At 61.0% G+C, this 54,924-nt stretch carries 58 protein-coding genes and 2 pseudogenes (1 of these 60 only partly in view); 31 read left to right on the forward strand and 29 right to left on the reverse strand.

Going from position 1 to position 54,924, the window contains the following annotated elements; genetic code table 11:
* Nucleotides 1-1,019 precede the first annotated feature (1,019 nt).
* Both AC3FNH_RS03570 and AC3FNH_RS03575 read left to right on the forward strand, forming a co-directional pair.
* A complete protein-coding gene (locus tag AC3FNH_RS03570) occupies nt 1,020-1,250 on the forward strand; it encodes a hypothetical protein (protein ID WP_488719091.1) in 231 nt (76 codons plus the stop codon).
* A 173-nt stretch (nt 1,251-1,423) separates the two neighbouring features.
* Nucleotides 1,424-1,708, forward strand: coding sequence for a hypothetical protein (locus AC3FNH_RS03575; RefSeq protein WP_276097746.1), 285 nt, complete (start codon nt 1,424-1,426; stop codon nt 1,706-1,708).
* Nucleotides 1,709-1,836: 128 nt separating this feature from the next.
* On the opposite strand, the gene AC3FNH_RS03580 is transcribed toward AC3FNH_RS03575, so the two are convergent.
* From AC3FNH_RS03580 to AC3FNH_RS03590, 3 genes are all read right to left on the reverse strand, one after another.
* The gene (locus tag AC3FNH_RS03580; RefSeq protein WP_488719245.1) at nt 1,837-2,079 is read right to left on the reverse strand and encodes a hypothetical protein; all 243 of its coding nucleotides are present in this window, start codon (nt 2,077-2,079) and stop codon (nt 1,837-1,839) included.
* A gap of 51 nt (nt 2,080-2,130) precedes the next feature.
* Nucleotides 2,131-2,400 carry a GTP cyclohydrolase gene (locus AC3FNH_RS03585; protein WP_488719092.1) on the reverse strand — a complete coding sequence of 90 codons (270 nt, stop codon included), beginning with the start codon at nt 2,398-2,400 and terminating at the stop codon, nt 2,131-2,133.
* Between the two features lie 255 nt (nt 2,401-2,655).
* Nucleotides 2,656-3,174 carry a hypothetical protein gene (locus AC3FNH_RS03590; RefSeq protein WP_488719093.1) on the reverse strand — a complete coding sequence of 173 codons (519 nt, stop codon included), beginning with the start codon at nt 3,172-3,174 and terminating at the stop codon, nt 2,656-2,658.
* 1,153 nt (nt 3,175-4,327) lie between these two features.
* Between AC3FNH_RS03590 and AC3FNH_RS03595 the strand changes: the two genes are divergently transcribed.
* The 5 genes from AC3FNH_RS03595 (at nt 4,328) to AC3FNH_RS03615 (ending at nt 9,993) form a co-directional block, all read left to right on the forward strand.
* Complete coding sequence (locus AC3FNH_RS03595; protein ID WP_488719094.1) at nt 4,328-4,660, forward strand: carboxylesterase family protein; 333 nt, start codon at nt 4,328-4,330, stop codon at nt 4,658-4,660.
* A 70-nt stretch (nt 4,661-4,730) separates the two neighbouring features.
* Nucleotides 4,731-5,312 carry an NAD(P)H-dependent oxidoreductase gene (locus AC3FNH_RS03600; RefSeq protein WP_488719095.1) on the forward strand — a complete coding sequence of 194 codons (582 nt, stop codon included), beginning with the start codon at nt 4,731-4,733 and terminating at the stop codon, nt 5,310-5,312.
* A 274-nt stretch (nt 5,313-5,586) separates the two neighbouring features.
* On the forward strand, nt 5,587-8,304 hold the full coding sequence (locus AC3FNH_RS03605) for a bifunctional acetate--CoA ligase family protein/GNAT family N-acetyltransferase (RefSeq protein WP_488719096.1): 2,718 nt from the start codon (nt 5,587-5,589) through the stop codon (nt 8,302-8,304).
* A 138-nt stretch (nt 8,305-8,442) separates the two neighbouring features.
* Nucleotides 8,443-8,883 carry a hypothetical protein gene (locus AC3FNH_RS03610; protein ID WP_488719097.1) on the forward strand — a complete coding sequence of 147 codons (441 nt, stop codon included), beginning with the start codon at nt 8,443-8,445 and terminating at the stop codon, nt 8,881-8,883.
* A 216-nt stretch (nt 8,884-9,099) separates the two neighbouring features.
* On the forward strand, nt 9,100-9,993 hold the full coding sequence (locus AC3FNH_RS03615) for an amino acid ABC transporter substrate-binding protein (RefSeq protein ID WP_276097753.1): 894 nt from the start codon (nt 9,100-9,102) through the stop codon (nt 9,991-9,993).
* A gap of 229 nt (nt 9,994-10,222) precedes the next feature.
* On the opposite strand, the gene AC3FNH_RS03620 is transcribed toward AC3FNH_RS03615, so the two are convergent.
* Complete coding sequence (locus AC3FNH_RS03620; RefSeq protein WP_488719098.1) at nt 10,223-12,514, reverse strand: heavy metal translocating P-type ATPase; 2,292 nt, start codon at nt 12,512-12,514, stop codon at nt 10,223-10,225.
* Nucleotides 12,515-12,526: 12 nt separating this feature from the next.
* Nucleotides 12,527-12,838: pseudogene (locus tag AC3FNH_RS03625) on the reverse strand (cytochrome b); the annotation flags it as partial.
* A gap of 1,869 nt (nt 12,839-14,707) precedes the next feature.
* On the opposite strand from AC3FNH_RS03625, the gene AC3FNH_RS03630 reads away from it, so the two are divergent.
* Nucleotides 14,708-15,949 carry a hypothetical protein gene (locus AC3FNH_RS03630; protein WP_488719099.1) on the forward strand — a complete coding sequence of 414 codons (1,242 nt, stop codon included), beginning with the start codon at nt 14,708-14,710 and terminating at the stop codon, nt 15,947-15,949.
* Nucleotides 15,950-16,234: 285 nt separating this feature from the next.
* Here AC3FNH_RS03630 and AC3FNH_RS03635 read toward each other — a convergent pair whose 3' ends face one another.
* The gene (locus AC3FNH_RS03635; protein WP_488719100.1) at nt 16,235-16,630 is read right to left on the reverse strand and encodes a hypothetical protein; all 396 of its coding nucleotides are present in this window, start codon (nt 16,628-16,630) and stop codon (nt 16,235-16,237) included.
* 59 nt (nt 16,631-16,689) lie between these two features.
* Here AC3FNH_RS03635 and AC3FNH_RS03640 point away from each other — a divergent pair, with 59 nt between their 5' ends.
* From AC3FNH_RS03640 to AC3FNH_RS03665, 6 genes and pseudogenes are all read left to right on the forward strand, one after another.
* Nucleotides 16,690-16,968 (forward strand): hypothetical protein, encoded by a 279-nt coding sequence (locus AC3FNH_RS03640; RefSeq protein WP_488719101.1) that lies wholly within the window; start codon nt 16,690-16,692, stop codon nt 16,966-16,968.
* A gap of 160 nt (nt 16,969-17,128) precedes the next feature.
* The gene (locus AC3FNH_RS03645) at nt 17,129-17,614 is read left to right on the forward strand and encodes a lecithin retinol acyltransferase family protein (RefSeq protein ID WP_488719102.1); all 486 of its coding nucleotides are present in this window, start codon (nt 17,129-17,131) and stop codon (nt 17,612-17,614) included.
* 102 nt (nt 17,615-17,716) lie between these two features.
* Entirely contained in the window at nt 17,717-17,959 is a 243-nt protein-coding gene (locus AC3FNH_RS03650; protein WP_276097760.1) for a hypothetical protein, read from the forward strand.
* A gap of 41 nt (nt 17,960-18,000) precedes the next feature.
* Nucleotides 18,001-18,168: pseudogene (locus AC3FNH_RS03655) on the forward strand (nitroreductase family protein); the annotation flags it as partial.
* A gap of 47 nt (nt 18,169-18,215) precedes the next feature.
* On the forward strand, nt 18,216-18,458 hold the full coding sequence (locus tag AC3FNH_RS03660; protein WP_276097761.1) for a hypothetical protein: 243 nt from the start codon (nt 18,216-18,218) through the stop codon (nt 18,456-18,458).
* Nucleotides 18,459-18,608: 150 nt separating this feature from the next.
* A complete protein-coding gene (locus tag AC3FNH_RS03665) occupies nt 18,609-18,863 on the forward strand; it encodes a hypothetical protein (protein WP_488719103.1) in 255 nt (84 codons plus the stop codon).
* Nucleotides 18,864-18,911: 48 nt separating this feature from the next.
* On the opposite strand, the gene AC3FNH_RS03670 is transcribed toward AC3FNH_RS03665, so the two are convergent.
* The 3 genes from AC3FNH_RS03670 to AC3FNH_RS03680 form a co-directional block, all read right to left on the reverse strand.
* Nucleotides 18,912-19,481 (reverse strand): TraR/DksA family transcriptional regulator, encoded by a 570-nt coding sequence (locus AC3FNH_RS03670; protein WP_488719104.1) that lies wholly within the window; start codon nt 19,479-19,481, stop codon nt 18,912-18,914.
* Nucleotides 19,482-19,571: 90 nt separating this feature from the next.
* Nucleotides 19,572-20,246, reverse strand: coding sequence for a dienelactone hydrolase family protein (locus AC3FNH_RS03675; protein WP_276097764.1), 675 nt, complete (start codon nt 20,244-20,246; stop codon nt 19,572-19,574).
* Nucleotides 20,247-20,277: 31 nt separating this feature from the next.
* Nucleotides 20,278-20,781 carry a BCAM0308 family protein gene (locus AC3FNH_RS03680; protein ID WP_276097765.1) on the reverse strand — a complete coding sequence of 168 codons (504 nt, stop codon included), beginning with the start codon at nt 20,779-20,781 and terminating at the stop codon, nt 20,278-20,280.
* A gap of 326 nt (nt 20,782-21,107) precedes the next feature.
* Between AC3FNH_RS03680 and AC3FNH_RS03685 the strand changes: the two genes are divergently transcribed.
* Complete coding sequence (locus AC3FNH_RS03685; RefSeq protein ID WP_488719105.1) at nt 21,108-21,704, forward strand: rhomboid family intramembrane serine protease; 597 nt, start codon at nt 21,108-21,110, stop codon at nt 21,702-21,704.
* 123 nt (nt 21,705-21,827) lie between these two features.
* A complete protein-coding gene (gene groL, locus AC3FNH_RS03690; protein WP_488719106.1) occupies nt 21,828-23,462 on the forward strand; it encodes a chaperonin GroEL in 1,635 nt (544 codons plus the stop codon).
* Nucleotides 23,463-23,549: 87 nt separating this feature from the next.
* Here groL and AC3FNH_RS03695 read toward each other — a convergent pair whose 3' ends face one another.
* Complete coding sequence (locus tag AC3FNH_RS03695) at nt 23,550-24,203, reverse strand: BON domain-containing protein (protein ID WP_276097768.1); 654 nt, start codon at nt 24,201-24,203, stop codon at nt 23,550-23,552.
* Between the two features lie 691 nt (nt 24,204-24,894).
* On the opposite strand from AC3FNH_RS03695, the gene AC3FNH_RS03700 reads away from it, so the two are divergent.
* Complete coding sequence (locus tag AC3FNH_RS03700; RefSeq protein ID WP_276097770.1) at nt 24,895-25,350, forward strand: universal stress protein; 456 nt, start codon at nt 24,895-24,897, stop codon at nt 25,348-25,350.
* Between the two features lie 35 nt (nt 25,351-25,385).
* Here the strand turns inward: AC3FNH_RS03700 and AC3FNH_RS03705 are convergent, their stop codons facing one another.
* The 4 genes from AC3FNH_RS03705 to AC3FNH_RS03720 all read right to left on the reverse strand — a co-directional run bounded on the left by AC3FNH_RS03705 (nt 25,386) and on the right by AC3FNH_RS03720 (nt 27,039).
* Entirely contained in the window at nt 25,386-25,565 is a 180-nt protein-coding gene (locus tag AC3FNH_RS03705; protein ID WP_488719107.1) for a DUF2188 domain-containing protein, read from the reverse strand.
* An 88-nt stretch (nt 25,566-25,653) separates the two neighbouring features.
* The gene (locus AC3FNH_RS03710; protein WP_276097771.1) at nt 25,654-26,298 is read right to left on the reverse strand and encodes a BON domain-containing protein; all 645 of its coding nucleotides are present in this window, start codon (nt 26,296-26,298) and stop codon (nt 25,654-25,656) included.
* An 82-nt stretch (nt 26,299-26,380) separates the two neighbouring features.
* On the reverse strand, nt 26,381-26,557 hold the full coding sequence (locus AC3FNH_RS03715; RefSeq protein WP_488719108.1) for a hypothetical protein: 177 nt from the start codon (nt 26,555-26,557) through the stop codon (nt 26,381-26,383).
* Nucleotides 26,558-26,616: 59 nt separating this feature from the next.
* The gene (locus AC3FNH_RS03720) at nt 26,617-27,039 is read right to left on the reverse strand and encodes an Hsp20/alpha crystallin family protein (RefSeq protein WP_276097773.1); all 423 of its coding nucleotides are present in this window, start codon (nt 27,037-27,039) and stop codon (nt 26,617-26,619) included.
* Between the two features lie 248 nt (nt 27,040-27,287).
* Here AC3FNH_RS03720 and AC3FNH_RS03725 point away from each other — a divergent pair, with 248 nt between their 5' ends.
* Genes AC3FNH_RS03725 through AC3FNH_RS03735 form a run of 3 tightly spaced genes read left to right on the forward strand, consistent with a single transcriptional unit; the run spans nt 27,288 to nt 30,127 of the window.
* Nucleotides 27,288-27,692: a response regulator gene (locus AC3FNH_RS03725; RefSeq protein ID WP_488719109.1), complete on the forward strand. Its 405-nt coding sequence runs from the start codon at nt 27,288-27,290 to the stop codon at nt 27,690-27,692.
* A 27-nt stretch (nt 27,693-27,719) separates the two neighbouring features.
* Entirely contained in the window at nt 27,720-28,544 is an 825-nt protein-coding gene (locus AC3FNH_RS03730) for a helix-turn-helix domain-containing protein (protein WP_488719110.1), read from the forward strand.
* A gap of 44 nt (nt 28,545-28,588) precedes the next feature.
* Nucleotides 28,589-30,127 carry a thymidine phosphorylase family protein gene (locus AC3FNH_RS03735; RefSeq protein WP_276097776.1) on the forward strand — a complete coding sequence of 513 codons (1,539 nt, stop codon included), beginning with the start codon at nt 28,589-28,591 and terminating at the stop codon, nt 30,125-30,127.
* A 60-nt stretch (nt 30,128-30,187) separates the two neighbouring features.
* On the opposite strand, the gene AC3FNH_RS03740 is transcribed toward AC3FNH_RS03735, so the two are convergent.
* From AC3FNH_RS03740 to AC3FNH_RS03770, 7 genes are all read right to left on the reverse strand, one after another.
* Nucleotides 30,188-30,835: a response regulator gene (locus AC3FNH_RS03740; RefSeq protein WP_488719111.1), complete on the reverse strand. Its 648-nt coding sequence runs from the start codon at nt 30,833-30,835 to the stop codon at nt 30,188-30,190.
* Entirely contained in the window at nt 30,813-32,372 is a 1,560-nt protein-coding gene (locus tag AC3FNH_RS03745; protein WP_488719112.1) for a PAS domain-containing sensor histidine kinase, read from the reverse strand. Before AC3FNH_RS03745 ends, AC3FNH_RS03740 begins: the two co-directional genes overlap by 23 nt.
* 125 nt (nt 32,373-32,497) lie before the next feature.
* The gene (mgtA, locus tag AC3FNH_RS03750; protein WP_488719113.1) at nt 32,498-35,185 is read right to left on the reverse strand and encodes a magnesium-translocating P-type ATPase; all 2,688 of its coding nucleotides are present in this window, start codon (nt 35,183-35,185) and stop codon (nt 32,498-32,500) included.
* A 15-nt stretch (nt 35,186-35,200) separates the two neighbouring features.
* On the reverse strand, nt 35,201-35,656 hold the full coding sequence (locus AC3FNH_RS03755; RefSeq protein WP_276097779.1) for a universal stress protein: 456 nt from the start codon (nt 35,654-35,656) through the stop codon (nt 35,201-35,203).
* A 69-nt stretch (nt 35,657-35,725) separates the two neighbouring features.
* Nucleotides 35,726-36,256 carry a flavodoxin family protein gene (locus AC3FNH_RS03760; protein WP_488719114.1) on the reverse strand — a complete coding sequence of 177 codons (531 nt, stop codon included), beginning with the start codon at nt 36,254-36,256 and terminating at the stop codon, nt 35,726-35,728.
* A gap of 240 nt (nt 36,257-36,496) precedes the next feature.
* On the reverse strand, nt 36,497-37,855 hold the full coding sequence (locus AC3FNH_RS03765) for an MBL fold metallo-hydrolase RNA specificity domain-containing protein (protein WP_488719115.1): 1,359 nt from the start codon (nt 37,853-37,855) through the stop codon (nt 36,497-36,499).
* Between the two features lie 13 nt (nt 37,856-37,868).
* Nucleotides 37,869-38,699 (reverse strand): universal stress protein, encoded by an 831-nt coding sequence (locus AC3FNH_RS03770; protein ID WP_276097782.1) that lies wholly within the window; start codon nt 38,697-38,699, stop codon nt 37,869-37,871.
* 845 nt (nt 38,700-39,544) lie between these two features.
* On the opposite strand from AC3FNH_RS03770, the gene AC3FNH_RS03775 reads away from it, so the two are divergent.
* The 3 genes from AC3FNH_RS03775 (at nt 39,545) to AC3FNH_RS03785 (ending at nt 42,990) form a co-directional block, all read left to right on the forward strand.
* Nucleotides 39,545-39,661: a universal stress protein gene (locus AC3FNH_RS03775; RefSeq protein ID WP_488719246.1), complete on the forward strand. Its 117-nt coding sequence runs from the start codon at nt 39,545-39,547 to the stop codon at nt 39,659-39,661.
* 31 nt (nt 39,662-39,692) lie between these two features.
* On the forward strand, nt 39,693-39,971 hold the full coding sequence (locus tag AC3FNH_RS03780) for a DUF1488 family protein (RefSeq protein WP_276097784.1): 279 nt from the start codon (nt 39,693-39,695) through the stop codon (nt 39,969-39,971).
* Between the two features lie 1,594 nt (nt 39,972-41,565).
* Nucleotides 41,566-42,990, forward strand: coding sequence for a DUF2252 domain-containing protein (locus AC3FNH_RS03785; RefSeq protein WP_488719116.1), 1,425 nt, complete (start codon nt 41,566-41,568; stop codon nt 42,988-42,990).
* 91 nt (nt 42,991-43,081) lie between these two features.
* Here AC3FNH_RS03785 and AC3FNH_RS03790 read toward each other — a convergent pair whose 3' ends face one another.
* The 8 genes from AC3FNH_RS03790 to AC3FNH_RS03825 form a co-directional block, all read right to left on the reverse strand.
* A complete protein-coding gene (locus AC3FNH_RS03790) occupies nt 43,082-43,552 on the reverse strand; it encodes a universal stress protein (RefSeq protein WP_488719117.1) in 471 nt (156 codons plus the stop codon).
* 77 nt (nt 43,553-43,629) lie between these two features.
* Nucleotides 43,630-43,977: a hypothetical protein gene (locus AC3FNH_RS03795; RefSeq protein ID WP_488719118.1), complete on the reverse strand. Its 348-nt coding sequence runs from the start codon at nt 43,975-43,977 to the stop codon at nt 43,630-43,632.
* A 224-nt stretch (nt 43,978-44,201) separates the two neighbouring features.
* Nucleotides 44,202-44,972, reverse strand: coding sequence for a bestrophin-like domain (locus AC3FNH_RS03800; RefSeq protein WP_488719119.1), 771 nt, complete (start codon nt 44,970-44,972; stop codon nt 44,202-44,204).
* A 313-nt stretch (nt 44,973-45,285) separates the two neighbouring features.
* Entirely contained in the window at nt 45,286-45,792 is a 507-nt protein-coding gene (locus tag AC3FNH_RS03805; protein WP_488719120.1) for a hypothetical protein, read from the reverse strand.
* A gap of 232 nt (nt 45,793-46,024) precedes the next feature.
* Nucleotides 46,025-46,216: a hypothetical protein gene (locus tag AC3FNH_RS03810; RefSeq protein ID WP_488719121.1), complete on the reverse strand. Its 192-nt coding sequence runs from the start codon at nt 46,214-46,216 to the stop codon at nt 46,025-46,027.
* A gap of 177 nt (nt 46,217-46,393) precedes the next feature.
* The gene (locus AC3FNH_RS03815; protein ID WP_488719122.1) at nt 46,394-46,894 is read right to left on the reverse strand and encodes a TPM domain-containing protein; all 501 of its coding nucleotides are present in this window, start codon (nt 46,892-46,894) and stop codon (nt 46,394-46,396) included.
* Nucleotides 46,894-47,745 (reverse strand): TPM domain-containing protein, encoded by an 852-nt coding sequence (locus tag AC3FNH_RS03820; protein ID WP_488719123.1) that lies wholly within the window; start codon nt 47,743-47,745, stop codon nt 46,894-46,896. Before AC3FNH_RS03820 ends, AC3FNH_RS03815 begins: the two co-directional genes overlap by 1 nt.
* On the reverse strand, nt 47,742-48,332 hold the full coding sequence (locus AC3FNH_RS03825; RefSeq protein ID WP_488719247.1) for a LemA family protein: 591 nt from the start codon (nt 48,330-48,332) through the stop codon (nt 47,742-47,744). The genes AC3FNH_RS03820 and AC3FNH_RS03825 overlap by 4 nt, the downstream gene beginning before the upstream one ends.
* A 263-nt stretch (nt 48,333-48,595) precedes the next feature.
* On the opposite strand from AC3FNH_RS03825, the gene AC3FNH_RS03830 reads away from it, so the two are divergent.
* From AC3FNH_RS03830 to ftsH, 8 genes are all read left to right on the forward strand, one after another.
* On the forward strand, nt 48,596-49,777 hold the full coding sequence (locus tag AC3FNH_RS03830) for a methionine adenosyltransferase (protein ID WP_488719124.1): 1,182 nt from the start codon (nt 48,596-48,598) through the stop codon (nt 49,775-49,777).
* A gap of 146 nt (nt 49,778-49,923) precedes the next feature.
* Complete coding sequence (locus AC3FNH_RS03835; protein WP_488719125.1) at nt 49,924-52,386, forward strand: heavy metal translocating P-type ATPase; 2,463 nt, start codon at nt 49,924-49,926, stop codon at nt 52,384-52,386.
* The gene (locus AC3FNH_RS03840) at nt 52,383-52,604 is read left to right on the forward strand and encodes a hypothetical protein (RefSeq protein ID WP_276097794.1); all 222 of its coding nucleotides are present in this window, start codon (nt 52,383-52,385) and stop codon (nt 52,602-52,604) included. Before AC3FNH_RS03835 ends, AC3FNH_RS03840 begins: the two co-directional genes overlap by 4 nt.
* Before the next feature lie 15 nt (nt 52,605-52,619).
* Complete coding sequence (locus AC3FNH_RS03845; protein ID WP_488719126.1) at nt 52,620-52,928, forward strand: YHS domain-containing protein; 309 nt, start codon at nt 52,620-52,622, stop codon at nt 52,926-52,928.
* 36 nt (nt 52,929-52,964) lie between these two features.
* The gene (locus tag AC3FNH_RS03850) at nt 52,965-53,225 is read left to right on the forward strand and encodes a DUF2933 domain-containing protein (protein ID WP_488719127.1); all 261 of its coding nucleotides are present in this window, start codon (nt 52,965-52,967) and stop codon (nt 53,223-53,225) included.
* Entirely contained in the window at nt 53,225-53,890 is a 666-nt protein-coding gene (locus AC3FNH_RS03855; RefSeq protein ID WP_488719248.1) for a methyltransferase family protein, read from the forward strand. The genes AC3FNH_RS03850 and AC3FNH_RS03855 overlap by 1 nt, the downstream gene beginning before the upstream one ends.
* A 36-nt stretch (nt 53,891-53,926) precedes the next feature.
* The gene (locus tag AC3FNH_RS03860) at nt 53,927-54,193 is read left to right on the forward strand and encodes a DUF5676 family membrane protein (protein ID WP_488719128.1); all 267 of its coding nucleotides are present in this window, start codon (nt 53,927-53,929) and stop codon (nt 54,191-54,193) included.
* A gap of 154 nt (nt 54,194-54,347) precedes the next feature.
* Nucleotides 54,348-54,924: the 5' portion of an ATP-dependent zinc metalloprotease FtsH gene (ftsH, locus tag AC3FNH_RS03865; RefSeq protein ID WP_488719129.1), read on the forward strand. 1,361 nt of this gene lie beyond the right edge of the window; only the first 577 of its 1,938 coding nucleotides appear in the window; it begins with the start codon at nt 54,348-54,350; its stop codon lies off the right edge, out of view.

The following is a 54,924-nucleotide window of genomic DNA, read 5'->3' on the forward strand; positions in this document are numbered from 1 at the left end:
GATCTGACAAAGGGGCGCATCAACTATCGTCACAAGTCCTGAGCGAATCCGGCGTTTCCGCGCTCCCGAAATAGCGACCACTGTTGACGCCACCATGGAATGGGCCATCTTCCTCTTCATCCAGGTCCGAACGAGAGTACAACCTTTGGCTCCACATAGCACTCCCATCCACGAAGCAACAATACACGGCGCAAGCCAATAAGATCCGAGGTGCAAGATGCAGCGAGAAGAATCCTCCTGGCGCTACGCGCCGAGGTCCAGGCCTCGATGACCGATCTTCAGCTTGGCAAGGCCCTCGGCAATGTAGAGCCGTCCGGGCTAGCCCATCATCTCCTGCTCCTGCAGGACCATGGACTGGTGGAGAAGACCCCAAATATAGCGTGGCGCCTGACAGATTCGAGCGATAGAGTTTCATTGACTACGGTGGGAAAGCTCCGTATAACTGATTGTGCAGGATCTTCAAGCAGCCATGCCAACCGCATTGACTCGTCCGCTTCTACGGGGCGCGCGTCTTCAATGCCGTCTCCTTGATCTTCTCGCTGCGCCGCACTTATTGAGGCGTGGATTGCTGCAAGACAACCACGGAGACGAGTACATCCTTGATCCCGAATGCCTGGAGCGCGGTAACCCCGTGCATCGCAACGCAAAGCGTGCGAATCCACGCATCAGCCACCATTGGTTAGCCTGCTTCTCTTCTATTCCGCCTTCTCTCACCCGGGATAGCTGAACCGCTGACTGTAGAGAAAAGCCTTTCATTTACGGAGGGAAGCGTGTGTTGGCAGTCTACTCTTCCAGTTTTATCTTATTTGTCCTCTCGCAGTTACTTGAGTGGAACCGACGACGAAGCGAAATGCCGAGCAGAACGCTCCATTGGCTGAGTGCGGTCACCTACTCCGCCTCATTACTGGTGATGGTATGTACCGTTGCAAAGATGGTCATAACAAACTAAGACATGCGCTGGTTGACGAGCGCCAACCATGCGGGCACGAATGAGTTGGCTGTGCCAGGAATATCGAGGCATGTACATACATGTCGCGGCATTCGAGGCTTCCCGTGATTCTATTCGCACGGGCGCTCCCGGGCCGAAATGGGGCTATATGATGGCCATCCGCTATACAGTGGACAGGGACGATCGAATGTTTTGTGAATCATTCGACGAAGAGGATGATTACTACACGCGCACGGCGGCCGAGCAGGCAGCCGTCCACTATGGAAAACTCGCTGTCGATATTATTCATGGCTTGGCTTGAGGCGCAGCCGTGTGTCGCCTTGAAGAGGCACAAGCCGATTCCATGAGTTGTTCCGCAGCGACTCAGACAAGACATAAAGTAAGGCCACCGTGGATAGTCTCAAATCTTGATGGAATACCCGAACGACGTCGCGAAAAGCGACGTACAGGAACCTGCCCACACTTGGAGTGACGATGGACAACTATCCAGCAGCAAACTACAAGGGCTTTGATATCTACCCGTTGGTCTATAAATTCGACGCACCTCGCAAATGGCACGAGCGCCGGCCAGACCGCTCATACAGTGCGTCCGTGGTCATCTGCCGGGAAGGTGAACCACCTGGCGGCACGAGCGCGCGCGTGTTCCACGTTCCAGATATGCACTGGTCTGACCTAGGGTTAGCGAAGCGTGCGGCCATGCAACACGGCGAACACATTATCGAAGGCCAAGTCGCAGGTGAGTCGCTAGCCGGTCTTTGATCGAAGACGCCGAAACCCTTCTTCAGAATAAAACTTACCTACAGACGCATACTCCTGACGAAAAGCAGGAGTGTGCCCTATGGCCGCAAAGACGCGCGTTTCAGGTGGATTGCTTCAGCCGAGGCTCGCTACTTACCTTCGTCCGGCACGTTGTACATCTCGCGTAGCTGGCTAGCGAACGGGCGGATCGCCTCCAGGCACGCGGCGCTGTTGCCGCCCTCCATAGTTGACAGATTCCAGTTGCAGCCTCCTGCATCCGCGGCATGCCAGAACACGTCGCCAAAGCAAGCGCCCTCGCATTCAGAGAATTTTTCCTGTTCCGAACGAAGCATGGCGCGCAGTTCGGCCTTGTTCTTGATCTGTCTTGACATGATGTCTCCCCTTTCTCTTTCGATCTGAGCCTGTGGCATGGCCGACGCGGGCTACCTCGCCTTGACGAACGTCGACATACCGTCGATCGCGTCCCTGGCTGACGACAAGGCCAGCGCGATGGCAGCATGCGGCGCGCTTGCGAAATGCTGGATCATGGGTGGCAACTGTCTGCGAGAACCCATTCCTGTACTAACTTGTGTGATCGTTACGGTAGCGAGGAAGCGCGGCTGAACCAAGTCGCCGCCGGGGACTGCACCGGGTACGTGACGCACCCTCGCAGATACCCGGAAGCCTTTGTAGATTGCGTTGTTCTGAGACATGTTGGTCTCCTTTCATCACCGAGCATACGCGGATAAGCCGGGACGTGTCCGATTTACTTTCGGCGACAAGGCTAGCAATGTCATCGCGAGCCTTAGCCTCTCCATAATCAAACGCTGCATCGATGCTGCTCAACCATAGGCACCCAGCAATTTGACCGTCAAACTTCCTGGAGCAGTTCGGGCTTCCCCTTCTCGTTCAGGCCGCGTAACGTACGTTTCCGGGAGCGCATCGACACGGTCGATCCGAAGCGGCAGTCATAGCCATCTGAAATTCGGCATCAGATCGCTATGCTCGTCGACCCCGACGCCGCCCAGTTCGTTGATGAGCTGCTTCAGGGCTTCCTTCGATCGCGAATCGCAACTGACGCTCATCAGCAATTGGCCCGGTGCAAGGTGCGCATTCTGCCGCCACAGTGCAAGGCGACCAATCTTGCCGCCGACCAATCCGCCGACCCACCATCCGATCATGGCGCCAAGCATGACAGCACCAACATACGCAACGGCAGTGGCACTGGCGCCGGCGGAAACGCCGTATCTGAAGATGACAAGCGCGCCGACGATCGCGCCGACGAAGATTCCTGTGATCGCCGCCTCTTCGCGGTACGTGGTCTGACCGAGGTCGATCCTCGGCAGTCCGTCGACGGGCTGATTGTCGCGCTGGACAAACCACGGCCCTGCGACGAGTGCCTGGGTACTGGCCAAATCGCCCAATCGCGCTTGTGCCAGTTGCGCGGTGGCGGTGTCTCTCAGACTGAAATACAGGAGCGTACGCATGAAGTTACCTCACGCAATCTCAATTTCCATTTCTGACGAGCCGGCGGATGCTTGCTTGCTTACTGCGACCGATGCTCCTGATGGCCCTGGTTCGGGTGCAGGACGGTGACCGCAGGTCGGGCCAGCCTTCATTGACGGCGCGATCCCAGTCAATCAGCAGCGTGATTGCCTGACGCCATCTGGGCGCTGCCAATCGCATGACTCCGAATCGCTGGGTGTTTCCCTTCGGCGGCCTGCCGACCTGGCAGTCGCGTAGAAGGCGTGTGATATGTATGGCCCGGTAAGTGGTCTCTGCAGATTCTTTCGGCACGATATGTTCCTTCATCGCCTGCCAGGCTGGCATAGTGACGGCAGTGTTGAAAAATTGTCACCGTTGTGGGCAGCGATCTTCCATTGCCGGCGGGAAATCATTTCCACCCATATCGCATTGCTGGAGATCGTTACGGAATCGTCATCACGATGAGAGCACGGCTCCGCCAACCTGAAACGCGGAAGTGCAGCAACGAAGGCGGAAACCAACCTTGCGATCGGTCTTGCGGAGAAGAGTCGCCCTTGCCAGACATCGGTTGCATCGATCCCGGCGAAAGACTGGCTTGCCTGGCTACTGGGGGATTGGGCGAACGGCGGTCGCCGCGTGGCATCTTGCATGAATGTTCCAGGAATCCCCATGAGTGACTTCAGGAGTCACCAGTCCTAAGACGTCATCGAGGGGGAAAGCCCGGAAACGAGTGATAGGCGGACCAGAAGCACTTCGCTTCTGAAACGCTGTACCTAACAGTATAGGGGGGCGATGCACACCGTCCTAACCCGCTTACAAAATTGGTCAGGCAGGCGCTGCGTCACGCATCTGCGGTGCCCGCTAGCGCGGACCGCTCGTCCGCTTCTGGCGCTACACTTAATCGGATGGCCAGCGCCGTTCCCGCGGCCGACACCGTCTCCGCCTCCACGTCGACACAAGGTCAGAATGAACCGCCTTCGATACTCGGTGAATCTGTCCTATGAGATCCTGGATCCCACAGGAGAAGCAATTGGAATGCCGCCGATGTCGGGGCGGGAACTTCCAGGACTTGCTTGCCCTTGATCCAGCGCAAAGCAGGCGCAGCCCTTCATTGCTATTCACAATCTAAGTGCCCGCCTTTTGGGGGAGCCGCCCATGTACGCGATTGTCGAAACCCGTCGTGGCAAGTTGCGAGGCCTCCGGCGTGATGGCGTGTACGCGTTCAAGGGTATTCCATATCCTGCCCCACCGTTCAGCATTAAAAGACTAAGAAGGCCGCAATCCGCAGCACCCGGGAGTGGCGTAAGGGATGCGCTCTCGCATTGGCCTGACACCGCCACAGTCGCTCGCCGACGCGATGCACCAGGCCCTGGGTTGCGTTCGCCGCCAATGGCGCGATTGCGGCTGGCCCACCTACAATCCGGTCCACAGGTCAGCGATGCGCTTCGACACGCCGTCTGCCCTCGTACACGATCCGTTGGCCGTTAGGCTAGCGCTCTGGCACGGCGTGCATTAGTACGTTGTACGGCTGGTCTCCCCCAACAACTTGGCCCACAGCATGTCCAAGCGTATCGTGATCATCCAGGGGCATCCAGACCCATCGGGCCATCACTTGCTGCATGCACTGGCCGACGCCTACGCTCAAGGCGCGACCACGGCGGGACACGTCGTACGGCGCATCGAGGTGGCGAAGCTCGACTTCCCGCTTCTTCGCACGCAGGCTGAGTTCGAGACTGGCATATTGCCTCCCGCTTTGGAGCAGCCAAGGGAGGACATGCGCTGGGCGGAGCATTGGGTCTTTCTGTTTCCGCTGTGGCACGGAACCATGCCGGCGCTGTTCAAGGGTTTTCTCGAACACATCTTTCGGCCCGGCTTTGCCATGGATTACAAGAAGAAAGGGATCCCCAGACGATTGCTCGCCGGCCGCTCGGCACGCATCGTCGTGACCATGGGAATGCCGGCGCTGCTGTATCGCTGGTACTTTGGCGCATACGGAGTTCGCGGCTTCGAGCGAAGTGTGCTGAGTTTCGCCGGGATCAAGCCAATCCGCGAGAACCTGTATGGGCTTACCTTTGCCAGCGAAAGAACATGTACCCGTTGGATGGAGAACATGCGTGAAAATGGTGCGCGCGGGAACTGACCGGAGCGTGGCAGACCCATGCGGCCCATTTGCTACAGCTGGGCGGCTGCAAGTCTGCAACGGCGGGCTAACGGATAGGCAACGCGTCAATTAATTGCTTGGCTGGGAAGCCGGCGGGTTGATCCATCCAGGCTGGCCACTTTGAAATCGCCAGCCGCGCATTATTTATGCCCCCACGTTTCCGCTTGCGCCATGTCAAGGCTGTTCGCGCGCCAGTGCCTATGGTGAATCGTTGCCCGTTGTCGCGACTGCAGGGCGCCCGCGGAACTTCGTCATGAGCATCAGAAACCTCGAGAGCTTGTTCCGTCCCCGCTCGGTGGCCGTCATTGGGGCCACCGAGCGGCCGCATAGCGTTGGCGCCACCGTGCTGGCAAATCTGCGCAACGGTGGCTTCGCCGGCGCCGTTCTGGCGGTGAATCCCAAGTATCGCACGCTCGGGACCGAGCCCTGCTATCCCGCCGTTGACGCCTTGCCGTGTCAACCGGACCTTGCCGTGATCTGCACACCGCCAGCCACCGTGCCGGCCCTGATTGAAGCACTGGGGCGCCGCGGCACGCGGGCCGCGATCGTGCTGAGCACAGGCCTGGCCGTCCTGGCCAATCAGCCGCAACAGCCACATGAAGATCTGCGGCAGCAGATGTTGGATGCCGCCCGGCCATACCTGCTGCGCATCCTCGGGCCAAACTGCATTGGCCTGATCTCGCCTACCCTCGGCCTGAATGCCAGCTTCGCCCCCGGCGACGGCCTACCCGGCACGCTGGCGTTCGCCACCCAGTCCGGCGCGCTGGCCACCGCGGTGCTTGACTGGGCCCGCCCTCGCCAGATCGGTTTCTCGCACTTCATCTCCCTTGGCGACAGCGCGGACGTGGATGTGGCCGACGTGCTCGATTACCTCTCGGGCGACCCCGGCACGCGGGCGATCCTGCTCTATGTGGAAGCCATCCGGAATGGCCGCAGGTTCATGTCAGCTGCACGTGCGGCAGCTCGCAGCAAGCCCATTGTGATCGTCAAAGCTGGCCGCGCGCCCGAGGGTGCGCGCGCGGCCGCCTCGCACACCGGCGCGCTAGCCGGTCGCGACGACATCTATGACGCGGCGATCCGCCGCGCCGGCATGCTGCGCGTCGCTTCCACCGAGGACCTCTTCGACGCCGTGGAAACGCTGGCCAGGGCCCGGCCGGTCTATGGGAACCGGCTCGCGATCATCACCAACGGTGGCGGAGCCGGCGTCATGGCGACCGATGCGCTGATTGGGCTCGGCGGCAAGCTGGCCACCTTGACCGCCGACAGGCTGGCCGTACTCGACGGCGGGCTGCCGCCAACGTGGTCCCGCGCTAACCCTATTGACATCATCGGCGATGCGCCGGTGACCCGATACCTGCACGCATGCGATGCGCTCAGCCGCGCGACCGAGGCCGACGCGGTGCTGCTGCTGCATGCGCCGACAGCGATCGTCCCAAGCGACGAAATCGCCACCGCGGTCGTTTCAGCCAGCCAGGAAGACGACCTGCCGCTATTCACCAGTTGGCTGGGGGGTGATTCCGTAGTACGTGCGCGCCAGCTTTGCAGGCACGCCGGCATCCCGACTTATGACACGCCGGAGCAGGCAGTGATGGGCTTCCTGCAGGCAGCCGAGTACAGGCGCAACCAGCAATTGCTGATGCAGACACCGCCATCCGTGACAGATGACTTCCAGCCCGACCGCCAGCGGGTCCGTGACATCGTCGACACTGCGCTAGCGCAAGGGCGAGCCATGCTGTCGGAGCAGGAAAGCAAAGCGATTCTGGCCGCCTATGGCATTCCCATAGTCCAGACGCTGGTTGCGCCAGACGCCGACGGTGCCGCCGCGCTGGCCATTTCCCTGGGTTTTCCAGTTGCACTCAAGATCGACTCTCCGGACATCACGCACAAGTCTGACGTGGGCGGCGTCCTGCTGGACTTGCCCGACGCTGCCGCCGTGCGGGCCGCCGCACGGACCATGTCGGCGAGAATCAGCTGCCTACGCCCGACGGCGCGCCTCGCAGGCTTCACCGTCCAGCCCATGGCGAACCGTAACGCGGGCATCGAACTGATCGTGGGCATGGTTGCCGATCCCGTATTCGGTCCGGTCATCCTGTTCGGCCATGGCGGTACGGCCGTGTCCCAGATTCGTGACCACGCCATCGGCCTGCCACCACTGAATACCGTCCTGGCCGCCGAGCTGGTGCAACGTACGCGGGTGGCGTGCCTGCTCGCCGGCTACCGCGACAAGCCTTCGGCCGATCTGGAGGCATTGAATGCTGCCCTGGTGCGCGTGTCGGCACTGGTGTGCGACGTGCCGGAAATCGCCGAACTCGACATCAACCCGCTGCTGGCCGGCCCGGCCGGCGTGCTTGCGCTGGACGCCCGCATCGGCATCCACATGGCACAGGGTGCCGCGCAGGACCGGCTCGCCATCCTGCCCTACCCCAAGGAGCTGGAAGAACGCATCACATGGAACGGCACACCCTTGATGCTGCGTCCCATCCGCCCGGAAGACGAGCCCGCCATGCGAGCATTCTTTGAACAGCTCACGTCCGATGACATCCACACGCGCTACTTCTGCAGCTTCCGCGACCCCGGCCATCCCAGGCTGGCCCGCATGACCCAGATCGACTATGCGCGCGAGATGTCTTTAGTGGCGGTGGCCGATGGTCATGAGGGTGGCCCGCACATCCTCGGTGAAGTGCGCGCCGCGGCAGATCCGGACAATGCCGTCGCCGAACTCGGCGTGGTGGTCCGTTCCGACTGCCAAGGCAAGGGACTCGGGACGTTGCTCCTGCAGCGACTCATCGCCACGTGCCGTGCTCGCGGCACTCGGACGCTGGAGGGCCATGTGCTGTCCGGTAATCGCCCCATGCTGGACCTAGCCCGCCGCGCGGGCTTTTCCGTGAGCGCCGAGGCAGGCGCGGATGCCGTCCGCATCCGTCTGGAGCTGGGTCGCGCTGTCGCTCCTGGGTCCAATCCAGGCACTTGAGGTGTGTCAAGCCCGCCGGGCGTGCGCGATCTACCCTCCAGTCAAGGAATGGCACTATGCCGCCCCTCACCGCCGAACGCGAGGTTGCGAGCATGTACCAAAGGATTCTGGTCGCGACCCGCTGAGGAGAGCCACCCCATGTACCCAGACAAGTTCCGCAAGATGATCACCCTGGCCCTGGCCGCCGCCATGACCCTGTCCCACGGGCAGCCACGCCCGCTGCTGGACGTGCCGGAGGTCCGCGAGTCGGCGGGCATCCTCTATGTTTCAGGGGGAGTCGGCACGGACGACGTCAGCCGCATGCGCGCGCTGGCGCCGCGCTTCAATGTCCGGATCCGTTTTCAGGACCAGTCGGATGGCACCTCGCTTTCCGACGTCAAGGTCGTGGTGCTCAACAAAAAAAACGAACGAGTGCTGCGGCTGGTGACCGAAGGTCCGCTGCTGTATATGAAGATGCCGCCCGGCCGCTATCTCCTCGCTCTGGCCTATCAGGACAACGTCCAGGAGCGGACCATCAACGTTGGTCGCGCAGCGCAGGATATGACCTTCACCTTCCGAGTGAACGAACTGGAAGATTGATTGCGCGATGGGAACGCTCACTGCAAACGACAAGGGGAATGAAGACGGCTCCGCGCCGATTGAGCTCGGCCCTGCCGCATCGCCCCCCATTGACCTATGTCAATCGTACTTTCGAGATAGCACCTAGATTCACATCAGAGATCCGTGGCGGCTACACGTTGCGGGTCACAAGCCAGTGTCGCCCAACGATGTTCCAGACGCGCGTGGAGAGCAAGAATGAAAACAATTCGCACAATCGTTCCTACCGTCATCGTGGCTAGCTTGGCGGTCGCCGCAGCAAATATCTGCGCCCAAACACTGGAAAAGGTCGCTGCGACAGGCAAGATCACAGTCGCTTATCGCGAGGCGGCGGTTCCATTCAGCTATCTGCTTGGCCCGCATAAAGCCGTCGGCTTCTCTGTCGACCTGACGCAAGCCATCATTGACGATGTGCGAAGCCAGCTGAAGAAGCCTACCCTCAAAGTTGAATACATCCCTGTAACCGGACAGAATCGTATTCCGCTACTGGTTAATGGTACCTACGATCTGGAGTGTGGCTCAACTACCAATACCAGCGCACGTGGCAAGGAAGTGGCATTCTCGATCAATTTCTTCTACGCAGGAACGCGTCTTCTGGTCAAGCGCGATTCTGGCATAGGCAGCTATGCAGATTTGTCGAAGAAGACCGTGGCGAGCGCGGCCGGCAGCACGAATGAAAAGGTGATGAAGAAGTATAGCGCCGACAACAATATCGATGTCCGGATGGTTTCCGGCAAGGACTATGCGGAGTCTCTGCAGTTCTTGGAAGGCGATCGCGCGTCAGCACTGGCCCTGGATGATGTTTTGCTGTTTGGCTTGCGCGCCAATTCTAAAAACCCTAATTCGCTTGAAATCGTAGGGGACACCCTTCAGGTCGAACCATACGCCTGCATGATCCGTAAGGACGACCCAGAGTTCAAGAAGCTGGTGGATGGAACCCTCACGCGACTGATGAAATCCGGGGAATTTACCCGGCTCTATCGGAAGTGGTTTGAATCGCCGATACCACCGGCCGGCGTGAACTTGAGTATGCCGATGAGCGAGCCACTGCGGGCTAACCTTAAGGTCCGTAGCGACAAGCCGGCACAGTAATACTCTTGCATTGAGCCCATGGGAATGAGAGGAGGCACCGTGGTACCTTTCCCATTGAGTGAGGCTGGCGAACAGTCGTGAGACTATGGTGCCTTCCCTGGGGTATGTTGTGCATATGCGGGAAGCTGCGGCGGCATCCGAAACTCACCGCCGGCCTGGAGAGCCGTGTCTGCTACCGGTTGAATCCGCAAATCGATTCGGACGAAAATTGGATAGCTGCGCGGGGTCGTTATCTTTCCTTCCCAAGTACATGAAACAATTCGTCCTCCTGCGCACAATGCAGTCGAAGGATGGCGTCCAGACCATACAGCAAACGTTGTAACTCCTGCACCGTACGCCAGTCCGGCCCCTCCGATGGCAGTTGAGCAATGGTTCTGTCCAAAACGGTCGTGAGCCGGAAGATTTCGCGATGCATCCCGCTCATGGCCGCCATGGGATCATCCCCGCCGAGCAAACGTGCCACGTCCGGATAAAGGTGCATATCGTCGCTACGCTCGTGCGGCACCAGGACCTTCGTCAGCCAGCGGTTCAACGCCTCTAGCTCGGCGTGTGCTGTGCGCCCTTGCATTTGGGGCAGCATGTCCGCCACGGAGCGTATCCTGCTCATGATGGGCTCGAGCGCGGCATGCTCGGCTTTGAGGCGCGCCACATCCGCCTCATCCAGGCGGCCCTGCTGCTCCCGGGAATCCGCCCGCAAAGCACGCAGCGCATTGGCTATTGCAAGGATATCGATCCCCTCCTGCAGGATCGCGCCCGCCAGAGGTGGCAAGAAACCCAGTCCTGCCGCGAGCATTGCGGCAACCGACAGCGTCATCCCCATCTCCACGCTCAGGATCGCGATGCGGCGGGTGCGGCGCGCAATTCGCACGGCATCGACGAGGCGATCGAGCCGGTCCACAAGCAGTACCACGTCCGCTGCCTCCGAGGAGGCAGCCGCGCCACATGCCCCCATCGCAACGCCGATATCCGCTGCGGCCAGCGCGGGTGCGTCATTGACGCCATCCCCGACCATGATCACGGTGCCCTTCCGGCGTGCGCAATGTATCGTTGCCAGCTTGTCGCCGGGAGACTGCTCTGCATGGATTTCGACCACGCCGAGCATAGCACCGACCGCCTCCGCGATATCCGCGCGGTCTCCCGTGAGCATTGCCTGGCGCGTGACGCCCTCCTTGCGGAGCAGGCGAAGCGCGCGCGGAGTTTCCAGGCGGATACTGTCGGCAAGCTCGATCACGCCAGCGAGATAACCGTCGATGCTTACGAACACGGTCGATACCCCACTGATCCGGACACGCCGGATGACGTCCTGCGCCCACTCTGTCACATCACTGTTGCCCACGGCGTACGCAAGCGAGCCGAGCCTGACGACCTTCCCCCCTACCACTCCCTGCACGCCCGCGCCAGGGCTTTCCTGCACGTCGGAAGGCGCGAGCAGGTCCATGCCGCGCTTGCGCGCGGTCATCGTCACGGCATCCGAGATGACATGGTTCGACGCCTGGGCCAGGGAGGCGGCAGTGGCGAGCACTGTCTCCGGCAGGTAGCCCTGCGCACATTCGATGCCGACCAGCCTAGCGACTCCTCCCGTGAGCGTGCCGGTCTTGTCGAAGAACAACGTATCGGCTTTGGCGAGCCCTTCCAGCGCGCCGCCGCCCTTGACGAGTACGCCGCGCCTCGCGCAACGCGACATTCCCGAAACAATCGCCACAGGCACTGCGAGGATGAGCGGACACGGCGTCGCAACCACTAGGATCGCAAGAATGCGTATTGGCTCACCGCTCCACAGCCAGCTTGCACCGGCAAGCAGCAGGGTGAGTCCCATGAACTGCAAGGCATACCTGTCGGCGAGCCGCGCCGAAGGACTCCGCTCGGCCTGCGCGGCGGCGACCATGCGTACGATGCCAGCAAACGTGCTTTCCGCCTCCGTGGCGGCCGCCACCATTTCCAGCGCGGAGCCGGCATTCAGCGTGCCGCTCTGGATCGACTCGCCCGCAACACGCTGCCGGATGGCGGACTCACCCGTCAGCGCGGACTCGTCCAGTTCCGCAGGCATCATCAGGGCACCGTCCACGGGCACCACCTCCGCGTGCCGCACCATCAAGCGGTCCCCGGGACGGACTGCTGAAACATCGACCTGCTTCCATTGGTCGCCCTCCAGCCGGTTGGCCCGCCTGGGAGCGTGACTCAGCAGAGCAGTCATCTCCCGCCGGGCGCGGGATTGCGCGTAGTCCTCAAGTGCGCGGCCGCTCGCCAGCATCAGTGATACGACCGCAGCCACGAGAAACTCTCCGAAGAACAGCGCGACCACGATCGATAGTAACGCCAGCGCATCGATGCCGGATTGCCGCCGGATCGCGGCGGCAGCACTCGAAATTGCCAGTGCAATCGCATTAGGCAATGTTCCGGCTATCCAGAGCCACTGGGCCAGCGTCTCGCCTTGCACTTGGCGCGCAACAAGGCCTCCCGCCAATGTCACGGCGGAGACGGCAAGGAGAACGCTGTTAAGCCGCTCAGTGGGCAGGCGCATTCCAAACCCCCTCTACGACATGCGGCGCAGGACGCCGCCCTTCATGACAAACTCGTGCCAGAGCGCGGCGGCGGCATGCAACCCGACGAAAATATAAACGAGGGTCGCACCGGATTCGTGGATGTCCTTGGCGAGGTGAGCGAACCCGTCATGCTGACCGAGAAAAAGGGGCCACGTCATGCCGAATGCCTCGAAGGGCTCTCCGGCCCACGCCACCGCCAGCACGCCCAGGACCGGCATGGCGAACATCAGCAAATAGAGAATGCCATGCGTACGCTCCGCAATGCGCTGCAGCAGCCTTGGTCCCGTGCACCACCGGTGCCGGTTGTGCCGCGCCGTCGTGCGAAAACGACAAGCAGGTCAATGCGATCCACGCACGGACACTGTAAGGGTATCTGAATGACATCCCTGACTCCAACATGCAGGACAGAGCCCGCCCTCCACAGACGGAAGCACGTGCACGAATACCGGCGAGACGCCGGATGACGGGAATCAGGAGAACTGCGGAGGTGCCTGGGCGGGGGGCGGGTGACTGAAGCCGTAGCGCCAGCGCGGGACGGGGGCGGGAGGGAACGGAGACCGTCGCGTGGAACCACTGGCAAGCGCCGCCAGCAACACGAGCGTCAGGATCGACACTCCGGGGAGTACCCCTGGCTGGAGCGGCGCGGCCAACGCCAGCGGTCCGATCCCGGATTCGACATCCACTTCGAACGCGTCCCCGCTCGCCAGCGACGAACCGGCATGGGCAGCGGCACGGAAATGCGAATCAGTTTCGGCAGGTAGTCCAGCGTGCATATGCAGCCCAGTCTGTTTCGGAGTTCCGAAATGGCCGTGCAGGAGCGGGGTCAGCAGTTGCGTCAGTACAAAAAGTACTAACACCGCGCCCCGAAACGAGGCACTCGGGATTGCACGTGACATGTGCGCATTGTAATTCAATAAATGCGACCTCGCCCGTCCGTCTTTCCGGATCGCTTCCGCCGCTCTTTTTTCCGTCATTGTTAACGTCGCTGCCGGATAGCGAGCAGGACGACGCTCGTAGCTTCACCGTCCCTGCGCTGGATCAAATTGAAGGTTGGCTCGCGGCCTAGAGTTCGTACAGGGGCCAAGCCGCGGCGAGCTTGAACGCATTTGTCGGTGCTTGGAAAGCCTTATGGCGGACGTCTTCCAGATCGCAAGCCTGTTTCAACGCGGTCTACGGGCAGTTTGAGGACACGGACTTCGGTGGGCTACGCTTCAGGATCACGAATAAATCCAAAGGCCATGGTCGGTGGGATCTGAGAAGCGTGCTGCGACGACGTGCGAGCCTTCGAGATGTATCCGCGCATCGGCGGCTGGCGGTAGTCCGAACCAGTAGGGAGCTGAGCGCAAAGGAATAGGAAGCAAGCTATGTTGGCAACCATACTCTCGTTGGCGTTTGTCGTTTCTGTTTTTGACTACAGCGATTTCGATTGATTCACATGGGCAGAGTGGGAACAACCGCGTCGAATCTGACCGATGAGCAACGCTACGCCCTTGACGGTAAGTGCCAACAGAAGTTAGATCCCGCCCCGGGAGTGAGCGCCGTGGCCCCCGAGTTGGACATGTAAGAGCAGACACTGCACAACTGGATCATCGCCGCAGGGCGATGCCGGGGTGAAACCGGTGACGGCAGAGCAGATGGAGCTATGGCGCCTGATTGTTGCCCATACAGGTCGGCCATCCATCGTACCAATCGTTGATCTACAGCAACGAGGCCCTGAGCTGGAGTTCCAGTGTGAACTCAGGGCGATGATGGTTGTGCACCGAATTGCGAGCTCGTCCCTTGGCATGCGCCCTGCCCTGACGCTCGCGAAATTTCCAACAATCAAATCGCAGACATCGGGGGCTGCCTTGTTTAAAGCATCGTACTAACCAGCCCTATTGATCTCGGAGCATTGTCATGACCATGTCACGTCCATTACGCCTACGACTGTCTCGCGACTGTATTCGGTTGACCGAGCCCTGCTCGGCTCTCTCTTTCTTCTGAAGAAGCCTCGATTCTGGGCGGGATGCTTGTCATATTCGCGATTGAGTCCTCGCGCAAACAGCATGCTCCAGGCTAGCCACTGAAGCGGTTCAGCATGAACAGTACTCGAGTAGACGTCGGCAAGGCATGCGCTCTCTTGCCGCCGCTTCCCAAGCCCATCCTGAGTTCGGTACAACTGGTGAAGCAAAATGATTAGCTCTCGTAGCCTCAGGGTTAAACGACTGCGTGCCCCGTCCGTTTCCGGCGAAGATACCCTACAAAATCAGCAGGACTTCTCGCTCGTCCTCGGCGGGCCCCTCTATCAACTCCTGCTTCGGGCACACTTGTCCGACGATGCGCTACTCCTGGCACGCCAACGCATCCTCTTCATTTCTCTTCTGGCGTGGCTCCCGCTCCTCCTGCTTTCCGCATTTGAAGGGACCCTGCTGAGCAAAAACGCGACGGTGCCATTCCTGATGGACATAGAGGTCCACCTCCGCTTTCTGGTAGCGGTGCCTTTGCTGATCGCCGCAGAACTGGTCGTACATCAGCGCCTACGTGGTATCGCAAATTCCTTCCTGGAGCGGAATCTGATTCCGGAGTCGGCCATGGAGCAATTTGACGCTGCCATTGGCGCTGCCTATCGGCTGCGCAACTCCGTCTTCGCCGAAGCCCTGCTCGTGCTCTTTGTATATGGCGTCGGCGTGCTCGTCGTCTGGCGTCACTATACTGCGCTCCAGGCGGCCACGTGGTATGCGACGCCCGCAGGGGGACATTCAAGGCTCTCGCTAGCCGGAATCTGGTACGGCTACGTAAGCCTGCCGATTTTCCAGTTCCTGTTGATCCGATGGTATTTCCGGCTATTCATCTGGATGCGGTTTCTCTGGCAGGTGTCCCGGATCAGGCTCAGCCTTATCCCGACGCACCCGGATCGTGTCGGCGGCCTTGGCTTCCTCGCCAATACAGTCTATGCGTTCGCGTTGCTTCTTGCCGCGCATGGCGTGATGGCGGCCGCCAATCTGGCTAACCGCATCTTCTTTCTGAAGGCCGCACTGCCAGAGTTCAAGGCGGAGATCGGCATGATGGCTGCCTTCCTGCTTGCCGTGGTGTTCGGCCCGTTGCTGGTATTCGCGCCCCAGCTTGCCCAGGCCAAGCGTAAAGGCCTGAGCGAATATGGCACTTTGGCGGAACGGTATGTCCGCGAGTTTGACGTCAAATGGCTGCGTGGCGGTGGCCCTGCGGACGAGCCCCTGGTAGGAAGTGGCGACATCCAGTCGCTCGCCGACCTGGGCAATAGCTATGAAGTGGTGCGCGGCATGCGCCTTGCGCCCATCACCAGGGATGCCATCGTTCAACTCGCCGCGGCCGTGCTCATTCCGATTGTCCCGCTGGCATTGACCATGATGCCCCTGGAAGAACTCCTAAAGTACTTGTTCGGCCTTTTATTCTAGATAGCCTAGATGGGTTGTATGTCGTTTGCAGCGTCTTGGAGCGCGACGCGTATTGGCGACCGCGCGCTCCTCAATTTAGGATGTGCATAGACTCTCGGCGCCTTTTAGGTGTGAGATGACCGCCGGCGGTCGGGCAGCCAGGAAGGATGGTATGCGGCTTCGGGGGGCAGTCGGGATAGCTGGGGCCTTCATCCCCAGGCCAGACAGGGTGAAACGCTTTCCTGCACAAGAACAATGCATCCCGAACGGCATGGCGGCGAAGCCTGTCTGGCCAAAGACGCTCACCTACCCGGCGATTAACTCATCAGTTCCAGCCGGAATTGTAGGAAAACGCAGCAGAAGATCGACGCCGGCACTACTCCCATTCACGGTAATGCTCTGACTGACAATGACCCCACCATACCTGACCACGGCCCGATAGTTACCGCGTGGCAGGTTCATGTACAGGTACGGCCCTTCACTGAGCACGAGCAACACAATCTCACGCCGCGCATTGAACAGCGTTACTGTGACATCCGACAAGGCGCTGCTGTCCGTGCTGTCGACAAAATGCATGCGGACATTGAACTGCCTTGCCACTCGACGCATAGCAGCGGCTTCATCGCTGCCAATCCCGCCGGTGACAGAGGAGATGCCATTGAGCTGCCTGAACTCCAGCGCGCTTTCTTGGAGAGCGGCCATTGGCACACTGGTAGTGCCTAGCACAGTGGCTGACAGCATCAGGCAGCAAGCCGCAATGAATGTCCGCATCGAACACCTTCTCTATCATCAAGTGGCAACAGGAGATCCATCTCCTGCTTTTCAGCCTAGCTGGCGCTGCCGCTTGCTTCTTGCTGTGGATCAACGACGCAATCCGCGGCGCGAACCCGGCACCCTGGTCTCGCCCGGCCGGCGGACTGCGGCTCGGCTCGACTCCGCAATGGCTACTTGTCGCTCGGGGCATGTCAGATTCCCCTGACAGCGAGTCATCTTCTTCCGACGATGCGCGTTATCTGATGCGTACACCGGCAACCTCCTGAGTCGGACAGCAATCTCGTCCAAGGCTGATTTCGATGAAATGGCGCAAAACCCATACTCCAGTCAAGCACGCCAGCAGTCCGCGGCCGGCGTGCCGGGTCAGGACCGCACGGCAGACCAGGTAGCTTGCCGCGCGCATTGGCAACAGTGAAGGGGCGTGCCATGAACGATGATCGACAATGCATCGAATCCGTACACGACCTCGCCGCCACGGCAGAAGCACTTTTCCCGGGCGCGCACCTTGTAACGCATCGCCGGGGTTACGTTCACCACGGCATCTACGCCGGTAACGGAGAGGTTGTGCACTATGTCGGATTCAAGGAATTCCTGCGCTGCGGCCCGGTCGAGACGACTTCCCTGGCAGACTTTGCCAGTGGTTTTGGCTTCAGCGTCGAAACGGGAACGGCGGCACGCTACATTGGAGCAGAGGTCGTGCGCCGGGCGAAGTCGCGAATTGGTGAGGACGACTACCGCCTTCTCACGAACAACTGCGAGCACTTCTGTACGTGGTGTCTGTTTGGTGAGGGCCGCAGCCAGCAAGTCGAGGCGCTGGTGTGCCACCCATGGCGCGCGATGAATGCGATCATCGGCGTTCTTCTTGGCGTGCATGAACGGACTGTCCATGAAAGCACGGCCGGGGCCTGGTAACCCAGCCGGTACACTGGCGACTTCTCTGGTGGAAGCGCCCGGAGCTTGCGCCCGACGGACACTACCTCTATCCGCGCTGGGAGTCCTTATGGATGATGCGGCATGGGAGGCGTCATTCAAATGGAAGGCAACGGTGCGCCGGTCGAATACGCTGTCAAGATGCGTCGTTTCGCACAGCGCGACTTGTTTTTCGAGATGCTTGGGGAAAAGCGGCTATATCCCGCGAATATGGATGCCCTCGCGCTACGGATTGCTGAGTTTCATCGTGGTCAGCCGAGCGCCCGCTTCGAAGATGGTTTTGGCACGCCGGCTCGGATCAATGCCATTCTTACCCGCCCCGTTTGACGGAGCGCAAGCCCTAGCCGCTCCTGCGGCCTACATTTTAGGCGGAGAACGTTTACCTGTACTGCGCCTCAGCGGGCCTGGGTACTGTCGTGCGCGGCTGGCCTCAGCCGACGCGGCTCGCCGAGCATATGTCGCTAAATGAAGACGAGGAGCCGATCCTCTCCCAGACCGTGGGCAGAGCAGCCGCGCATATCAACGCGCCGACCTGAGCCTCAACCGGGCCTGGATGGCACCTCTACCTCGAGGAGACACTGAAATGATCAAGCATACTGGCAGCCCGGAACAGATCCGCAATGAAATCCTGCGCCGTCTGCAGGAACAGGCCGACCTTGGCGACGCATGCCGCGATTGCGATATCCCGGTCCCGATTGCTGCGGACCCCCGGACAAATAACGGATGCAACTGGCGCATCGAAGCCTTTCCTGGCGTAGCGCCCGCATGCCAGGCCGTGGTCAAGGCGGTTACCGCAGAAATGATGCGGGAGTACGATCTTTCCTGAACACCGGCTTTACCGGTCAGCAAGCAAAGGGCGCAAGCATTCAAACGCACCCCGGCTCCTCTTCCGGTAAGGCCGCGATTGCGGTGCCAGAAACCGGTCTCAGCGTGACTTGTGCCGCGTTTCGGGCATTCATCGTTCCAGGGAGATCAAATGCTAGAAAAAGTGCGGTCGTACAAGGGATTCCAAATTGTGCTATTCGTGCCCGAAACCAATGCGCCGGGCAAGTCGAACGGCCGTGTCAGGATCACCGGGGCAAGCTTGGATGTCGGCGTGTGCTTCACGCCAGACTGGCTGCATTCGCCGGCGACGTCGCAGGACGCCGAGGACTGGCTGTTTGCCTACGCAGCCGGCGCCATCGACTGCGAACTGGCCGGCGGCTTTGGCATGGATCTTGGCCACGATTAGAGCAGCGAACTTGGCGTAGCCGGCCGGACAGCTCGCGCATACACCCTCCTAAACGCGTGCGAACGGCCGCTCATGGCGGCGTTGGCAGGCCATGCAGCGGTTGGCGGTCGGGTAGGCCTGGAGGCGCGAATACGGTATTGTCTGCTGGCATTCGGTGCAAATGCCGTATTGCCCATCTTTCATGCGAACCCTGGCAGCCTGGATGTCCGCAAGTTCCGCACGGTAATGATTCAGCATCGCGTCATCCTGCTGCTGCATGGCTTCGTCGTCAGCGTGATCGACCTGGTCTTGCGCCTCAGGCTGCTTCGGTGACGCAAGCGGCGTATCCGCCGCTCCGACGGCAGCCCGAATTCGCGCCTCATCAGCTTCCAATTGCGCGACGAGTGCCGCCAGTTCCCGTCTTGTCAGCGTTTGCATGAATCGTTCTCCTTGGGCATGGACTGCAACCGCCGGAATGGAAAAGATGTCCGACAGATTTGCGATCCGGTTCAGGTGCGGGTCGACGGTTACCAGCCAGTCGAATTGGTCAGAAAGCAATGCCGCGAAGTGGTGGGGGGAAACGATCGCCCCCGGAGAAAAGACCTTGTCCTGCCGCATATAGGGCAGGTACCGCGCCACCAGGCCAACCCGACTGCCCCGTTCTCACGGGCTGCCGCGGCTAGCGAATGTCGCCTGTCAGCAGCCAAGACTTGTCGGGCGGCGATCCCGCTACCCTGCCTTCCCTTCGGCGCCGCCGGCAAGGTGGTCCCGGAACCAGTTGCTGGCAAGCCTGGCCACCAGCTCCATCGCGCCGGGCTCTTCGAACAGATGCGTCGCACCGGGAATCACCTCCAGCCGCTTCTCGCACGTCATCCATGCCGCCGCACGGGCGCTGAGGTTCACCACGACAGGGTCGGCTTCACCGACGATCATGAGCAGTGGGGAGGCCAACCGGGAGAGCGCCTCATGGCCAGCCAGATCCACACGTCCGCCCCTGGACATCACAGCGTCAATGTGCATGCGCGCCGGCGGGTCGGCTGCGGCTCGTACGGCCGCGGCAGCACCGGTGCTGGCACCAAAGTAGCCCAGCCGAAGGCTGCGCTGCCGCGCCAGACTTTTCACGGACTGTGTCGCCGCCCTCAGCCTGTCGCTCAGCAATGCGATGTCGAATCGGCGCCTGAGGCCAACATCTTCATCGGGGGTCAGCAGGTCAAACAGCAACGTGCCGATGTCCGCGTCATTCAGCATGGAAGCGACCAGGCGATTGCGCGGGCTGTGACGGGAACTGCCACTCCCGTGCGCGAACAGGACAAGTCCGATTGGTGCTTCGGGCATGGCCAGGTCTCCCTGCAGCGCCACGTCGTCTGCGTGGATCAATACCGGTTCCGACGCGATAAGTTTCATTTGCGCCCCCCTTTCTTGTCGGTGCCCAGGGTCAATCTCTGTGCCAGCTCACACGCAATTCGGTTTCCGCATTGTCATAGTCGATCGCAAGCTTGCCATGGTATGCATGATGTACGGCATTGCCGATATCTCGTGCCATATGGACGCCCGTCGTGACGATGACCGTGCCCTGCTCATCCGAGTCCATGGACATCACACGCTCCATAGGATGCTGCGCACGTAGTTGCGCTTCACGGTGCCGGACAAGCGCCAGGATCTCCTTGCGATGCGCGGTCTCGAAGCCGCCACCGAGTACTACCCGCGCAGCCGGTACTCCGTCCGCGATGCGCGCGCACGCCGAGCACACGAGGCGCGCCGCCCCCGGCGGTACCGCACGCCATTGCCAGTGCCCCCGCATGAAGACGGCGTGGCAGACTGGGCATGTCGCAAGTCTCGGCGCTGCGGAGGGTTGCTTGTAGCGGTCCGGAATGTGCTCCACCGGAAATGGGATCCAGCGCACGGGACGGACCTTGACGGACTGGGCTCGGACTTTCATGTGGGACTCCTCGAATCAGGACAATCTGCAGCTACGTGGCAGGCCGCGCCCGCCTCGGAATGCGCCATGCGTAGCGGAATTCGCTCGTCTTGGCAGTCGCCACGACGACATTCGCCGGGCACACAGAACTAAGCTATGCGAGCGGCGGGACTAAGACTTAAGCTGGATCAAGGGAGATGCAGACGCCCAATTCCCTGCCGCTCGCCAAGGGCTCGCGGAGCACAAAACCAGCACCTTTGCATTTGCACGTCCGTTGATACGGAACAATCAGCGTCGCCACGGCTTTCCTATGTTTCAAGCGATCACAACCCAGTGTCGGACAAGGCGTGACGTCGCTGTTGATCTTTCTGAACATCGTTGCATTCGTTGGTGAGGTGCTGACAGACGGGGCGCTGACCATGGAGTTCGCCCTGTGGCCGCCCCATGCCAACGTCGACGCGGACGGCGGCATTGGCTTTGCACCCTGGCAATTGCTGACCTATGGCTTCCTGCATGCCAATCCGGCCCATCTGGCGTTCAACATGCTCGGAGTGCTGATGTTCGGTCGGAGCGTCGAAGGCTGCCTGGGTCCGGGCCGGATGCTCGCCATCTATCTGGCCAGCCTGGTCAGCGCGGGGCTGACCCAACTGACCGTTCTGGGCTACATCGCCCCGGCACACATGCCGACAATCGGCGCATCGGGCGCCGTGTTCGGCTTGCTGCTCGCCTATGCGCGACTCTTCCCGCGACGGATCGTGGTCCTGCTGTTCCCGCCGATTCCCATGCCGGCATGGCTTTTCGCAACGGTATACGCCGTGCTGGAACTATTTCTCGGGCTGTCCGATACCCGTACCGGTATCGCGCACTTCGCGCACCTTGGCGGCATGGCGGGTAGCGCCCTGCTCCTGTGGCAATGGCATGTGCGAGCAGAGGCGCAAAGCTGACCGCCCCGGCACGCCTGGCATCGATGAGCCGTTGATCTCTTGCGTTGCATCAAGAAGCTCACCGCCTTGGCGCCTACGGTAGAGCGATGAGCAACAACTCTGGGCAATTAAGGCGGAGTCACGATGTCCGATAAATCTCTCATCTTCCATCAGAGCGCAAGGCGCATGATGCTTCATGGTGTGGAACTGCTGGCGCGGGCCGTCAAGGTGACGCTGGGACCGGGCGGCCGCAATGTCATCGTGGAGCGCCACGGCATGGTGCCCCTGGTGGCCAACTCGGGCGTGGTCGTGGCCAAGTCGGTATCGCTGCCGGACCCCTTCGCCGATATGGGCGCCCGACTGCTTTGCGAAGCGGCGGTGCGCACCAGCGAAATCGCCGGCGATGGGACCACCACGGCTACGACGCTGGCCCACGCGATCGTGGCGGAGGGTGTCAAGTACGTCGAGGCTGGTCACGACCCCATGCAACTCAAGCGGGGGATCGAAGCTGCCGGCAAGGTGATTTCGGAGTACCTGCTCGCGAATGCGAAACCGTGCGGCAGTACCGAGGAAATGCGCCAGATTGCGACCATCTCGGCCAGCGGCGACCACACCGTCGGAGCACTGGTCGCCCAGGCCGTCGAACACGTCGGCAAGGATGGGGCAATCAGCGTCGAGGACGGATCCAAGCTCGACGACGAGCTGGACATCACCGAAGGGGCACTCATCGACCGCGGCTACCTGTCGCCGCTGTTCGCGACCACCGAGAGTCGCGCCGTCGTCCTCGAATCACCGCTAGTGCTGCTCTGCGACGCGAGCATCTCGTCGATCGCACAATTGCTTCCAATCCTGGAAGCCGTCACCCGGGCGGGAAGGGCACTGCTGGTCATTGCCAACGATGTAGAAGGCGAAGCGCTCGCCACCCTGGTGGTCAACAACCTGCGGGGCGCACTGAAGAGTTGCGCGGTGAAGTCACCCGGCTTCGGCGACTCGCGTACCGAGCAGCTAGCCGATCTTGCGGCCCTCACCGGCGCAACTGTGGTCTCGCCCCAGACCGGCACGTCCCTTGAGCATGTCGGCCTCGAGCAGTTGGGCGAGGCCAGGCGAGTGGAGATCAGCAAGGATGCCACCACCCTTATTGGCTCCGGTGCCGACGCGGGCCGCGTGCAAGGGCGGATCACCGCCCTGCGCGGCCGGCTCTCCGAGGCCCGTTCGGACTACGAGCGTGAAGGACTGTTGCGACGCATCGCGCGGCTGACCGGCGGAGTCGCGGTCATCAAGGTCGGCGCAGCGACGGAGAGCGCACTGCACGAGCGCAAGAACCGGTTCCAGGATGCCATGCATGCGACCCGGGCCGCCGTGGACGAAGGCATCGTTGCCGGCGGAGGCGTGGCGCTAATACGTGCCCGTACCGCGTTGCAGGCGTGGCAGGCACCCAATCCGGAGCAGGCTGCCGGTGCGCGAATTGTCCACGCTGCGCTGGCCGCGCCCATGCGGCAGATCGTCGCCAATGCCGGAGCGGACGCCGACGCGGTGGTCCACCGTGTATGCGAGGGCTCTGGAACGCTTGGCTACGATGCCGGCGGCGAGCGCTATGGCGACATGTTGGAACTGGGGGTCATCGACCCCGTCAAGGTCGTGCGCACTGCGCTGCAAAATGCCATTTCCATCGCATCTTTGTTGCTCACCACCGACTGCATGATTGCCCTGGAGCGCGCTCCTTCCATGTCGGCCGAGGGAGCCGCACGAGGGAGCGCCATGTTCGGTGAGGAGTACTGAGCCCTTCCCTCGGCCAGTTCGCCGATATGATCACGCCGCGCGGGCGGCCAGGGCAAGACCCTGGTCGCCGGGTATCGCGCGTCCGGCTCAAAGATCGACCCGGATATTGTTGTCCACTGAAATCACCCCGGGCGCGGACCACGCGGCGTTGTACGCGGCCTCGCGCTCGGCCCAGGTGCGCAGGCTCCCGCCCAGCTTGACGTCTCCCTCCGAAACCGCCACGGTCACATGGCTCGCATCCACAACCGCCTGACGCTGGATCGCATCCCGGATCCGCTGGCCGAGGTCACGCTGATCCACCATCGGTCGGACGGCGATGGCGTTGGTGACACCTGTCACGCCGAACAGACCCGCGACAGCACGCTCGGCCGCCGTGCGCTGGTAATTCCAGTCGACGTCCCCGGTCAGCGTGATCACGCCATGCTCGACCAGGATCTTGATGCGATCGCCGGGCACCATTGCCTGCCAGGACAGGACATTGGAAGCTGCCCGCGCAATGTCACTGTCGGTGCGCCGGCAGTCGTCCGGCAGTCGCACATCCAGTTCAACAGCCAGTGCCTTGACGCCGGGGATTCGCTTCACCGCGGCTTCGGCTGCGTACTTCTCGGCGAAATTGCGCAGATGCCCAGTGAGCGTCACCACGCCGTCGGCGACCTGCACACCGATCTCGTTCGCGTTGACCGACGGGTCCCAGGTCAACTCTTCGATCACGTCCTGCTTTAGTTGGATATCGCCTTTCATGTTTGTCCTCATATCGTAGGTGTGCCGCTGCGTGTTGCGCCCAGCCACAATCCAGCGTATGCGGTGAGTCCCGACGCCGGTTGATATGTATCATGGAGCCGGCGTTGGGCCGTCCCAGGCCCCTCCAAGGGCGAGCAACAGTGCCACGTCCTGCAGTCCCTGCGGGCGAGCCTGAATGTGGCCGATGCTGTCCATGGCGTCCTGGCTGACGGACCTGGCATCAATCTGTCCACGACTTGTGCAGTTTGTCGTACTGGCCCTCCACCGTCTTTAGGCTCGCGGCTGCGGCGTCGACCTGTGCCTTCGCCACCTCCAAAGTTTCCTTGCGCAGGCTGTGCTAGCAATTGCGCGAGCCGGGCATCAGCGGCATCCGCCTGCGCGGACTGCTGCTGCGCCAGCGCGCGTTGGACCGAGTCTGGTGGTCAGCAGTTCGTCGCCGCGCTTGGGCCTGACCCTCCCGGACGGCGATCTTGGCCACGGTGCCGGTCACCTCAGGGTAGACACTGACGCTGGCCCCGCTGTCCTGTTCGCTTTCCATGATGCCGTTGGCGTAGATGTCACTTCCGCCGGCGTGCAGCACCGGTACCGGCATTCTTGAGGTGAGTCAATACTGTTGCGTGCCTTCCACCTACTCTGTCCACAGGCGCAAAGGACTTTTCCTGCGCCGTCCTACGGATGACAGGAGGTGTCCATGTACAGGAGAATTCTCGTTGCGGCGGACGGCAGCCATGCATCGCGGCTGGCGACCCTGCAGGCCATCGAGATGGCCAAGGCGTGCGACGCGGAAGTGAAGGTCATCTACGTCGTCGACGATAGCGAAGCGCTGCTCGGCGTCGCCTTCATTGATCGCGAGAGCCTCCTGCGCAACATAATGGCCTATGGACAGGAAGTCCTCGACGGATGGTCAAAACTGCTAGGCGCTACGGGCGTGCGCCATTCCGTGGCACTACTGGACAAGCCCATCTCAAAGGGCCGCATTGCCGAGACCATCCTCGCACAGGCGGATCAGTGGGATGCCGACCTGATTGTCCTGGGTACGCACGGGCGGCGCGGATTCCTTCGCGTCGTCATGGGCAGTGTGGCTCAAGGTGTCGTTCACCAGAGCAGCAGACCCGTACTGCTGGTGCGCAGTCCTGCGGAATATTGACGAAGTCGCCCATTGGAAGGGCCGGGGTGCCTGTATCAGGGCAGCGGGAGCCCTCGCCCAGGCGTGGTCCGCTCTTCATCCGCATGACGCCTGGCCCAGCGATGCGCCTGGGCGATAGCGATGCGAATCGCCATGCCATCTGCGTACCCCTCATTCAATAGCGCATTGGCAATCTCGATTGCCTTCTCCCGGACGGCCGGCTGCAGGTTCTTCATCGACGAGGGATAGCTGCCTGAACTCCAGGGCATGATCAAACCTTCACACGAAGTCGAGGCCCAAGGGACCTCGACTTCGCGCTGCCTGTCAGGACAGTTGCAGGTTGTCCACCACAGCAGCCACGCCTGGCGCGGACCACGCCGCGCCGACAGCCGCCAGGCGCTCTGCGCGCGAATCCACGTGGCCGCTGAGCGTCACCGTTCCGTCCCGCATCGATACATCGATATGCTTCGCCTCACGCTCGACATGCCGGCGCAATGCGGCTTCGATCCGCTCCACCACATCGGCGGGAGCAGTACGCACCAGCATCTTGATCTGGTTCGTGACGCCCGTCACGCCGCGCAGGTGCGACACGGTAGATTCGGCAAGCTTGCGCTGGTAGCCCCACTCCACTTCCCCGGTGAGGGTCACCCAACCCTTCTCGACACGCAGTTTGATGGCATCCGCGGGCACATGTACATGCCACTGCAGGGCATCGCTTGCGGCGGTAGCAATCGCTTCGTCGCTGACCAGGCTTGCAAGCCTGACATCCAGGTTCACCACGACCGCGCGCACGCCAGACACCTTCTCGGCAGCGCGCTCCGCCGCGAGTTTCTCCGCATAGCTGGGGAGATGCCCGCTGAGCGTGACAACGCCCTCGTGGACCTCGACACCGACGGCGGCCGCATCGATAGCAGGATCCCAGTCCAGCTCTTCCGCGACCTCTTTCTTGAGTTGAAGATCAGTTTTCATGGATAGCATCTCATGATGCGGCGTGGTGGAACGGCGTCCGCCACGCCAATGCAGCGCCGAGGCGGCGATTCTGCACCAGGACTCAGACACGAAGCGGTGACTGGGTGCGGCCGGAACGCTCGCGTTCCTGTTCGTTACGCACGATCGTGGAAAGCATGCCCCACTCCGCCGCCATCGCCCCGAGGATGTCGTCCATCGAGACGACGCCAACAATGGCCTCGCCATCCAGCACACCAAGTCTGCGGACACCATGGGACATCAGCTGCGCGTACAAACCTCGTCGATTCTCATTGCCGCACTCCTTCTCGAATTCCTGCCTCACTTCACGGTAATCCGCTGCTGCGGCGAACTTTCCTTCTTGGGCAACACCACCCGCAGCACACCGTTTTCGTAACTCGCGTCGACCTTGCCCTCATCGATGCTGGCGTCCAGCGTGAAAGCGCGCTGCATCGAACCGCTGTAGCGCTCCCGCCGGATCACGCGCTCGCCTTCCTTTTGCTCGGAAGACTTTTCCACCTTTGCGCTGATCATCACGGTCCCGCGGTCAACGGATACATCAATGTCCTCCTTCTTGACTCCCGGCATTTCCGCAGTCAATGTGTAGGCGTTATCCGACTCCGACACATCCACCTTGAACGCCAGGCCGGTATCCGCTGTACCTCGGAACGAGCGCAACATACCCTGCAGCATGTCGCTGATAGGCTCGACCGAAAAGGGCTCAAAGTGCCTGAGGTTGGTCATAGTGATCTCCTTGCTTGACTGAAACACAACCGGATATGCCGGCTGCTTTCAGATTGGCAGTTGCCAGGCGCCGCCGTTTGTTCTGCATCAAGATCGTTGCATCGGCCCATGTGGCGCCGGATTGACTTGCCCGTGCGGGAGATTTCGGCGCAGCGGTCAGGTAAACCTGACAATGCGGCCCGCAAGCCTGACACAAGTCTCAGCACTGCCTGATTTCGGAATGCTTTGCCGGCAACGATACTGGGTACATGAGAAACCGCACCCAGCCCCACGGTCTGACTGTCTACGTTCTTGAACATGCGAGTCCGATCCGGATACGGCAATTGCGCATGCTCAAGACTGTCGCCGGTATGCAGGTGGTCGGGACGGGTACGGATCCTGATTCCGACTTGCCGGCAATTGAGGCGCTGCGTCCCGATGTCGTGCTGGTCGGGCAGCGGACCGGACAGTCCTTGCGCCAGGTCCGATTGCTGACAGCGAAGCTGCCGGAGAGCATCGTGATCGTGCTCACCAATAGCGGGTCCTCGTTGATGCGGAGGGCCTGCCTGCGGGCCGGCGGGAGTTACTGCTTCGACAAGACGCTGGAAGTCGACGAACTGCACAGCGCACTGCTTGAGATCGCCAGTATGGGGCAGCGGAGCAGTGGACCATAGGAGTACCGGGTGTCGGGGCAGGCAGACATGCTCCGCAGCGCCCGCCATCTGGATCTGGAGACAACGATGTTCGGAACCAGCGATTCGCCTTCGACCGACCTGTCGCAGGATGAGGTCAACGCTCCCGTTGGCCATCATGCCAGCCGCGCCACCAACAGCGCGCCGAGATTGCGAGCCCAGTGTTCGAGTTGCATACTTAGGCATGTCTGCATGGCATCCAGCCTCGACGACTCCGACGTCATTCGCCTGGACAGCGTGGTGCGCAACTGGAGGACGATCAAGCAGGGACAGGCGCTCTACCGGGCCGGAGACCCGTTCCAGAGCATCTATGCGCTGCGCTCGGGTTCGCTCAAGACCGTGCTGTCCCACGCGAGCGGACGGGAATATGTCTCCGGCTTCTTCCTTCCCGGCGAGACCGTTGGGTTGGATGGCATCGCGACAGAGTTCCATACATGCGATGCGATTGCCCTGGAAGATAGCGCCGTGTGCGTGATCCCGTTCCATTTGCTGGAAACCCTTTGTCGCGAGGTCAAATCCCTGCAACAGCAGGTGCACAGGATGTTGAGCGCGGAGATCGTGCGCGAAACCGGCCAGATGATGCTGCTTGGCAACCTCTCGGCGGAGCAGCGGGTTGCCGCCTTCCTGCTCAACATCTCGGATCGTCTGCGGCGCAGGGGCTACTCCGCGACCTGTTTTACATTGCGGATGACGCGCGAAGACATCGGCAGCTTCCTCGGCATGACCTTGGAAACGGCTAGCCGGACGTTGTCGCGCTTCCAGCAGGACGGACTGATCCGGGTCCAGGGCAAGCAGATCGAACTGCTCGATCTTGACGCCCTCGACAAGCGTTGAGTGCCCCATGGGTGCCGTCTGTATCGCCTGGCGGGAGTGCGCCAATGCTGGCCAATGAACTGCCGCTTGCCACGGACGACGGCCAGGCGGCCGAGCCGCTGATCTTCAAGCCGCTCGGCATCGATACGTGGCAGGAGCATGTGATCTACCTCCATCCGGACTGCACAGTTTGCCGCTCGGAAGGCTTTACCGCACAGGCTCGGGTCCAGGTGCAAATCGGCGACAGGCGCATCATTGCCACCCTGAACCTGGTAGGTGCGCCGCTGCTGGAAACCGCGCAAGCCAGTCTTTCCGCGAGCGCGGCGCTGGCGCTGGCGGCGCGGGCCGGCGACGTAGTCAGGATCAGCCATGCCCCGGCCCTCGAATCGGTACGTGCCTTGCGGGCAAAGATATATGGGCGTCGGCTGGATGGTGCCCAGATTGAGTCCATCGTCCGGGATATCTCTGCAGGCAGGTATCCCGATGTCCACATTTCGGCATTCCTGGCCGCATGCGCTGACGGCCGCATGAACGGTCGAGAGACCGTGGACTTGACGCGATCCATGGTCAATTCTGGCGAGCGGCTGGTCTGGGACCAGCCCGTGGTGGCCGACAAGCACTGCGTGGGTGGCTTGCCTGGCAACCGGACCACACCCATTGTGGTCGCCATTGCGGCAGCAGGCGGCCTGATCCTGCCCAAGACCTCTTCGCGGGCGATCACCTCCCCGGCGGGTACCGCCGACACGATGGAGACTCTGACCCGCGTGGCACTAGACGCGGCCGAATTGCGGCATGTCGTGGAGCGCGTCGGCGCATCCCTGGTCTGGGGTGGCGCCCTGAACCTGAGTCCGGCGGACGACATCCTGATCCGCGTGGAGCGGGCGCTCGACATTGACAGCGACGCGCAGCTGGTTGCCTCCATCCTTTCCAAGAAAATTGCAGCCGGCTCCACTCATATCCTGATCGATGTGCCGGTCGGCCCCACTGCCAAAGTTCGCGAGGACAGGGATCTCGAGCGCCTCGACGCCGCCATGCGACATGTGGCCGACGCGTTCGGGCTTCAGATTCTGATGGTGCGCACCGACGGCACTCAACCGGTCGGCAAGGGCATCGGGCCCGCGCTGGAAGCACGCGACGTTCTTGCCGTCCTGCAGCGAACGGTGGCGGCGCCGCCAGACCTGCGCGAGCGATCACTGATGCTGGCAGGTGCCCTGCTGGAATTCTGCGGCGCGGTGCCGCCGGGCCAGGGTACGAGCACGGCCGGCAGCTTGCTCGACAGTGGCGCAGCGTGGCGCAAGTTCGAGACGATCTGCGAAGCGCAGGGCGGCCTGCGCATTCCTGGCGAGGCAATCTTTCGCCGGGACATTGTGGCGCCGCATAGCGGCACGGTCACCGCCATCGATAACCGCCACATTGCCCGCACCGCGAAGCTGGCCGGCGCACCTATGCGGCACGTCGCGGGCATCGAGATGCGGGTACGGGTCAACGACGAGATCCGCGCCGGGCAGCCGCTGTTCACCATCCATGCTCAGGCTTCAGGCGAACTGGACTACTCATGCAGCTATGCCCTGGCACACCCGGCTGTCTCCATCGCACCGCACTGACAAGGGTGTCCCGGATCGCCCCTGGGTTGCCCCGCGAGGCGCCCGGGCGCAAGGCATCCGTCAGATGTCCTCTTCCTCATCGAACAGGTGGTGACGCATGGCATAGCGAAGCAGTGCGGCTTCGCTGGGCATCTGCATCTTCTCCATCAGTCGCATCTTGTAGGTGCTGACAGTCTTGGCACTCACGCACAGCGCGGCAGCGATGGTCGTGAGAGGTTCGCCCAGCACCAGGCGCCGATAGACCTCCAGTTCACGGTCCGACAGATGCAGGTGCGGCGCCTGGTCCTGGTTGTCCTGCAGACTGGTTGCCAGCTTGCCTGCAATGGCCTGGCTGACGTAGGTGCCACCGCTGGCCACCTGATTGATGGCAGAAACCAGCTCGGTCGCTGCGCTTTCCTTGGTCAGGTAGCCGGCAGCACCGGCCTGGAAGGCGCGCACAATGTATTGCTGCTCCGCATGCATGGTCAGCACGAGGATGCGCAGCGCGGGCTGTTCGTCCCGCAGCAGGCGGATCAGCTCCAGGCCACTGCGGCCGGGCATCGACAGATCGAGCAGCAAGACCTGCGGTGCACAGTCGCGCACCAGCCTGAGGACCTGCGTACCGTCGGCGGCCTCGCCGACCACTTCGAACTTGCCGGCGCGCTCGAGGATGTGCTTGAGGCCATCGCGCACGACCGCATGGTCGTCAGCAATGAATACGCGCGTCATCTCTGCCCCCCTTTGCGGACGGAATCTGCACAACCAGACCAAATCCCTTGCCAGGAGCACTGTCGACTGAGACGGCGCCCCCAAGCAGGCGCGCCCGCTCGCGGATGCCCAGCAGCCCCAGTGACTTGCGCGGCCCGCTTCCGGAAGGCTGCTTGTCCCAGCCTACACCATTGTCCTGTACGCGCAGTTCGATCTGGCCATCTGCCTCGGCGAGGCGGATGCTGACGGCGCTCGCATCGGCATGGCGGGCGACATTGCTAAGCGCCTCCTGCACGATGCGGAACACGGCGATGGCCGTCTGCTCCGGGACATCGGCGTCGACGCCGTCGACGGTTACTGGCAAACCATAGCGTCCGGAGAAATCACTCGCCAGCCATTCAATGGCCGTCAGCATGCCAAGTTCGTCCAGCAAAGCTGGCCGGAGATCGCTGGCGATGCGGCGGACCGATGCCACGGTATCGTCGATGACGTCGTTCATCGACGCGATCTCGGCCAGGACGCCTTCGGTGTCCCGGCGCTCCTTGACGTCAGCGGCAAGCATGGCCATGTCCATCTTCAATGCGCTCAGGCGCTGGCCGAGGTCGTCATGGAGTTCACGAGCGATACGAGCCTTTTCTTCTTCACGGGTAGCCAGGATGCTGTCCGAGAGCTGTTGCAACTCCTCCCTTGACCGCCGCAGCGCTGCGTCGGCGCTGACGCGCTCGGTAATATCGCGCAGCATCACGGTATAGAGCCTGGTGCCACCGTCAACGATCTGGGAGATGGATGCTTCGATCGGAAACTCGCTGCCATCCCGGCGCACGGCATAGAGGGCGCGCTGTCGCCCCATTTGCCGGTCCGATACACCCGTGATGCCGAACCGGCGCACATGCTCTTCATGGGCCACCCGGAAGCGCTCCGGGACAAAATCGCTGAGTGGCCGACCGATCGCGTCTTGCGCCGGCCAGCCAAACAGTTTCTCGGCCATGGGATTGAACAAGACAACCCGTTGGCTGCTGTCCACCGAGATGATGGCTTCCATGGAAGACTGGATGATTCCCGCCAGCCGCGCCTCGCTTTCCTTGACGCGCTGAAGGCCGGCCTGCATGGCTTCCTCGGCGCGGGTGCGCTCGGTGATATCGCGCAGCATCACGGTCAACAGGCGGTAGCCACCGCGTGTCGTCTGCGAAATCGAGGCTTCAATCGGAAACTCGCTGCCATCGCGGCGCAGCGCATAGAGCGCGCGCTGGCGCCCCATTTGCCGATCCGATACGCCAGTGATGCCGAACCGCCGCACATGCTCCTCATGGGCAGCGCGGAAGCGCTCGGGAATGAAGTCGCTCAGCGGCCGGCCAATCGCTTGTTCGGCCGGCCATGCGAACAGGGTTTCCGCCATGGGATTGAACAACACCACGCGTTGCCTGCTGTCCACTGAGATGATGGCTTCCATCGAAGAGCGAATGATTCCCGCCAGTTGCGCCTGGCTTTGCTGCGGCCAGCGATAAGTGCGCTTTGCGGAACGGCGCCCGTGTCGCATCCGGATCGAATAGTTGGTCATTCTCCTGGCCATGACGCCCTGACCACACAGAAAAAGTCCTCAAGAGAATATACATCTGTGCACGCCAGCTGCAACAAGGCGCCAGATACACTGGCCAAGTTGTGCGCGGGCGGCAAATCGGGAGCTCAGTCCAGCTCCAGGTATCTTGCAAGCAACCTTCTCATGCCAAAGCTTAGCAAGAGATACCCGGCCAGTACCGGGCCGAGCATCAGCCACATGGAGGACGTCGGTTCATGCAGGTGGAGGACGGACGCGAACGGCGAATACGGAAGCCAAATACCAAACAGGCATACGGCGACGGTCGCGACAAGCAACGCTGCGCTTGGCCGGCTTTCAACGAAAGGAATCCGGCTTGTCCGGATGATATGCACGACCAAAGTCTGGGAGAGGAGCGACTCGAGGAACCATCCGGTCTGGAAGAGCGGGGCAGCCGCGGGGGTATTCGCGCCAATCCACCAGTACAGAGCAGCGAAAGTCACATAATCAAACAGCGAGCTGACCGGGCCCAGGCAGAGGATGTAGCGGCGAACCTTGCCAACCTCCCATCGCCGCGGGCGGCTTAGTGCAGAGCTGTCCACATTGTCCGTGGGCAGGGCAGTCTGCGAGATGTCGTACAGCAGATTGTTGGTCAACAACTGAATAGGTGCCATCGGCAGGAATGGAAGCCATGCGCTCGCGCCCAGCACACTGAAGATATTGCCAAAGTTCGAGCTCGCGCCCATGCGCAGGTATTTGAGCAAGTTGACGAACACTCGCCGGCCCTCCATGACGCCGTCGTGCAGCACCGTCAGGCTCTTCTCCAGCAAGATGACCCCAGCCGACTCCTTGGCGATGTCGACGGCATTGTCGACCGAGATGCCAACGTCAGCGGCCTTGAGGGCCGGGCCGTCATTGATGCCGTCACCGAGCACGCCCACCACCCTGCCCTGTTCGCGCAGCGCCTGCACCAAAGCCTCCTTGTGCGATGGACTGAGTTTGGCAAACAAGGCATTGTCGCGTGCCACCACCGCCAGTTCCGCGGGGCTGAGCCGGTCCAGTTCGCTGCCAAGTACCACTCGCCCGTCGGGCAGGCCGACCATACGGCAGACTTTGCTGGTGATTCTCGGGCTATCGCCGGTAAGAATTTTTACGTCGACCCCGCTCTCGCGCAACGCCGCCAATGCGGCGGCGGCGCTCTCCTTGGGCGGATCGATAAAGGCGATATAGCCGACCAACTCCATCGCCGCTTCATCGGCAATGCCGTATGCATGCGATGCCGCCGCTGGCGGCAGAGGCTTGCTTGCGATCGCTATGACGCGATACCCGTCCTCGTTCAGCTGCTCGCTCTGGTGAATCAGCGCGGCCCGGTGAGCATTGTCGAGCTCGACGACGGCTTCGCCGATGCGCGCGGTAGCGCACCCGTCGAAGACTTCCTCCACCGCACCCTTGCAGATGAGCACGCGCGCTTCATGCCCTTGCTCTGTGCTCTCGACCACGACCGACATGCGCCGACGGGTGAAATCAAACGGAACTTCGTCAACCACGCGCCAGTACTCACGGATTTGCATGCGATTGCCCACGTCCTCGTGCTGGAGCACCGCGACGTCAAGCAAATTGCGCAAGCCGGACTGGAAGAAGCTGTTCAGGTACGCCAGTTCCAGCACCCGCTCGCTTTCCTTGCCGTCGAGATCGAGGTGATGCTTCAGAGTGACGCGATCCTGTGTCAGCGTGCCGGTCTTGTCGGTGCAGAGCACGTCCATCGCGCCAAGGTTCTGGATCGCGTTGAGGCGTTTGACAATGACCTTGCGCCTTGACATCACCAGCGCACCCTTGGCCAGGTTAACGGTGACAAGCATGGGAAGCATCTCGGGGGTCAAGCCGACACCCACGGCGACGGCAAAAAGCAAGGCTTCAAACCAGTCGCCCTTGGTCAATCCGTTGATGACGAACACCAGCGGCGCCATCACGAGGATGATGCCAAGCATCAGGCGGCTGATGCGCCCCAGGCCCTCTTCAAAAACCGTCAGCGGCTCGCGCGCAGCGACAGCATGCGCAATGTGGCCGAACATCGCGTTGCGGCCCGTCAGCACGACCAGCGCCGTAGCGGTCCCGCTGACCACGGCGGTCCCCATCAGTGCCAGGTTAGCGATATCGCCGGCTGTGTCGCCGCTGGCGCCATCTACCGCGAACTTCTCGACCGGCATGGATTCGCCCGTCAGCGCCGCCTGGTTCACAAACAGATCCTTGGCCGTCAGAAGACGCACATCGGCGGGGACGAGGTCTCCGGCGGCAAGGTGAATGACATCGCCGGGCACGAGTTCGGCGATCGGGATGTCCGCGGTCGCCGGCGGTACCCCCGGGGCCGTGCGGCGCCGGACGCCAATGACAGTGTGAACCATCGCCCGCAATGCGGCCGCTGCACGGCCCGACCGGCTCTCTTGCCACGTCGCCAGCATGACGCTTAGCGCGACCATGCAGATGATGACCGATGCCGCCTGCCAGTCGTGAATCAGACCGGACAGTGCTGCCAGGCTGATCAGCATCAGGTTCAACGGGTTGCGCAGGCGCCTAAGGAGGTCCGGCACGAAGCGGTGCTGCCGCTCGGCGGCGACCTGGTTGGCGCCATGGCGAAGTCTGCGCGTCAGCACCTCGTCGGCACTCAAGCCATCCATGCTCGACGACAGCAGGGAAAAGGCCTCTGCGACACTGCCCGCCGCGGCACGCCCGAGCAATGACGGAGTGCCGTTGGTGCGGCTCGCGGCCTCCTCGTCGACAACAGTCGTGCCGGGCGCTTCCGCGTTCGGGAGGGCGCTCGGTACAATGCCGGCCTTCATGACAATGGCCGGCCCTCATGCTTCGTCGGGCGCCCTCACAAGCAGTACTGGCACGGGGCACTGGCGCGCAAGATTTTCGGCCACGCTTCCCAGCAACCAGCGGCTAACACCGTGGCGCCCATGCGTGCCAAGCACGACCACTTCCGCCCCGCAGTCCTCCACAAGTTTAAGGATCTGGTGGGCGATATCGCCCAGCGCCAGGATCTCGTCGACCATGACGGTGCGGCAGCGAACGTGCTTGGCACTGGCCTTCTCCTGTGCCTCTGCCAGCAGGTCCTGGCCGCCTTTGATCAGGCCAGTACGCAACTCCGTCAGGTCAACGTACCCCATGTCGTATTTCAGGTAGCCGTTGTCAATGACATGAACGACCTGAAGCTCGGCGTCGCAGGTGGCAGCCAGCCCGATCGCCTGGTCCAGGGCAAGGTCGCTGCAGTGGCTGCCATCGACCGCCACCAGAATCTTCTTGTACATGCGCATCTCCATCAGGGGTTTCACAGATGCAGTTGCCGCGCACCGAGCGTGCCTGCGCCGGCCCGCTCTCTAGACTTCTTTTGGTGAGATCCACACCGGCCGCAAGACCGCCTCAGAGGTTGTCGCTGGTTTGCACAGCGCGGCGGCAAAAGAAGCTAGCGGTTCCGAGGCTGCACCGCTTTGGACGTCCCGCTGCCGCAGCACCAACGCAGGTTGTGGTGTCTTTCCTGTCAGTCGAGCGATGTCGTCCTCGGCCCGGAAGCCCCCGCGGGAAGCCATTACGCATATGGCGGATATGGAACCAGGAAGCGGCGTATTGCCCTGAAGGAATCCGCGCATGGGCGCCGCCAGCCGGCCGAGCCACACCGGGGCGACCACGACTACGTGATCGCATCCCGCGAGCAACGGCCCTTCATACCGGTACGCCGGCTTGCGATGAAGCAGTATGTCCAGCACGCACCGCAGATCCCCGGCTAATCCGGCCCTCGGTGTCTTGTCGCGAACCTCGGCCAGTGTCCAGCCAGTGTGCGCGGCTACGGTCTCGGCGACTTGCCTGGCCGTGCCGGTCCGGGAGTAATAGACGATCAGGTTTTCCGACATGTGGGCCTCCTCATCCGGCAGCGGTCGCGCCGAAGCATCTAGTTGATGCTAGGAAGCCGTCACGAATGCCCATTGATGCATGTCAAGCTTCTCAACTCAGGCGTTCGTTGTTGCTGCGCGTAGAGCAGCGGCTACCAGCGTGGACGCCAGTGCCCCCGGCCCGCGTCAATCTGGCCGGTCTGCGCCACCATGGCGACCTCCGAGCATTGACGACAGGCTGACCAGGCTGACGCAACCACGTTAGTCCAGGCGATAGCTCTTTCGATACTCCGGCATGGTCACCTGCCATCCCAATCCGCGCTCCACCCGCTGGCGCAGCGCATCGCTGGCTTCTGGTTCGCCATGCACGATGAACACACGTCGCGGTTGCGCACGGAAGCCGCCGAGCCATGCCATCAGTTCGTTCGCGTCAGCATGGGCTGACAGACCGTGAATCTGCTCGACCGCTGCACGGATTGTCACATCCTTGCCGTGGATACGCAGTTCACGCTGGCCCGCTGCGAGGACCGCGCCCCGCGTGCCCGGGGCCTGGAAGCCGGCCAGCAAGACCGTGCAACGCGGGTCCGTGCCAAAACTGGCCAGGTGGTGAACAACGCGCCCGCCCGTTGCCATGCCGCTGCCCGCCAGGATGATCTTCGGTGCATGGTCATGGTTCAGCCAGACCGACTGCTCCATGCCTTGCACGGGGATCGGCAAGCCGCATGCGGCCACGCACTCCGCGCGGCCGATCCGGAGCTCGTCCGGATGCAAAGCAAAAATCTGGGTGGCGTCTATCGCCATCGGACTATTGAGATAGATGGGAATATCCGGCATGCGCTTCTCCTCGCGCAACCGGTACAGGCAATACAACAATATCTGTGTGCGTCCCACCGCAAATGCTGGAATGACCAGGGTGCCGCCACGGCCGAGTGTGCTCCCGACGACGTTGGCCATGGCATCCAGCGGATCTTCGTCCGGATGGATGCGGTTGCCATAGGTCGATTCGACGAGCAGGCAATCGGCCTCGCGCACGAACTCCGGCGGCCGCATGACGATGTCGTTCTGCCTGCCAAGGTCGCCAGAGAACACGATGCGCTGTCCGCCAGCATGCAGCGTCACTGCCGCTGCGCCGATAATGTGCCCGGCGTGGTGAAACTCGGCCTCGATGTCCGGGGTCAGTGCAAAGCGTGTGCCGAACGGCTTCGGTTCGAGGCGACGAAGCGCACGCGCCGCGTCGGCGCAGCTGTAGAGCGGAAGGGCCGGCCTGTGCCGGGAGAACGCCTTGCGATTGGCATAGGCAGCGTCTTCTTCAGCAAGCGCTGCGCTGTCCGGCAGCAGAATGCCGCAGAGCTGCGCAGTGCCAAAGGTGCAAAATACGGCACCGCGAAAGCCGTTGCGCACCAGCAGGGGCAGATAGCCGCTATGGTCAATATGCGCATGGGTCAGGATCACGGCATCCAGGGTGGCCGGATCGACCGGCAATGGGTCCCAGTTGCGCAGCCTCAGCGACTTGAATCCCTGAAACAGGCCGCAGTCGACCATGACTCGGCTGCGCCCGGTATCAACCACGTACTTCGAACCGGTGACGGAGTCCGTGGCACCGAGGAATTGCAGTTCCATGTATCACTCCCGGTCAGTGAGACAGTAGCAGCGGGATCTGGCACGCGTGCATCAGGGCCCGCGTCGTGCCGCCCAGGATCAGCTCGCGTACACGGCCGTGACCGTAACCCCCGGCTACTAGCATGTCTGCGCCAAGCACCGGTAGTGCTTCGAGTATCACCGTGCCGACTGACTGTGCGGTCTGTTCCGTACGGACACCGGCAATGACGCCATGGCGCCGCAAATATTGGCGCAAGCCGGCAACCGGCTCGCTATTGGCATCCGGGGTTCCGTGTTCGTCCCAGACGGCAAGGATCGTTATCTTGCTGGCGCAAAGCAGCAGCGGCATGGCATCCGCGACGGCTCTCGCCGCTTCACGGCTTCCATCCCATGCAATCACCATGTGTCCCCCATGCAAGCGCACGGGATGCGGCGGCACGAACAGAACCGGGCGGCCCGCATTCAGCAGCACATACTCCGCGGTGCGCTCCATCGCGCTGTCACCGGGCGGCAGCAAGCCGCCCAGGATGATGATGTCGGCAACGCGTCCTTCCTGCGCCATGACCCAGCCCCACTCGTCTTCAACAACGTGATGCGTGTATGCGGTGCCACAAGCCGCCTGACTGACCACCTCACCCAGCAGCTCGCCGGATTCCGCCGTATGCGCCAGGCGGCTTTGCCGCGCCGCTTCCGCGTGCCTTGCTGCATCCTCCCCGGCGCGGAACAGGGGATCCATCCGTATGCCTGTAGCGCTGACTCCGACCACTTGTCCGCCAAACCGTGCAGCAAGTTCGGCAGCCATGCGAACCCGCGCTGCGCAACCGGCATCCGTGCCCAAAGCGACAAGCACAGTCTTGTAGTCCATGGCTTCTCCCTTGTCAGGCTATCCGATCGACCTTGCCGGTAGTCCGCCAGCGCCCGATTGGGTGGTGCTTTCGCAACTCTGCGCTGCATAATGTGCTGGTGCCAAGGAGGCCCGCGGCTGAGGGGGGCGCAGGAAATTCGGAATTGATGTGCAGGCGCCGCAGCAAAGCAGCGTTACCGGCAACAGGCAGCGCCGCACGACTATCGCCCTCGCGCGCACTGCTGAAATCGTGTTCATGGTCGTCCTCCCATGCCGCGGATGGTCAATGCGACAGCAGGACAGGCACGGTCATTGATTGCAGCATCGTGCGCGTCACACCGCCTCCGCAGATGAAACCTACTCTTCCGCGATTCAATGTAGATTCCTATGCATGCGGGGACTTGTCACACGTCAAGCTTCGTACTGGCGACCGCCCCCATCGCCACAACCTCATTCGGCTTGATACATGTCAAGCCCCACCGGCCCAAGCCATCTAGCCTTGAGGCAGGATCCTCGGAAGGGGCCGCATCACCATGTTTCAGCGAATCCTCCTAGCCGTGGCAGCCGGTCAGCAGAGCTTGCAATCGAACAGGCCATTACTGTCGCCAAGGCCACCGGCGCTGAGATCAGGGTTCTCTTCGTCGTGGACGACAGTGACTTTCCGTTCGAGGTGAGCTATGGGAATTCAACCGGTGTCCTCAGGAAGGTCACAACCCATGGACGCGAGATCCTTGCGGAGACGGCCGACCGAATCTGTGCAGCAGGGATTCCGTGCGTCACCCGGCTGCTCGAGTGTACGAACTCGGCCGACCTAATTGCCGACCATCGTCTCGGAAGCCGCAAAGTGGAGGGCCGACCTGATCGTGATGGGAACGCACGGACGCCGGGGGATTCGGCGCCTTGTCATGGGAAGCGTTTCGCAAGGCGTAGTCGGTCGGAGTACGCTTCCTGTTCTGCTCGCGCGCAGCGACGCGGAGCAATAGTGGTCAGCCGCTTGCATGCAGGATTGTTGCCATGAACCAAGTTATTTTTCCCGAATCGGCGCCGACCTATTGCGCGGCAGGTCCTAGCCTTCAGTGCCCGGCACAGATCGACGGAGCCGCCGCCACGTTTGAGGTGACTGCGGAGGCGTTGGAGGACCATTTCGGTGCACGGTCCTATCTGTATGAAGACCTGGCGTCCGCCTTCGCAACGCATCGCAACGCGATTGAAAAGGTTGCCCGTGGCGTATTCGAGATGACCGGAGCCCGCAACATCGTCCTGCATAGCGGTCATTTCCGGTTTTCCGCGTAGGCACTTACCCCCGGATTGACTGCACACATCAGGCCGTTTGCGCCAGAAAATTCAGGGGCTCACCGTCGTGCTGACCAGTGCATGTCCCTGGCCGCTGCCGGTCGCCACGCAACGTTGCCTTGCCCCAAGCACCCGGCAACCATACGAAGGCTCGCCATGGACCATTCACGATTCGCACTGGCCTGCCTGTCCGCACTGACAATCACTTGTCTGTCGAATGCCGCATTCGCCTACGGCGTCGGCCCACGGGCAGCGCGGATCCCCATGCATGGACCACAAGCCTCGTCGCCTGGCAGGCATAACGGCGGCTTGGATCGCGAGCACCGGATCGCGAGGGATGAACTGATGCCTGTCGGCGTTGGCGCTTGCGCGGCACACCGGCGACTGAGCGCGAGGCATCGTCCCACTGCAAACGGCGTCGACTACTTAAGCGGCCGCGCAGACCCGGATCAGTCCATCGATATGCACGACGTGGCGGGACTCTACAATCTCTGCCTGGCGTTTGCCGGCAAACAGCGGGCATGGATTGCCGGGGTGAGGACTAATATCTACCGACCCAATGGCTCTCTGGTTATCAAGGCGTATGCGGACGGCCCATTCATACTAATCCGCTTGGCACCGGGACGCTATCGCCTGATCGCTGAGTACGATGGCAGTGTGGTTGACACAACCTTGAGAGTTCCCAGGCGCGGAGCCGCCGCTCGCGTGCTGTGGTGGCCCGACTTGGCGAAGTTAGTGGTCTGAACGTCTGGCGACCTCAATTGCGAAGGGATTTTCTGAGCGGAGCACTGTCCTTACGCTTTGATGTAGAGAATCTTACTTCGGGTTTCGGATTTCTATACTTTCGCCTGATTGCAGGTATCTACAGCGAGATTGATATGCTGCAGTCAGCCGCTTCGCCTAGCGACCTCGACATTGATCTTCTTCGCGAAGCGACTTCGAGATTTGAAGAAACCTTATTGCGAGCGCGTAGTTCTTTGCTGATAAATGCAAGGAAACATCTCCTGAGCCCCGAACCAATATGAGGTTCGACCCTGCAATTCAGCGCCCACGCGTGCGCAGGCCATCCTCGCCTTGCTCCGCCGCTTAGATATTGAGCTCGTCTGTTTTCGTGTCGAGCCTAGTTCGCTCGGCGAGAGCTCCTCTGCGCTACGTCAAGTGTTGTTTGGTGTTGTTTGCACTCAAGTCAGGCCTGACAAATGCCGCTTACTGATTTGGATCAACCTCACAGCTTGCACGGAAACTAGCCTTAATCTGCTGCCGGCGTGCCCGGCTGGCGGCGGCATCTGGTCACCAATTGAACTACAGGCTGCTGGAATCGCCTTGCGCCTGGTTGCCGCGCACGCCAGCGTGAGGGGCATGCTCCGGGCGGAAGGACTCGAGGAGCAAGTCGGATACTTCGGACGCCGCATCTCGGTCTCGGACGCAATCGACGAATTCAGAGCATCCGTCACGGAGGGCCCCGCGACACGATGCGCAACAGAATCGGCCTAAGTGCAGATCAGGCATAAGGCAACCACAATCCTCCCCCAGGACTGCGGCGAGGTCTGCTGACCCCGCCTCGCCGAAGGGATCCTGACAGAAGGAACTCGTCATGAACAAACCGGAAAAAGCCAAAAACCTGGTCAATGCGTCTCAGGAGGCCAAGAGCTACCTAACTGCTGACGAGCGCGCAGCCAAAGGAAGGGCGATGCGCGACGCCGTAGCCCGCAGCTCGCATGCCGGCTGGCAGGCTCGGGAAGGTCGCCGCGACCCGGTTGAACTGCTAAACGAATCCAATGCCGGACGGATTCTGGACCTAGTCCCGATCCGATACGGCCGGATGGCGGCATCGCCTTTTGCCTTCTACCGCGGATCTGCGTCGCTCATGGCGGCCGACCTGGCCACCACGCCTTCCAGTGGAATACGAGTACAGGCGTGCGGTGATGCACATCTGATGAATTTTGGCGGATTTGCTACTCCCGAGCGCAACATCATTTTCGACATCAACGATCTCGACGAAACCTTGCCGGCGCCGTTCGAGTGGGATCTTAAGCGGCTTGCGGCCAGTGTGGCCATTGCCGCGGAGCATCTCGCGCTGCCAAAGAGCGAAGCCGCCCGCGTGGTCACCGATCTCGTGCGCGAGTATCGTGAACGCATGTTCAACTATGGATGGATGCGCGCTCTCGACGTCTGGTATGACCGGATCGACCTGCAAAAGTATGAGGATCGCAGTGGAGACCCAGAGATTGTCGCTGTCGCCCGAAAGCGCCTTGCGCAGCGTATCGAGGCGGAAAGGCAAAAGACAGTCGCGGACCATCTCTACCCCAAGCTGGTATCGGAAGAAGGCGAAAGACCGAGAATCAAAGATGAGCCTCCCTTGATCTTCCACCCAACCGATGAACTTGCACCTGGCCTTGCATCGGACTATTCGGAGGCCATAGCAATCTATCGGGAAAGCCTGGCGGAGCATGTCCGTGTTCTGTTCAACCGGTTCCACTTCTTCGACATGGCCATCAAGGTCGTTGGCGTCGGCAGCGTCGGAACCATGTGTGGCGTGGGGCTGTTTCTCGCCGCCGATAACGATCCCCTCTTCTTGCAGGTGAAGGAGGCCCGTGCTTCCGTTCTGGAGCCCTATGCGGGTAAGAGCCTGCATGCCAACCACGGCCAGCGCGTTATCGCCGGCCAGCGCCTCATGCAGGCTGCCAGCGATGTATTCCTGGGCTGGACGCGCGGCGGGAACGGACGCGACTTCTATGTACGCCAACTTCGCGACATGAAGCTTTCTGCGGTGATTGAAGACTGGGATACAGGCATGCTCAGGCAGTACGCTCGCATGTGTGCACACGCCCTTGCACGCGCGCACGCACGTTCGGGCGACGCCGCCATGATCGCAGGCTACATGGGCTCCGGCCAGACCTTTGATGATGCGATTTGCGAATTCGCGACGGAATACTGCTCACAGAACCGCAGCGACTTCCGCGCCTTCGTGGCAGCGATTCGCGAAGGACGCATCGACGCAAGGTCTGAGGAACCATGAGGGCGTGCCGGTACGGCTTGGCCGTACCGGCACGCACCTCTAGTGACAATGGCAGGACTATATGGCCCGTGATATTGCACTATCCGCTACTTCACTCTGGAGCTGGCTCGCTGCATCTCCGCGATCGTGCCAGAAGCAGTGGCTGACTGCTTAGCGCCATGACTTCGCGGACAACGCTACTTATGCGCGGACGGGTCATCCCGCGGTGCCCGTTATCCCCCATCACGATCAGATCCGCTAACCAGTCGTCGGCCTCCGCGACAATCGTTGCAGCGATGTCTTGCTGGGTTGCATGCTTGCCTAGCAAGCGCGTGACGTATCGAACTCCCGCCCGATTGAGCCTCGTGGCGGCTGCTGCAACTACGCCCTCTCCCGCAGTCGCCAGATCCTGTGCCAGTCGGACAGGGTCCGTACCCATCATGTCAAGGAACGGAGCACTTTCATCGACCACAGACATGACCTCCACTTCCGCCCCTGTAGCTTGCGCAATCACGATAGCGTGATCCAGTGCAACGTCGCTCGCTTCGCCGCCATCAAGAGCAACCAAAATTCGATGGTACATGTTATTGGCCCTGTTGCGATCAACACAAGGGGACGAACCGGCGTGCACTGGACGTAACGGATGGCCCGGCTCAAAGCTTACTGGGCCTTCTCATCCGGCTTCTTGACACCCTCTGTATACGGGTCGAACTTGCCGGATTTTGCCCCTTCACTATATGGGTCGAACTTGCCAGATCTCGCTGCACTCGTACCGGTGTCCGGCTTATTCCCGCTTTCGGCCAGGCCGGCCTTGGTTGACTGCTTCGCTCCGTCGGTATAAGGATCGGGCTTGCCGGCCTTTGCCTGGTTCTGCGTCTTCGACTTTGCAGCGTGGCTTCCTCCGTACAGATCGCCGCCGTCCGTGTAGTTCTTCTGTGCGTGAACAACTTGCGTGCCAAGCGCAGCCAAGGAAGCCGCAGTCAGGATTGGGACAATCTTTCTGATCATGATCTTTCTCTCCGTGATCGATGAGGTGGCGCCTGAACTTACAATGTCGACTGTGACCCGACCATTGCCGCAGCACGCCTAGTTCCAGACTAGTGTCTGGTTCGCTCCAGAGCTTGGGCTGGATCAAAGTCGGCCCATCTAGCCGCGCACTGTGGCGCAATGGATATATCGTAACTGTCCGACCAAGCCCCAGTGCCCCAACACTAGGATGGTCGAACTAGCCTCTAGTGCGCGTGAATCGACGAAGCCAGACGCATGAGGTTATATGGCTCCACATGGATCAGCCCACCGCGGGGACTATCGATGTCGGCAATCAGGGCGAATGAAACGCCTACCACCATTGGCAATACCAGCAGCAGATTGCCCGTCGACTCGGCCTTGCGCAGGCCGTATCCAACCAGTGCGTTACTGCATGCGGCCACCAGAAGCATTAGCGTCCAGGCTGAGTCCGGAATCCGGTTCCACCAGGATGACTGGGTATAGCCTTCCGCATTCAGCACGTCGTTCATGCCAGCAACAACCAGTCCGATGATGACATTCGGTTTATCTGCCGCATTGCGTTCCACGACCGACCATAGACGGGCGTGCAGAGCTGCGGTGGCAGTGTCAATCTGCTGAAGCTTGCGGGCGTCATGGACCGTAAAGAACGCCAGACGGCGCTGCACATATTCGCGAAGCAGGCTGCGCACCTGCTCCCCACCCGCCGCCGGCAACAATCCCGCGCGTACATACTCAGTCCCGATGGCGTTGGCCTCGGCCTCTTCATAAAGTTTTCGCTGATCATAACGGCTGACCGCCATGGCAAAACAAAAGCCAATCAGTAGCCCGAGCAGCGTGAGTACCGCAGCCTGAATGATGCCCACATCCTGCCGCACGTTCTCGGCCGGTCCGCGCAAGCCGCGGATGGCCATCGCTCCGATCTTCTCTGCTAACCAGAGCAGACTGAACGTCACCAGGAAGACCAGCAGGGGATAGTCTCTGATGGTGGTAGCCATGACCTTCTCCCTATGAGTATCGGGTGCGGATACGATGTTTTCCCGACGCCTGCGCGTTGCCCGAAGATCACGATTGACGTTACGGCTCCCAGCCATATTTCCGCATTGCAATCTCCCTCAAGCGCAGAAAGCGGTTGAAGTCCCGCATCCGGCCCCTGACATTGGCCGTGGTGGCGCGGCGCAGAAAAAAATCGGGCAGACTTGTCCTGGCCGGTGGCTGGCGCAGGCGGGTGGCCCTGGTATCTGCGCCGTTATACATACACACCGACCGAGTTACTTCGAGCCGCTCCGCAGTCCTTGGCGTGTTTCCTGGCTACCGTGCCGGCGGCATCATCATGTACTGATGCTGCATCATGTTATTCATCATCATCTGCTGCATGCCCATGTACTGGTCCATCATGTACTGTCGCTGCTTCATTTGCTCAGGCGTGAGTTTTGAATAGTAGCCGCCCATCTGGCCCCAGCCCATCATAGGCCCACCCATCATGCCGCGTCCCATCATGTGCCCGCCGCCCATCATTCCTGCGCCCCACATCTCATGCATCATGGCCATCGTCGCCTGCATGGTTGTCCAGTGGTCTTGCAGTAGCTTTTGACGCTCCTGCGGGTCCTGAGTCTGACGAATTTTGTCCATCTGCTCCTGCATCTTCCGCATGTTCTCCTGGACCTGCGCCATCTGTTTGTCGAACTCAGCGACATTGGATTGCTGTTGCTGTGACTGAGCGCCCTTCGTGGCGGACTTACTTTGCTGGGCAAGAACTGGCGTAATCGAAAGCACGCCGGCGGAGAACATTGCCACGAAAAATTGTTTCTTGTTCATTTCACTTCCTCCGTTCGACCAACAAAGAACCCAAGGCCAACATTGCCAAACTGAGCATCCCCGCCCATAGATGTGATTCGAAATCGAAGCTCTCTCTGGAACTCGCGCCACACGTCCCAGACGGGCATCCCTTTCATAAGACTATTGCCCGTCGAAGAAGCAAGCTTGATATAAGACAAGGTTGTGTTGGCAGGAAGGTCCTAGTCGGAGCTCTCCGAGTTGTGGACCACACTCATTGCTTGATAGGAAGCAAGCCTTGGAAGTATTCTTCAATATTCGCCACGACGGATGGTGTGGCGGTCTCCCGCAGGGATTCCAGAAACTCTTCGAATGCCTGTTCGATGGTAGCCAGTTCGCCAAGCAAGGGCCAAGCGCCAAATTCCGGAAACAGGTTGCCAAGAACCCCGCCAAAGAGACCCGTCAAGGCAAATGTGCGCAGGCCGGCTACGCGCCCTCGGGCAATTCGCGCTCATGCCATCCACGCTCCAAGCCAATCAGGAGACCGACCGTCAGTGCTGCCACCAAGACCGTGGCCTCGTGAGGTATTCCGAGTGGCGTCAAGTCTGTTCTCCGCCAAGAACTCCGCGCGGACTATCGCGACTTACAGAATCACTGGCGTGTTGAGCAATTCGTCCGTGCCGCCAACACCGGCGGGAAAGTATCTCGCCAGGAGGTTGCCAATGGCCTCTATGCCTCGAAGCACTCCCAGCTGGAATTCTTTCCGGCGAAAGGCGTCCTCCATCTCTCGGCAAATGGCGTCCCACTCTCCTCGCTGCACCTTCGCATGGATGCCACGATCAGCAACAATCTCAACGCTGCGGTCTGCCAGCAAGAGGTAAATCAGAACGCCATTGTTGTGTTCAGTATCCCAGACTCGCAGTTGCGAGAACACTTCAATGGCACGGTCACGGGCAGAAAGTCCCTTGAGCAGGCCCGACCAGCTCAGCGCTCCCTCTACGGCGAATCGCAGCTGTCCGATGTGGGTGGACTCGCTTGTCGCGATGGCCTGCTCGATTGCGAGTAAGGTTTCGCGCGGGAAGGTCCGCCTGACTCGCCAGTGCGTCATCAGGAGATGTCGCGCCATGCGCTGGAGATTCGCCATTACCATTTCCCCGAGGCGCCACCGCCGCCAAAGCCACCACCGCCACCACCAAATCCGCCTCGTCCGGACCCGCCACCGAAGCCGCCACGACCGCCAATACCCCGCAAGCCCATGTGGGAGCCACCAAACATCGTAAAGAAGAGCGCAATAGCGCCAGCCATTACGCCGACAGCGATTGCTCCGGAAAGTAGCCATCCGATAATGCCGACAACGCCTCCGGTAGCAACGGCACCTGGGCCTCTGCCAAAGAGGGAGCGCAGCATTCCACCCACTACGAGCGTCAGCACCAGTATGACTGGCAGGAATTGCCGCACCGAGTCATCGCCGCGCTCGCCTCTTGATGGCCTCGGTGGGGGCAACGGCTCGCCGTTGATGACACCGATGATGCGTTCGACGCCAGCCGTGACGCCGCCATAGAAGTCCCCCTGCTTGAAGCGCGGAACGATGTCATCGCTGATGACGCGCTTGCTCATGGCGTCGGTGAGTACGCCTTCCAGTCCGTAGCCAACCTCGATGCGGACTGTCCGGTCGTCCTTGGCGATGATGAGCAGCGCGCCGTCATCCGTTCCCTTCCGCCCGAGCTTCCATTGCTCGACCACGCGCATGGAGTACTGCGCAATGTCCTCGGGTTGCGTTGTGGGGACCATCAGTACCCCTATCTGACTTCCCTTCTCACTCTCGAAAGCTTGCAGTCTTTGTTCGAGGGCAGCCCTTTGTTCGCTTGTCAGCGTGCCGGTCAGGTCGGTCACCCGCGCCGTCAGGGCGGGAACGGCAACATCCGCCGCCGCACCCAGAGACACAAAAGCCAGAAAGGCCAGAAACAGGCCTCTTGCAACCGGAAGCCATTTCACTTGGCACTCCCAGGGGCACTGGCCGGAGCGGCACCGAATTCAACTTGCGGTGGCTTGGCTATTGCCGTCTCGCTTGCCACCGTGAAGTTGGGCTTCTCCTTGAAGCCAAAAGCCATTGCCGTCAGATTTGAAGGCAACGAACGCACGGTCACGTTGTACGCTTGAACGGACTGGATATACCGGTTTCTCGCGACGGTTATCCGATTCTCGGTACCCTCGAGTTGGGACTGCAAATCCCTGAAGCCCGCGTCGGCCTTCAGTTGTGGGTAGTTCTCGGAAACTGCCAGAAGCCTGGACAAGGTCCCCGACAACTGCTGCTGCGCGGCCTGGAATTGGGCGAACGCCTTCGGGTCATTCAGGGTCTCGGGCGTGACCTGGATGGTGCCAACGCGTGCTCGCGCCTCTGTCACCGCTGTCAGAACCTCACGCTCATGGCTGGCGTAGCCTTTCACGGTGTTCACGAGATTCGGCACCAGGTCGGCCCGGCGTTGGTACTGGTTTACAACCTCCGACCAGCTTGCCTCGACCTGTTCATCCTGCGACTGAATTGTGTTGTAGCCGCATCCTGTCAGACTTACCAGGAGCATTGCCGCCAGTACCAACCATAGCTTGCGCACGAGACACCCCCGTTCTTTCGCTGCCGTCGCCTGCAGAGCCAACAATTCGTACCGTGAGCGTGCAGGATACAGCTTGCCCTATCAAAAATCGGGTTTCCATCACTCATCCTAGGTTGTGTGGCGGGCCGATTGCTTGATTTGCCTCAACATCGACAAGCAATGGGCGGACCGAGCGTCCGCGCACTTGGCCGGCTGCATAAAATGACTCTATCTGGTGCCTATTGGGGTAGGTGATGCCGGCAGCCGAGAGCATTGCGATTTCCGTCTCAACTGCGCCGTCGCGGTGGATGGACCAGACCGAGATGTGCGAGCACAAAGGCGTCGGGCACCCAGACAGCCTTTGCGACGGCGCCGTCGAGGCTGCAGCCCATGCCCTGTGCCGTGCCTATCTGGACGACTATGGGTCAATCCAGCATTTCAATCTCGACAAGGCGCTCCTCATCGGCGGTATGAGTGAGCCGAAATTCGGTGGCGGGCAGCTCTTGCGACCTATGCGCTTGGTGGTCTCGGGCCCGGTCACCGAATTGCCATCTGCCAAGGCTGAGCAAATCGTTGAGCAGGCCATTCGTGATTATCTCGTGGCCTGCTTAGGCGGGGCCGGCGACGATATTCGGGTAGAGCCCATACTCCGACCTTCGGCCCCAAACCTCCAGCGCGTCACCGGCACATCCGTCCCACTGTCGAATGATACGTCCTTCGGTGTGGGGTACGCGCCACTTTCCAGCCTTGAAAGAGCTGTACTCTGGGCTGCGCGGTTACTGCGCGCAAGTGAATTTATGACCTCTTTTCCGGCGGCCGGAAATGACTTCAAAGTCATGGGTAGTCGACTCGATGGGCATCATCGTCTCACCGTCGCGCTGGCGTTTGTTGACCGCTATATAAGCGCGGTCGATGAATACTTCACTGTGAAGAGCCAGATTGCGTCATACCTTACGGAACGCATCGAACCGGCGGTTGAGGTTGCTATCAATACCCTGGACGACCGCGATGCCAGGGATGAAAGTGGAATCTACCTGACCGTCACTGGACTGAGCGCGGAGCATGGTGATGACGGCCAGGTGGGTCGCGGAAACCGGGTCAACGGCTTGATTACACCGTATCGGCCAATGTCCTTGGAAGCCGCAGCGGGAAAGAACCCGGCGGCGCATGTTGGCAAGCTCTATAACGTGCTGGCCCACAGATTGGCCGGACTTATTGCGACGGACGTTGACGGCGTCAACGAGGTCGTAGTGCGGCTTCTTTCCGGTATTGGCCGGCCAATCAACCAGCCACAACTGGCAGCCATCGATGTTGTAGCGGAACAGAGGCTCTCGTCGACTCAGCAACAGGAAATCCGTGAGCTACTCCGGCAGCAGCTGGCCAACCTTCCCACGTTGGTCAAGGAGTTGGCGACAGGGACGATTCCGGTGTTCTAAGGCCTTCTCCATACACTAAGGCACCATTTTCGAGCATCGCCCTCTTAGAGATTCCTTGATTGACATCAATAAGCAAGTTCCCCGAAGGACGAGACTATTAAAGTAAATCCTGCCTTGCAGCCGCCAATCGCCCCCAGGAGGATGGCATGTCGACCAGGTCCGCTACCCCTACAGTTGGGGAAGAATCCACCATTATGGGTGGGCACGCGCCCCAACCGACAAGTCACCTGGATACCGCTCGCCAGCAATATGTGCGCGACCCTGTTTGTGGCATGGAAGTTTCTCCCGGGGAAGCGGCCGCCAGCGCGGAAGTCGACCACAAACGCTATTGGTTCTGCTCCAGCCACTGCGAGCAGATATTCCTCGCCAACCCGGCCCAATATATTCCCCCTCCAACAGACGACCCTGCCCCGGCAGGTGCGAGCGTTCCGTCGCCTGGCATGGCCACCCATGCTCCCGCGACCACCGGCGGTGCCAAGCAATTCGCCAAGGACCCCATTTGCGGAATGATGGTGGACAAGGCGACGGCCCTGTCCGCCGAGCGTGGCAACCGCAAGTACTACTTCTGCAGCGAGAGTTGTCTACGGACTTTCGAATCGCCAGAGAGCGAGTTGAAGGCCATGAAGACACGCGTGACGATTGCCCTCACGGGCGTCCTCGCGCTTGCTGTGCTGCGGGCGGGTGCGTTCCTGGCCCTGGCAGCCGGCGCCACCCTGCTGACGTGGGCACCGATTCCGGCCCTGCCTTGGTTCACGTGGGGCATGTGGCTGTTCTTGTTGGTCACGCCAGTGCAGTTCATCGGCGGCTGGAGCTTCTACAAGGGCGCGTGGAACGCCATCCGAACCCGCAACATCAACATGGACTTCCTCATCGCATTGGGAACGTCCGTCGCGTACTTCTACAGCGTGGTGGTGCTGTTCTTTCCAACCTGGTTGCCAGTTAAGGTCGAAGAGCGGGACGTCTATTTTGAGGTGTCGGCGGTCATTATTGCCTTCGTGCTGCTTGGCAAGTACATGGAGGAAATCATCAAGAAGAAGTCGTCGGCGGCGGTACGACGCTTGCTCGACCTTCGTCCGGCCGTCGCGCATGTGTTGCGTGATGGGAAGGAAGTGGAAATCCCGGCCGAAAGCATCATGGTGGGCGAGGCCGTTGTCGTGCGCCCGGGCGAGAAGATTCCCACGGATGGCAAGGTCGTGGAGGGTGAGTCCAGCGTCGACGAGTCAATGTTGACAGGCGAGTCGATGCCCGTTGAGAAGAAGCCAGGTACTGCCGTCATTGGAGGCACCCTGAACCGCAGCGGCGCCTTTACCTTCCAGGCGACAAAGATTGGAGCCGATACCGCGCTCGCCCAGATTATCAAGATGGTCGAGGACGCCCAGGCCAGTACCGCGCAGATTCAGCGGCTGGCGGACCAGGTCACCGGCTACTTCGTGCCCGCCGTGGTTTCCGTTGCCGTGTTGGCCCTGGTGGGTTGGAGCGTCGCGGGACACTTCCCCCACGGACTGCTCGCGTTTGTGGCGGTTCTAATCATCTCTTGCCCGTGTGCCCTCGGTGTCGCGACCCCTGCCGCCCTCATGGTCGGCGTCGGCAAGGGCGCGGATAACGGCATTCTGATTCGCGGCGGTGAAGTGCTGGAGCGTGCTGAGAAGCTCACGGCGGTCGTGTTTGACAAGACGGGAACGATTACGCGGGGAGAGCCTACTGTCACCGATGTCATCTCGTTCTCGAATCACGAGGAATCAACCCTGTTGACCCTTGCGGCAGCCGTCGAAAGTGGCTCTGAGCATCCTCTGGGCGAAGCCATCGTACGCGCCGCGCAACATCGCGGCCTCGCCATTCCCAAGGCTGCCAGCATCAGTGCCTTGTCAGGCATGGGCATTCAGGGGCAGGTCGACGGGCAAAAGACTTGGCTCGGGAATCGGCGTCTGTTTGGGCGTCAGGGAATCCCGATCGGTGACGCTGAGTCGGTGCTGCAAAGGCTCGAGGCCGACGGAAAGACCGCCATGCTGGTAGGCGCTGGTAATACGCTGCTTGGCGTGGTCGCAGTGGCCGACACGGTGAAGCCAGAAGCCGAAGAGGCTGTCGCCGCCTTGAGGGCACGCAACATCAAAGTGGTGCTGTTAAGCGGAGACAACCGTCGGACGGCGGAGGCCATCGGCCGGCAGGTCGGCATCGACCGCGTGATTGCCGAAGTCATGCCGGAAGATAAGGTCGAAACCATTCAGGCCTTGCAGAAGCAGAGCGAAGTCGTGGCGATGGTGGGTGACGGCGTGAACGACGCGCCCGCCCTTGCAGCAGCCGACATCGGTATTGCCATCGGCTCTGGCTCGGACGTCGCCAAGGAAACAGGAAGCATCATCCTCATTCGCGACGATGTTCGTGATGTGGTCGCGTCTATCGAGCTCTCGCGCGCCACGATGCGCAAAATCAAGCAGAACCTCTTCTGGGCATTCGTCTACAACACCATTGGCATCCCGGTCGCCGCCTTCGGACTATTGAACCCTATCTTTGCAGCGGCGGCTATGGCGCTGTCCTCATTGAGCGTCGTAGCCAACTCCGCGCTGCTTAAGCGTGTGCGGCTTGGCCAGTCCAGTACGGAGGCGACATGAAACATACCGTCGCATGGATTTGCGCGGCACTGGCGACGTTGCTTGCTGTCGCCGTCGTGTACTGGTTTGGTGTATCGCCACTCACGCTATTGGTCGCCGTCTTTCTGCTGTCCTGCCCACTCGTCGTAGTTTGGGTTAGCTGGCGGCTTTCGCGTCAGTGCGAGCGCGACATTCAACAGGCCGTGGAACGCGAGCGCAAGGCCAGAGGCAATCCTTGACGAGGAAGACTTCACATGAACTGGCTCTCACAAAATCTGACGTGGCTCCTGCTTAGCGGAATGGGTCTCGGAGCCCTGATGGCGTGGCGGCGCTTCACGAGCCGTCGAACCAATCAAGACGGCGGGCAACGCTACACAACCCAGGAGTACGGCTCCACTGCCCGCGACCCCGTCACTGGCAACACGGTCAATACCGCGCACGCCATCACTTCAAACTTTGAGGGGCGTACCTTCTTCTTTGAATCCGAAGCTTCCCGCACGGTCTTTCAGCAAGACCCGGAAAGATATGTGCACCGACATCATCGCAACCACGGTTGCTGCTAAGCAACATCCCGTTTCTTCCCCTGGTTGGAGGCAGGTATGAATCACGACCATAGCAGTCACGGGCACCCAGACGATACGGAGGGAAAGATTTCCCGCTCCAAGCTGGTCACGATTGGCTTTCTTTTGGTGATTGGCTACTTCCTCTGGACGGAGCACCAGGCTCACGTCATTCAGTTCCTGCCGTTCCTGCTTCTGGCGGCTTGCCCGTTGATGCATCTCTTCATGCATCACGGCCATGGACACGGTCACGGGCAGCGCGACGAGCCGAAGGACATGGGCAACAAGGGAGAGCGATGATGGAACACAACGCACAAAACGGCTACGGCCTTTGGTCGCTGGTAATTATTAACTCGGCGGTCTTCCTCATCTTTGCCTTCAGCTTTACCAAGCCGAAGACCGCTCGGGACTGGCGCTCCTTTGGAGCCTTCTCGGCGTTCATCGTGGCGCTCTTCACCGAGATGTATGGGATTCCCCTGACCATCTATCTCCTGTTGCCATGGCTGTCGGCGAAGTTTCCCGGTATCGACTTCCTGTCCCATGATGCCGGCCATCTTCCGGAGATGATTTTCGGCTGGCGGGGCAATCCCCACCTGGGCCCCTTCCACATCGCCAGCGACATCCTGATTTTTGGCGGATTCCTCATGCTATCTGCGGCGTGGCGAGTCTTGTACAAGTCTCAGCAAGAACACACCTTGGCCACCACCGGGCTCTACGCCCGTATGCGGCATCCGCAATATGTGGCGTTCATCCTGATTATGTTGGGATTCCTGCTGCAATGGCCCACGATACTCACATTCGCGATGTTCCCCATCCTGGTCTGGATGTACGTTCGCCTTGCCAAGGCAGAGGAGCAGGACGCACTGGCGGAATTTGGACAGGAATATGAGGCATACCGGCAAAGAACCCCCGGTTTCATCCCGCACTTCCGCGGTGGGGATATGCCTCAGACCAAGCCTCACTGAGGCTAGGCGGGAACCCCGTTGCAATTGGAGGCTGCCATGAATCCCTTCAAAACTGGTGTGACGTTGTCAGCCACGGTCGTGCTCTTCTACGCTTTGTGCACGCTCGTCTGGATGGCAGTCCCCGAGCCCTTCATGAACTTCATGAACGCGCTCTTTCACGGGCTTGATTTCCGACGCCTTCAGACTGGCGAACCGGTGTCCTGGTGGTCCGTCATCTACCCGGCCATTGTGTTTGCAGTCTGGTTCTTTGCTGCCGGCAGCTTCTTTGCCTGGCTCTTTAACACCCTAAGGAGCGACCGCTGACCCCGACCGATGGCATTGACGGTTATGGAGCTCCCACCATGGACTGAACTTTGGTGTAACGCTGGCTCGTTGTTGAGGCCGGATGGGCTCGGTGGTCGTGCAGACAGCACTGGCCGCCGAGCTTTTTGATTGACCACAGGATGGAAAGGCCCTCATGGAACCGCGTCAACAATTTTCCCTTTGGTACATACTCGCGGCGGTCACAGCGATGCTCGTCCTTCAGAGCTTCTTTACTCCTTCTCACGTCGAGACGCTACCGTACAGTGATTTCAAGGTCTTATTGAAGGCTGGCAAGGTCAGGAATGTCACACTCGGGGAAGGAGCCATCACCGGAACGCTGAACACCGATGGCATCGAAAATCTGCTTCCCAAACAACAGGCCGATGAGATGCTGCAGCAGGGAAAGGGAGACCACGCATTCTCGACCGTTCGCGTCAACGACCCTAATCTGGTTCAAGACCTCGAAGCGGCCAAGGTGCGCTTCGTCGGGCAGGCCGACAACAAATGGATTGGCGCTCTGCTGTCATGGATTGTCCCTGCACTACTGTTCTTTTTCATCTGGAGCTTCCTCATTAAACGAGTGGGAGCTGGCGCCGGCGGCATGATGGAAATTGGCAAGAGTAAGGCCAAGGTCTATATGCAGAAGGAGACCGGCGTGACCTTTGCCGACGTTGCCGGTATCGACGAAGCGAAGGAAGAGCTCGCGGAAATAGTCAACTTCCTGAAGGACC

Source organism: Cupriavidus sp. 22TCCZM01-5, from assembly GCF_057798915.1.

What these genes read in the sequence shown, in the direction of transcription:
- AC3FNH_RS03570 (WP_488719091.1), top strand. Translation starts at nt 1,020, where the DNA reads ATGTACATACATGTCGCGGCATTCGAGGCTTCCCGTGATTCTATTCGC.
- AC3FNH_RS03575 (WP_276097746.1), top strand. Translation starts at nt 1,424, where the DNA reads ATGGACAACTATCCAGCAGCAAACTACAAGGGCTTTGATATCTACCCG.
- AC3FNH_RS03580 (WP_488719245.1), bottom strand. Translation starts at nt 2,079, where the DNA reads ATGTCAAGACAGATCAAGAACAAGGCCGAACTGCGCGCCATGCTTCGT.
- AC3FNH_RS03585 (WP_488719092.1), bottom strand. Translation starts at nt 2,400, where the DNA reads ATGTCTCAGAACAACGCAATCTACAAAGGCTTCCGGGTATCTGCGAGG.
- AC3FNH_RS03590 (WP_488719093.1), bottom strand. Translation starts at nt 3,174, where the DNA reads ATGCGTACGCTCCTGTATTTCAGTCTGAGAGACACCGCCACCGCGCAA.
- AC3FNH_RS03595 (WP_488719094.1), top strand. Translation starts at nt 4,328, where the DNA reads ATGTACGCGATTGTCGAAACCCGTCGTGGCAAGTTGCGAGGCCTCCGG.
- AC3FNH_RS03600 (WP_488719095.1), top strand. Translation starts at nt 4,731, where the DNA reads ATGTCCAAGCGTATCGTGATCATCCAGGGGCATCCAGACCCATCGGGC.
- AC3FNH_RS03605 (WP_488719096.1), top strand. Translation starts at nt 5,587, where the DNA reads ATGAGCATCAGAAACCTCGAGAGCTTGTTCCGTCCCCGCTCGGTGGCC.
- AC3FNH_RS03610 (WP_488719097.1), top strand. Translation starts at nt 8,443, where the DNA reads ATGTACCCAGACAAGTTCCGCAAGATGATCACCCTGGCCCTGGCCGCC.
- AC3FNH_RS03615 (WP_276097753.1), top strand. Translation starts at nt 9,100, where the DNA reads ATGAAAACAATTCGCACAATCGTTCCTACCGTCATCGTGGCTAGCTTG.
- AC3FNH_RS03620 (WP_488719098.1), bottom strand. Translation starts at nt 12,514, where the DNA reads ATGCGCCTGCCCACTGAGCGGCTTAACAGCGTTCTCCTTGCCGTCTCC.
- AC3FNH_RS03630 (WP_488719099.1), top strand. Translation starts at nt 14,708, where the DNA reads ATGATTAGCTCTCGTAGCCTCAGGGTTAAACGACTGCGTGCCCCGTCC.
- AC3FNH_RS03635 (WP_488719100.1), bottom strand. Translation starts at nt 16,630, where the DNA reads ATGGCCGCTCTCCAAGAAAGCGCGCTGGAGTTCAGGCAGCTCAATGGC.
- AC3FNH_RS03640 (WP_488719101.1), top strand. Translation starts at nt 16,690, where the DNA reads ATGTCCGCATCGAACACCTTCTCTATCATCAAGTGGCAACAGGAGATC.
- AC3FNH_RS03645 (WP_488719102.1), top strand. Translation starts at nt 17,129, where the DNA reads ATGAACGATGATCGACAATGCATCGAATCCGTACACGACCTCGCCGCC.
- AC3FNH_RS03650 (WP_276097760.1), top strand. Translation starts at nt 17,717, where the DNA reads ATGGGAGGCGTCATTCAAATGGAAGGCAACGGTGCGCCGGTCGAATAC.
- AC3FNH_RS03660 (WP_276097761.1), top strand. Translation starts at nt 18,216, where the DNA reads ATGATCAAGCATACTGGCAGCCCGGAACAGATCCGCAATGAAATCCTG.
- AC3FNH_RS03665 (WP_488719103.1), top strand. Translation starts at nt 18,609, where the DNA reads ATGCTAGAAAAAGTGCGGTCGTACAAGGGATTCCAAATTGTGCTATTC.
- AC3FNH_RS03675 (WP_276097764.1), bottom strand. Translation starts at nt 20,246, where the DNA reads ATGAAACTTATCGCGTCGGAACCGGTATTGATCCACGCAGACGACGTG.
- AC3FNH_RS03680 (WP_276097765.1), bottom strand. Translation starts at nt 20,781, where the DNA reads ATGAAAGTCCGAGCCCAGTCCGTCAAGGTCCGTCCCGTGCGCTGGATC.
- groL (WP_488719106.1), top strand. Translation starts at nt 21,828, where the DNA reads ATGTCCGATAAATCTCTCATCTTCCATCAGAGCGCAAGGCGCATGATG.
- AC3FNH_RS03695 (WP_276097768.1), bottom strand. Translation starts at nt 24,203, where the DNA reads ATGAAAGGCGATATCCAACTAAAGCAGGACGTGATCGAAGAGTTGACC.
- AC3FNH_RS03700 (WP_276097770.1), top strand. Translation starts at nt 24,895, where the DNA reads ATGTACAGGAGAATTCTCGTTGCGGCGGACGGCAGCCATGCATCGCGG.
- AC3FNH_RS03705 (WP_488719107.1), bottom strand. Translation starts at nt 25,565, where the DNA reads ATGAAGAACCTGCAGCCGGCCGTCCGGGAGAAGGCAATCGAGATTGCC.
- AC3FNH_RS03710 (WP_276097771.1), bottom strand. Translation starts at nt 26,298, where the DNA reads ATGAAAACTGATCTTCAACTCAAGAAAGAGGTCGCGGAAGAGCTGGAC.
- AC3FNH_RS03715 (WP_488719108.1), bottom strand. Translation starts at nt 26,557, where the DNA reads ATGTCCCATGGTGTCCGCAGACTTGGTGTGCTGGATGGCGAGGCCATT.
- AC3FNH_RS03720 (WP_276097773.1), bottom strand. Translation starts at nt 27,039, where the DNA reads ATGACCAACCTCAGGCACTTTGAGCCCTTTTCGGTCGAGCCTATCAGC.
- AC3FNH_RS03725 (WP_488719109.1), top strand. Translation starts at nt 27,288, where the DNA reads ATGAGAAACCGCACCCAGCCCCACGGTCTGACTGTCTACGTTCTTGAA.
- AC3FNH_RS03730 (WP_488719110.1), top strand. Translation starts at nt 27,720, where the DNA reads ATGCTCCGCAGCGCCCGCCATCTGGATCTGGAGACAACGATGTTCGGA.
- AC3FNH_RS03735 (WP_276097776.1), top strand. Translation starts at nt 28,589, where the DNA reads ATGCTGGCCAATGAACTGCCGCTTGCCACGGACGACGGCCAGGCGGCC.
- AC3FNH_RS03740 (WP_488719111.1), bottom strand. Translation starts at nt 30,835, where the DNA reads ATGACGCGCGTATTCATTGCTGACGACCATGCGGTCGTGCGCGATGGC.
- AC3FNH_RS03745 (WP_488719112.1), bottom strand. Translation starts at nt 32,372, where the DNA reads ATGACCAACTATTCGATCCGGATGCGACACGGGCGCCGTTCCGCAAAG.
- mgtA (WP_488719113.1), bottom strand. Translation starts at nt 35,185, where the DNA reads ATGAAGGCCGGCATTGTACCGAGCGCCCTCCCGAACGCGGAAGCGCCC.
- AC3FNH_RS03755 (WP_276097779.1), bottom strand. Translation starts at nt 35,656, where the DNA reads ATGTACAAGAAGATTCTGGTGGCGGTCGATGGCAGCCACTGCAGCGAC.
- AC3FNH_RS03760 (WP_488719114.1), bottom strand. Translation starts at nt 36,256, where the DNA reads ATGTCGGAAAACCTGATCGTCTATTACTCCCGGACCGGCACGGCCAGG.
- AC3FNH_RS03765 (WP_488719115.1), bottom strand. Translation starts at nt 37,855, where the DNA reads ATGGAACTGCAATTCCTCGGTGCCACGGACTCCGTCACCGGTTCGAAG.
- AC3FNH_RS03770 (WP_276097782.1), bottom strand. Translation starts at nt 38,699, where the DNA reads ATGGACTACAAGACTGTGCTTGTCGCTTTGGGCACGGATGCCGGTTGC.
- AC3FNH_RS03775 (WP_488719246.1), top strand. Translation starts at nt 39,545, where the DNA reads ATGGGAACGCACGGACGCCGGGGGATTCGGCGCCTTGTCATGGGAAGC.
- AC3FNH_RS03780 (WP_276097784.1), top strand. Translation starts at nt 39,693, where the DNA reads ATGAACCAAGTTATTTTTCCCGAATCGGCGCCGACCTATTGCGCGGCA.
- AC3FNH_RS03785 (WP_488719116.1), top strand. Translation starts at nt 41,566, where the DNA reads ATGAACAAACCGGAAAAAGCCAAAAACCTGGTCAATGCGTCTCAGGAG.
- AC3FNH_RS03790 (WP_488719117.1), bottom strand. Translation starts at nt 43,552, where the DNA reads ATGTACCATCGAATTTTGGTTGCTCTTGATGGCGGCGAAGCGAGCGAC.
- AC3FNH_RS03795 (WP_488719118.1), bottom strand. Translation starts at nt 43,977, where the DNA reads ATGATCAGAAAGATTGTCCCAATCCTGACTGCGGCTTCCTTGGCTGCG.
- AC3FNH_RS03800 (WP_488719119.1), bottom strand. Translation starts at nt 44,972, where the DNA reads ATGGCTACCACCATCAGAGACTATCCCCTGCTGGTCTTCCTGGTGACG.
- AC3FNH_RS03805 (WP_488719120.1), bottom strand. Translation starts at nt 45,792, where the DNA reads ATGAACAAGAAACAATTTTTCGTGGCAATGTTCTCCGCCGGCGTGCTT.
- AC3FNH_RS03815 (WP_488719122.1), bottom strand. Translation starts at nt 46,894, where the DNA reads ATGGCGAATCTCCAGCGCATGGCGCGACATCTCCTGATGACGCACTGG.
- AC3FNH_RS03825 (WP_488719247.1), bottom strand. Translation starts at nt 48,332, where the DNA reads ATGCTCCTGGTAAGTCTGACAGGATGCGGCTACAACACAATTCAGTCG.
- AC3FNH_RS03830 (WP_488719124.1), top strand. Translation starts at nt 48,596, where the DNA reads ATGCCGGCAGCCGAGAGCATTGCGATTTCCGTCTCAACTGCGCCGTCG.
- AC3FNH_RS03835 (WP_488719125.1), top strand. Translation starts at nt 49,924, where the DNA reads ATGTCGACCAGGTCCGCTACCCCTACAGTTGGGGAAGAATCCACCATT.
- AC3FNH_RS03840 (WP_276097794.1), top strand. Translation starts at nt 52,383, where the DNA reads ATGAAACATACCGTCGCATGGATTTGCGCGGCACTGGCGACGTTGCTT.
- AC3FNH_RS03845 (WP_488719126.1), top strand. Translation starts at nt 52,620, where the DNA reads ATGAACTGGCTCTCACAAAATCTGACGTGGCTCCTGCTTAGCGGAATG.
- AC3FNH_RS03850 (WP_488719127.1), top strand. Translation starts at nt 52,965, where the DNA reads ATGAATCACGACCATAGCAGTCACGGGCACCCAGACGATACGGAGGGA.
- AC3FNH_RS03855 (WP_488719248.1), top strand. Translation starts at nt 53,225, where the DNA reads ATGGAACACAACGCACAAAACGGCTACGGCCTTTGGTCGCTGGTAATT.
- AC3FNH_RS03860 (WP_488719128.1), top strand. Translation starts at nt 53,927, where the DNA reads ATGAATCCCTTCAAAACTGGTGTGACGTTGTCAGCCACGGTCGTGCTC.